The sequence below is a fragment of the Acidovorax sp. FW305-C-20-28 genome, from assembly GCF_058783375.1.
Genome location: NZ_JBYSYM010000003.1, coordinates 53499 through 108447, shown reverse-complemented (window position 1 = coordinate 108447; position 54949 = coordinate 53499). Strand labels below are relative to the sequence as shown.

56 protein-coding genes and 2 tRNA genes (1 of these 58 running past the window's edge) are annotated in these 54949 nt (G+C 67.5%); 27 read left to right on the top strand and 31 right to left on the bottom strand.

Features of this window, described 5'->3' with window-relative positions; genetic code table 11:
* The 8 genes from hpxZ to AC3WOH_RS05590 form a co-directional block, all read left to right on the top strand.
* Positions 1-139 carry the end of an oxalurate catabolism protein HpxZ gene (gene hpxZ, locus AC3WOH_RS05625; RefSeq protein WP_492228395.1) on the top strand. The gene continues 242 nt to the left of window position 1, outside the view, so 139 of the gene's 381 nt are visible here — the last part of the coding sequence; the start codon falls outside the window, past its left edge; the stop codon is at positions 137-139.
* A 67-nt stretch (positions 140-206) separates the two neighbouring features.
* Positions 207-1328: a BMP family ABC transporter substrate-binding protein gene (locus tag AC3WOH_RS05620; RefSeq protein WP_492228552.1), complete on the top strand. Its 1122-nt coding sequence runs from the start codon at positions 207-209 to the stop codon at positions 1326-1328.
* Positions 1329-1477: 149 nt separating this feature from the next.
* Positions 1478-2575 carry an ABC transporter permease gene (locus tag AC3WOH_RS05615; RefSeq protein WP_492228394.1) on the top strand — a complete coding sequence of 366 codons (1098 nt, stop codon included), beginning with the start codon at positions 1478-1480 and terminating at the stop codon, positions 2573-2575.
* Positions 2572-3498 carry an ABC transporter permease gene (locus tag AC3WOH_RS05610; RefSeq protein WP_492228393.1) on the top strand — a complete coding sequence of 309 codons (927 nt, stop codon included), beginning with the start codon at positions 2572-2574 and terminating at the stop codon, positions 3496-3498. The genes AC3WOH_RS05615 and AC3WOH_RS05610 overlap by 4 nt, the downstream gene beginning before the upstream one ends.
* Before the next feature lie 12 nt (positions 3499-3510).
* Entirely contained in the window at positions 3511-4212 is a 702-nt protein-coding gene (biuH, locus tag AC3WOH_RS05605; RefSeq protein WP_492228392.1) for a biuret amidohydrolase, read from the top strand.
* 18 nt (positions 4213-4230) lie between these two features.
* Positions 4231-5838 carry an ABC transporter ATP-binding protein gene (locus AC3WOH_RS05600; RefSeq protein ID WP_492228391.1) on the top strand — a complete coding sequence of 536 codons (1608 nt, stop codon included), beginning with the start codon at positions 4231-4233 and terminating at the stop codon, positions 5836-5838.
* A complete protein-coding gene (locus AC3WOH_RS05595) occupies positions 5835-6521 on the top strand; it encodes a cysteine hydrolase family protein (RefSeq protein ID WP_492228390.1) in 687 nt (228 codons plus the stop codon). Before AC3WOH_RS05600 ends, AC3WOH_RS05595 begins: the two co-directional genes overlap by 4 nt.
* Positions 6522-6537: 16 nt before the next feature.
* Positions 6538-7275, top strand: coding sequence for a GntR family transcriptional regulator (locus AC3WOH_RS05590; protein WP_492228389.1), 738 nt, complete (start codon positions 6538-6540; stop codon positions 7273-7275).
* A gap of 12 nt (positions 7276-7287) precedes the next feature.
* On the opposite strand, the gene AC3WOH_RS05585 is transcribed toward AC3WOH_RS05590, so the two are convergent.
* From AC3WOH_RS05585 to uvrB, 15 genes are all read right to left on the bottom strand, one after another.
* A complete protein-coding gene (locus tag AC3WOH_RS05585; RefSeq protein WP_492228388.1) occupies positions 7288-9456 on the bottom strand; it encodes a xanthine dehydrogenase family protein molybdopterin-binding subunit in 2169 nt (722 codons plus the stop codon).
* 10 nt (positions 9457-9466) lie between these two features.
* The gene (locus AC3WOH_RS05580) at positions 9467-9922 is read right to left on the bottom strand and encodes a (2Fe-2S)-binding protein (protein ID WP_492228551.1); all 456 of its coding nucleotides are present in this window, start codon (positions 9920-9922) and stop codon (positions 9467-9469) included.
* Positions 9923-9943: 21 nt separating this feature from the next.
* Complete coding sequence (locus AC3WOH_RS05575; RefSeq protein WP_492228387.1) at positions 9944-10279, bottom strand: c-type cytochrome; 336 nt, start codon at positions 10277-10279, stop codon at positions 9944-9946.
* 213 nt (positions 10280-10492) lie between these two features.
* On the bottom strand, positions 10493-11434 hold the full coding sequence (locus AC3WOH_RS05570; RefSeq protein WP_492228386.1) for a LysR family transcriptional regulator: 942 nt from the start codon (positions 11432-11434) through the stop codon (positions 10493-10495).
* Positions 11435-11592: 158 nt separating this feature from the next.
* Positions 11593-11667, bottom strand: a tRNA-Val gene (locus AC3WOH_RS05565).
* 53 nt (positions 11668-11720) lie between these two features.
* Positions 11721-11795 (bottom strand) — tRNA-Val (locus AC3WOH_RS05560).
* Between the two features lie 39 nt (positions 11796-11834).
* A complete protein-coding gene (gene dnaQ, locus AC3WOH_RS05555; protein ID WP_492228385.1) occupies positions 11835-12548 on the bottom strand; it encodes a DNA polymerase III subunit epsilon in 714 nt (237 codons plus the stop codon).
* Between the two features lies 1 nt (position 12549).
* On the bottom strand, positions 12550-12888 hold the full coding sequence (fdx, locus tag AC3WOH_RS05550) for an ISC system 2Fe-2S type ferredoxin (RefSeq protein ID WP_492228384.1): 339 nt from the start codon (positions 12886-12888) through the stop codon (positions 12550-12552).
* 40 nt (positions 12889-12928) lie between these two features.
* A complete protein-coding gene (hscA, locus tag AC3WOH_RS05545; RefSeq protein ID WP_492228383.1) occupies positions 12929-14797 on the bottom strand; it encodes a Fe-S protein assembly chaperone HscA in 1869 nt (622 codons plus the stop codon).
* Positions 14798-14875: 78 nt separating this feature from the next.
* Positions 14876-15394, bottom strand: coding sequence for a Fe-S protein assembly co-chaperone HscB (hscB, locus tag AC3WOH_RS05540; RefSeq protein ID WP_492228382.1), 519 nt, complete (start codon positions 15392-15394; stop codon positions 14876-14878).
* A 96-nt stretch (positions 15395-15490) separates the two neighbouring features.
* The gene (gene iscA, locus AC3WOH_RS05535) at positions 15491-15814 is read right to left on the bottom strand and encodes an iron-sulfur cluster assembly protein IscA (protein ID WP_184855850.1); all 324 of its coding nucleotides are present in this window, start codon (positions 15812-15814) and stop codon (positions 15491-15493) included.
* A 6-nt stretch (positions 15815-15820) separates the two neighbouring features.
* Complete coding sequence (gene iscU, locus AC3WOH_RS05530) at positions 15821-16219, bottom strand: Fe-S cluster assembly scaffold IscU (protein WP_184855849.1); 399 nt, start codon at positions 16217-16219, stop codon at positions 15821-15823.
* A gap of 60 nt (positions 16220-16279) precedes the next feature.
* Positions 16280-17494, bottom strand: coding sequence for an IscS subfamily cysteine desulfurase (locus AC3WOH_RS05525; protein ID WP_492228381.1), 1215 nt, complete (start codon positions 17492-17494; stop codon positions 16280-16282).
* Between the two features lie 116 nt (positions 17495-17610).
* Positions 17611-18147, bottom strand: a complete 537-nt coding sequence (gene iscR / locus AC3WOH_RS05520) for a Fe-S cluster assembly transcriptional regulator IscR (RefSeq protein ID WP_184855847.1) — start codon at positions 18145-18147, stop codon at positions 17611-17613.
* A 300-nt stretch (positions 18148-18447) separates the two neighbouring features.
* Entirely contained in the window at positions 18448-20538 is a 2091-nt protein-coding gene (gene uvrB, locus AC3WOH_RS05515) for an excinuclease ABC subunit UvrB (protein ID WP_492228380.1), read from the bottom strand.
* A 105-nt stretch (positions 20539-20643) separates the two neighbouring features.
* On the opposite strand from uvrB, the gene AC3WOH_RS05510 reads away from it, so the two are divergent.
* Complete coding sequence (locus tag AC3WOH_RS05510) at positions 20644-21840, top strand: amino acid aminotransferase (protein WP_492228379.1); 1197 nt, start codon at positions 20644-20646, stop codon at positions 21838-21840.
* Between the two features lie 34 nt (positions 21841-21874).
* Positions 21875-22456, top strand: coding sequence for a nucleotidyltransferase family protein (locus tag AC3WOH_RS05505; protein WP_492228378.1), 582 nt, complete (start codon positions 21875-21877; stop codon positions 22454-22456).
* On the opposite strand, the gene AC3WOH_RS05500 is transcribed toward AC3WOH_RS05505, so the two are convergent.
* The 3 genes from AC3WOH_RS05500 to ygiD form a co-directional block, all read right to left on the bottom strand.
* On the bottom strand, positions 22415-22774 hold the full coding sequence (locus AC3WOH_RS05500; protein ID WP_492228377.1) for a DUF6463 family protein: 360 nt from the start codon (positions 22772-22774) through the stop codon (positions 22415-22417). The two genes, AC3WOH_RS05505 and AC3WOH_RS05500, sit on opposite strands and share 42 nt — an antisense overlap.
* Positions 22775-22870: 96 nt before the next feature.
* A complete protein-coding gene (locus AC3WOH_RS05495) occupies positions 22871-23425 on the bottom strand; it encodes a Crp/Fnr family transcriptional regulator (RefSeq protein ID WP_492228550.1) in 555 nt (184 codons plus the stop codon).
* Positions 23426-23482: 57 nt separating this feature from the next.
* A complete protein-coding gene (gene ygiD / locus AC3WOH_RS05490; protein WP_492228376.1) occupies positions 23483-24343 on the bottom strand; it encodes a 4,5-DOPA-extradiol-dioxygenase in 861 nt (286 codons plus the stop codon).
* A 179-nt stretch (positions 24344-24522) separates the two neighbouring features.
* On the opposite strand from ygiD, the gene AC3WOH_RS05485 reads away from it, so the two are divergent.
* The 4 genes from AC3WOH_RS05485 to AC3WOH_RS05470 all read left to right on the top strand — a co-directional run bounded on the left by AC3WOH_RS05485 (position 24523) and on the right by AC3WOH_RS05470 (position 29366).
* Complete coding sequence (locus AC3WOH_RS05485; protein ID WP_492228375.1) at positions 24523-25413, top strand: CoA transferase; 891 nt, start codon at positions 24523-24525, stop codon at positions 25411-25413.
* Positions 25414-25427: 14 nt separating this feature from the next.
* Positions 25428-26087 carry a DUF1294 domain-containing protein gene (locus AC3WOH_RS05480; RefSeq protein WP_492228374.1) on the top strand — a complete coding sequence of 220 codons (660 nt, stop codon included), beginning with the start codon at positions 25428-25430 and terminating at the stop codon, positions 26085-26087.
* Between the two features lie 111 nt (positions 26088-26198).
* Positions 26199-26666, top strand: a complete 468-nt coding sequence (locus tag AC3WOH_RS05475; RefSeq protein ID WP_492228373.1) for a hypothetical protein — start codon at positions 26199-26201, stop codon at positions 26664-26666.
* Between the two features lie 282 nt (positions 26667-26948).
* A complete protein-coding gene (locus AC3WOH_RS05470) occupies positions 26949-29366 on the top strand; it encodes an EAL domain-containing protein (protein ID WP_492228372.1) in 2418 nt (805 codons plus the stop codon).
* Here the strand turns inward: AC3WOH_RS05470 and AC3WOH_RS05465 are convergent.
* From AC3WOH_RS05465 to AC3WOH_RS05455, 3 genes are all read right to left on the bottom strand, one after another.
* Complete coding sequence (locus AC3WOH_RS05465) at positions 29315-30274, bottom strand: DMT family transporter (protein ID WP_492228371.1); 960 nt, start codon at positions 30272-30274, stop codon at positions 29315-29317. The genes AC3WOH_RS05470 and AC3WOH_RS05465 overlap by 52 nt on opposite strands.
* Before the next feature lie 63 nt (positions 30275-30337).
* On the bottom strand, positions 30338-31108 hold the full coding sequence (locus AC3WOH_RS05460) for a helix-turn-helix transcriptional regulator (RefSeq protein ID WP_492228370.1): 771 nt from the start codon (positions 31106-31108) through the stop codon (positions 30338-30340).
* Between the two features lie 17 nt (positions 31109-31125).
* Positions 31126-33513: a YgiQ family radical SAM protein gene (locus tag AC3WOH_RS05455; protein WP_492228369.1), complete on the bottom strand. Its 2388-nt coding sequence runs from the start codon at positions 33511-33513 to the stop codon at positions 31126-31128.
* A 172-nt stretch (positions 33514-33685) separates the two neighbouring features.
* Between AC3WOH_RS05455 and AC3WOH_RS05450 the strand changes: the two genes are divergently transcribed.
* Together AC3WOH_RS05450 and AC3WOH_RS05445 are read left to right on the top strand one after the other, a co-directional pair.
* Positions 33686-34627, top strand: coding sequence for a bifunctional helix-turn-helix transcriptional regulator/GNAT family N-acetyltransferase (locus tag AC3WOH_RS05450; protein WP_492228368.1), 942 nt, complete (start codon positions 33686-33688; stop codon positions 34625-34627).
* A gap of 26 nt (positions 34628-34653) precedes the next feature.
* Positions 34654-35193, top strand: coding sequence for a GNAT family N-acetyltransferase (locus AC3WOH_RS05445; RefSeq protein ID WP_492228367.1), 540 nt, complete (start codon positions 34654-34656; stop codon positions 35191-35193).
* Positions 35194-35199: 6 nt separating this feature from the next.
* Here AC3WOH_RS05445 and AC3WOH_RS05440 read toward each other — a convergent pair whose 3' ends face one another.
* Positions 35200-35421, bottom strand: a complete 222-nt coding sequence (locus AC3WOH_RS05440; protein WP_492228366.1) for a hypothetical protein — start codon at positions 35419-35421, stop codon at positions 35200-35202.
* Between the two features lie 242 nt (positions 35422-35663).
* On the opposite strand from AC3WOH_RS05440, the gene AC3WOH_RS05435 reads away from it, so the two are divergent.
* The 3 genes from AC3WOH_RS05435 (at position 35664) to AC3WOH_RS05425 (ending at position 38081) form a co-directional block, all read left to right on the top strand.
* Positions 35664-36254, top strand: a complete 591-nt coding sequence (locus AC3WOH_RS05435) for an IMPACT family protein (RefSeq protein WP_492228365.1) — start codon at positions 35664-35666, stop codon at positions 36252-36254.
* Positions 36255-36344: 90 nt separating this feature from the next.
* Positions 36345-37760 (top strand): dihydrolipoyl dehydrogenase, encoded by a 1416-nt coding sequence (locus tag AC3WOH_RS05430; RefSeq protein ID WP_492228364.1) that lies wholly within the window; start codon positions 36345-36347, stop codon positions 37758-37760.
* A gap of 117 nt (positions 37761-37877) precedes the next feature.
* Entirely contained in the window at positions 37878-38081 is a 204-nt protein-coding gene (locus AC3WOH_RS05425; RefSeq protein ID WP_492228363.1) for a YjfB family protein, read from the top strand.
* 86 nt (positions 38082-38167) lie between these two features.
* Here the strand turns inward: AC3WOH_RS05425 and AC3WOH_RS05420 are convergent, their stop codons facing one another.
* The gene (locus tag AC3WOH_RS05420) at positions 38168-39181 is read right to left on the bottom strand and encodes a GlxA family transcriptional regulator (protein WP_492228362.1); all 1014 of its coding nucleotides are present in this window, start codon (positions 39179-39181) and stop codon (positions 38168-38170) included.
* 107 nt (positions 39182-39288) lie between these two features.
* On the opposite strand from AC3WOH_RS05420, the gene AC3WOH_RS05415 reads away from it, so the two are divergent.
* The 3 genes from AC3WOH_RS05415 to AC3WOH_RS05405 all read left to right on the top strand — a co-directional run bounded on the left by AC3WOH_RS05415 (position 39289) and on the right by AC3WOH_RS05405 (position 42106).
* A complete protein-coding gene (locus AC3WOH_RS05415; protein WP_492228361.1) occupies positions 39289-39957 on the top strand; it encodes a DJ-1/PfpI family protein in 669 nt (222 codons plus the stop codon).
* A 33-nt stretch (positions 39958-39990) separates the two neighbouring features.
* On the top strand, positions 39991-40995 hold the full coding sequence (locus tag AC3WOH_RS05410) for a tripartite tricarboxylate transporter substrate-binding protein (RefSeq protein ID WP_492228360.1): 1005 nt from the start codon (positions 39991-39993) through the stop codon (positions 40993-40995).
* A gap of 70 nt (positions 40996-41065) precedes the next feature.
* Positions 41066-42106, top strand: coding sequence for a phytanoyl-CoA dioxygenase family protein (locus AC3WOH_RS05405; protein ID WP_492228359.1), 1041 nt, complete (start codon positions 41066-41068; stop codon positions 42104-42106).
* A gap of 23 nt (positions 42107-42129) precedes the next feature.
* Here AC3WOH_RS05405 and AC3WOH_RS05400 read toward each other — a convergent pair whose 3' ends face one another.
* On the bottom strand, positions 42130-43506 hold the full coding sequence (locus AC3WOH_RS05400) for a PQQ-dependent sugar dehydrogenase (protein WP_492228358.1): 1377 nt from the start codon (positions 43504-43506) through the stop codon (positions 42130-42132).
* 176 nt (positions 43507-43682) lie between these two features.
* Here AC3WOH_RS05400 and AC3WOH_RS05395 point away from each other — a divergent pair, with 176 nt between their 5' ends.
* Together AC3WOH_RS05395 and AC3WOH_RS05390 are read left to right on the top strand one after the other, a co-directional pair.
* A complete protein-coding gene (locus AC3WOH_RS05395) occupies positions 43683-44300 on the top strand; it encodes a hypothetical protein (protein ID WP_492228357.1) in 618 nt (205 codons plus the stop codon).
* Positions 44301-44471: 171 nt separating this feature from the next.
* A complete protein-coding gene (locus AC3WOH_RS05390) occupies positions 44472-44759 on the top strand; it encodes a 7(1) septoil knot domain-containing protein (RefSeq protein ID WP_492228356.1) in 288 nt (95 codons plus the stop codon).
* 93 nt (positions 44760-44852) lie between these two features.
* Here AC3WOH_RS05390 and AC3WOH_RS05385 read toward each other — a convergent pair whose 3' ends face one another.
* From AC3WOH_RS05385 to AC3WOH_RS05370, 4 genes are all read right to left on the bottom strand, one after another.
* Positions 44853-45782 carry a M48 family metalloprotease gene (locus tag AC3WOH_RS05385; RefSeq protein WP_492228355.1) on the bottom strand — a complete coding sequence of 310 codons (930 nt, stop codon included), beginning with the start codon at positions 45780-45782 and terminating at the stop codon, positions 44853-44855.
* Entirely contained in the window at positions 45779-46297 is a 519-nt protein-coding gene (locus AC3WOH_RS05380) for an SH3 domain-containing protein (RefSeq protein WP_492228354.1), read from the bottom strand. The genes AC3WOH_RS05385 and AC3WOH_RS05380 overlap by 4 nt, the downstream gene beginning before the upstream one ends.
* A 26-nt stretch (positions 46298-46323) precedes the next feature.
* Complete coding sequence (locus AC3WOH_RS05375; protein WP_492228353.1) at positions 46324-48231, bottom strand: CHASE2 domain-containing protein; 1908 nt, start codon at positions 48229-48231, stop codon at positions 46324-46326.
* A gap of 83 nt (positions 48232-48314) precedes the next feature.
* Positions 48315-49160 carry a fumarylacetoacetate hydrolase family protein gene (locus tag AC3WOH_RS05370; RefSeq protein ID WP_492228352.1) on the bottom strand — a complete coding sequence of 282 codons (846 nt, stop codon included), beginning with the start codon at positions 49158-49160 and terminating at the stop codon, positions 48315-48317.
* A gap of 114 nt (positions 49161-49274) precedes the next feature.
* Here AC3WOH_RS05370 and AC3WOH_RS05365 point away from each other — a divergent pair, with 114 nt between their 5' ends.
* Both AC3WOH_RS05365 and AC3WOH_RS05360 read left to right on the top strand, forming a co-directional pair.
* Positions 49275-49868 (top strand): chromate transporter, encoded by a 594-nt coding sequence (locus AC3WOH_RS05365; protein ID WP_492228351.1) that lies wholly within the window; start codon positions 49275-49277, stop codon positions 49866-49868.
* Positions 49865-50464, top strand: coding sequence for a chromate transporter (locus AC3WOH_RS05360; RefSeq protein ID WP_492228350.1), 600 nt, complete (start codon positions 49865-49867; stop codon positions 50462-50464). Before AC3WOH_RS05365 ends, AC3WOH_RS05360 begins: the two co-directional genes overlap by 4 nt.
* Here the strand turns inward: AC3WOH_RS05360 and AC3WOH_RS05355 are convergent.
* Complete coding sequence (locus AC3WOH_RS05355) at positions 50452-51444, bottom strand: hypothetical protein (RefSeq protein ID WP_492228349.1); 993 nt, start codon at positions 51442-51444, stop codon at positions 50452-50454. The two genes, AC3WOH_RS05360 and AC3WOH_RS05355, sit on opposite strands and share 13 nt — an antisense overlap.
* Positions 51445-51763: 319 nt before the next feature.
* Between AC3WOH_RS05355 and AC3WOH_RS05350 the strand changes: the two genes are divergently transcribed.
* Positions 51764-52717 (top strand): aldo/keto reductase, encoded by a 954-nt coding sequence (locus AC3WOH_RS05350; protein WP_492228348.1) that lies wholly within the window; start codon positions 51764-51766, stop codon positions 52715-52717.
* A 107-nt stretch (positions 52718-52824) separates the two neighbouring features.
* Here the strand turns inward: AC3WOH_RS05350 and AC3WOH_RS05345 are convergent, their stop codons facing one another.
* Positions 52825-53376, bottom strand: a complete 552-nt coding sequence (locus AC3WOH_RS05345; RefSeq protein WP_492228347.1) for a hypothetical protein — start codon at positions 53374-53376, stop codon at positions 52825-52827.
* 209 nt (positions 53377-53585) lie between these two features.
* The gene (icd, locus tag AC3WOH_RS05340) at positions 53586-54845 is read right to left on the bottom strand and encodes an NADP-dependent isocitrate dehydrogenase (RefSeq protein ID WP_184855808.1); all 1260 of its coding nucleotides are present in this window, start codon (positions 54843-54845) and stop codon (positions 53586-53588) included.
* Positions 54846-54949 lie beyond the last annotated feature (104 nt).

Here is a 54949-nt window from a genome sequence, read left to right as displayed (position 1 = left end):
CTATGGCAGCGACTTCGCCACGGCCAATGTGGAGTTCCAGCGCGAGGGCAGTGCCCGCACCGGGCGCCAGAGCCAGACCTGGCTGCGCACGCCAGCCGGCTGGCGCGTCGTCGCCGCCCATGTGAGTTTGCTGGATTGAACCCTTTTTCTCCCCCTCCCCCGATCCAACCATTGCCGAAAGGACTGCCATGAAACACGAGAAACCCATGACCCGCCTGGCCCACCCGAACCGCCGCGAATCCCTGAAATCCCTCGCGGCGCTGGGCGCTGCCGGCACCCTGGGCGGCTGGGCGCTGCAGGCGAACGCGCAGGCGCCGCTCACCGTGGGCGTGATCTATGTCGGCCCGCGCGACGACTACGGCTACAACCAGGCCCATGCCCAGGCCGCGGCCGAACTCAAGAAGCTGCCCGGCGTGAAGGTGGTCGAAGAAGAGAACGTGCCCGAAACCGCCGCCGTGCAAAAGACCATGACCGGCATGATCGCGCAGGACGGCGCCAAGCTGCTGTTCCCTACCTCGTTCGGCTACTTCGACCCGCACCTGCTGGCCCTGGCCGCCAAGTACCCCGATGTGCGCTTTTCGCACTGCGGCGGCATGTGGACCGAGGGCAAGCACCCCAAGAACGCGGGCAGCTTCTTCGGCTACATCGACGAGTGCCAGTACCTCAACGGCGTGGTGGCCGGCCACATGAGCAAGAGCGGCAAGATCGGCTTCATCGCGGCCAAGCCCATCCCGCAGGTGCTGCGCAACATCAACGCCTTCACGCTGGGCGCGCGCTCGGTCAAGCCGGGCATCACCTGCAGCGTGATCTTCACGGGCGAGTGGTCCATGGCCGTCAAGGAGGCCGAGGCCACCAACAGCCTGGCCGACCAGGGCTGCGACGTGTTCACCATGCATGTGGACGGGCCCAAGGTCATCGTAGAGACCGCTGCCAAGCGCGGCAAGATGGTCTGCGGCTACCACGCCAGCCAGGCCAAGCTGGCGCCCCAGGCCTACCTGACGGGCGCCGAGTGGAACTGGCTCACCGCCTACACCACCATCATCGAGGCGGCGCGCACGGGCAAGCCGCACCCCAACTTCCTGCGCGGGGGCCTGAAGGAAGGCTTCGTGAAGATGTCGGCCTACGGCCCGGCCGTGAGCGATGCGGCCAAGAAGCAGGCCGACGAGACCAAGGCCAAGATGATCGCGGGCGGCTTCGACATCTTCAAGGGCCCGCTCAAGACCAACAAGGGCAAGGAGGTCATCGCCAGCGGCAAGTCGTTCAAGCAGACCGACCTGGAGCTGGAAAAGATGGACTACCTGGTCGAAGGCGTCCTGGGTTCATTTTGACTCCCCCTGAGTCGCTTCGCGCCTTCCCCCTCAAGGGGGACGCCGCCAGCGCGGCGGGGTGGCCCTTGCGCGGCGGCCACTGGCCCAGGCCCTGCCTGCTCCACGCACCGCAAGCAAGGCTTGCTCCAGTGACTTGTTGAAGGAAACGTATGCACCCGGTCGCCAAGGACATCCTCCTGCCCGTTGCCGCCATCGCGCTGGCGCTGCTGCTGTTCGGCGGCTTCGTCGGCTTTGCCGGCGTGAACCCGCTCGACGTGTGGGCAACGCTGTTCAAGGGCGCCTTCGGCGACTGGTTCTCGTGGCAGAACACCTTGCAGCGCGCAGCGCCGCTGATGCTCACGGCCCTGTGCGTGGCGTTGCCCGCGCGCGCCGGGCTCACGGTGATCGGCGGTGAAGGCGCCCTGGTGCTCGGCGGCCTGGCCGCCGCGGCCCTGCCCATGGCCGTGGCCCTGCCCACCAACGCGGCGGGCACGCTGCTGGCCTGCGCGGCAGGGGCCGTGGCCGGTGCCCTCTGGATCATGCTCGCGGGCTGGCTGCGCCAGTACCGCGGCATCAACGAGACCATCAGCAGCCTGCTGCTGTCGTACGTGGCCATCGGCCTGTTCAAGCATTTCGTGGAAGGGGCGCTGCGCGACCCGGCCAGCCTGAACAAGCCGGCCACGCCCAGCCTGGACCCCGGCCTGCTCATCGGCGGCATCGCCGGGTCGGATGTGCACTGGGGCCTGGTGCTGGGCGTGCTGGCCTGCGTGGCGCTGGGGCTGTGGCTGCATTTCACGGCCTCGGGCTTCTCGGTGCGCGTGGTGGGCGGCAACCCGCGCGCGGCGCAGCTCGTGGGCCTGCCCTCCACGCGCCTGGTGCTGCTGGCCTGTGCCCTGGGCGGCGCCGCGGCCGGCCTGGCCGGCGCGGTGGAGGTGGCGGCCGTGCACACCAATGCCAACGGGGCACTGATCGCGGGCTATGGCTATGCGGGCATCCTCGTGGCCTTCATCGCGCGGCACAACCCCATCGCCATCATTCCGGTGGCCATCGTGTTCGGCGGTTTCGGCGCAGCAGGCAGCCTGCTGCAGCGGCGCCTGGGCCTGCCCGACGCCTCGGTGATGGTGCTGCAGGGCATTGCCTTCGTGCTGATCCTGGCCAGCGAGGCGCTGCGCGAGGTGGACTGGCGGGCCTGGTGGGCCCAGCGCCGCAGGCGGCCCGAGGACACCAGCACCACCCCGGCACCGGCTGCCCATGTGGAGGCGATATGACTGCAGACCAATGGATTGCCCTCGTCGCCGCCATCGTGGGCGGGGCCCTGCGCGTGGGCGTGCCCTTCCTGTTCGTGAGCCTGGGCGAATGCCTCACCGAAAAATCGGGCCGCATCAACCTGGGGCTGGAGGGCGTGCTGGTGCTCTCGGCCATGGCGGCCTTCGGCGGCGCCTACCTCACGGGCTCGCCCTGGCTGGGCGTGCTGGCCGGGGCCACGGCAGGCGCCCTGCTGGCCACGCTGCACGGCGTGCTGTGCTCGCTGCCGCGCGTGAACGACGTGGCCACCGGCATCGCGCTGATGCTGCTGGGCATGGGCCTGGCCTTCTACCTGGGCAAGCCGCTGATCCAGCCGCAGGCCCCGCAGATCCCCGCCCTGCCGCTGGGCGGCTGGAGCGATTCGCCCGTGGTGCAGTCGGCCCTGCAGGTCAATGCCCTGCTGCCGCTGGGCGTGGTGCTGGCCGTGCTGCTGTGGTGGGCCTTTGCGCGCACGCGCTGGGGCCTGCTGGTGCGACTGGCGGGCGACTCGGCCAACGCTACGCGCGCCCTGGGCTATTCGGTGCCAGGCATCCGCATCGCGGCCACGGCGGCGGGCGGCTTCATCGCCGGGCTGGGTGGCGCCTCGCTGACCCTGTTCTACCCCGGCAGCTGGAACGAAGGCATCTCCAGCGGCCAGGGCCTGATCGCCGTGGCGCTGGTGATCTTTGCGCGCTGGAGCCCCCTGCGCTGCCTGGTGGCCGCCCTGCTGTTCGGCGGCGCGGGCGCCATCGGCCCGGCGCTGCAGTCGGTCGGCGTGGGCTGGGGCTACCACCTGTTCAACACCGTGCCCTATGTGCTGACCCTGCTGATCCTGGTGGTGACCTGCAAGCCCGGCAGTGTCGCCACCGGCAGCCCCGGTGAACTCTCTTCCACCAAACAGTCTTGAAGGACCTCCCACGTGACCACAGCGACCACCCGGCACGTCCAGGCCAACCCCTATGCCTGGCCCTACAACGGCGACCTGAGGCCCGACAACACCGCACTGCTCGTGATCGACATGCAGACCGACTTCTGCGGCATCGGCGGCTACGTGGACGTGATGGGCTACGACATCGCCCTCACGCGCGCACCCATCGCGCCGCTGCAGCGCCTGCTGCCGGCGATGCGCGCGCAGGGCTTTCGCATCATCCACACCCGCGAGGGGCACCGGCCCGACCTGGCCGACCTGCCGGCCAACAAGCGCTGGCGCTCGCGCCAGATCGGCAAGGAGGGCCTGGGCATCGGCGATGCCGGGCCCTGTGGGCGCATCCTGGTGCGCGGCGAGCCGGGCTGGGAGCTGATCCCCGAGCTCGCGCCGCTGCCCGGCGAGGTGGTGATCGACAAGCCCGGCAAGGGCTCGTTCTACGCCACCGACCTGGACATGGTGCTCCAGCTCGCGGGCGTGCAGAACCTCATCCTCACGGGCATCACCACCGATGTCTGCGTGCACACCACCATGCGCGAAGCCAATGACCGGGGCTATGAGTGCCTGCTGCTGTCCGACTGCACGGCCGCCACCGACCCGGCCAACCACCAGGCGGCACTCAACATGGTGACCATGCAGGGTGGTGTGTTCGGGGCGCATGCCACTTCGGCCGAACTGTTGATGGCCTTGGAATAGCCCACAAGGAAGCACGCCATGTCCGACCACTTGCCCGACCACCCCATAGGCGCACTGCCTCCAGGCACCGGCGCGCTGGCGCTGGAGACCTGGAACCTGACCAAGCGCTTTGGCAGCTTCACCGCCATGGACCGCGTGAACATGCGCGTGGAGCCCGGCAGCGTGCACGCCCTGCTGGGCGAGAACGGCGCGGGCAAGAGCACGCTGGTCAAATGCGTGGCGGGGTACCAAAGGGCCGAGGAAGGCGCCATCCTGATCGACGGGCGCGAGCAGGCCATCGCCAACCCCATCGTCGCGCGCAGCCTGGGCATCGGCATGGTCTACCAGCACTTCACGCTGGCGCCGGGCATGACGGTGGCCGAGAACCTGCTGCTCGCCGGCGGCCAGACCCCGGCGGTGATCGACTGGCGCGCCAAGCGCGCCGAGCTGCAGGCCTTTCTGGCCACCACGCCCTTCCAGCTGGACCTGGACGCCCGCCCGTCCGAGCTGGCGGCCGGCGAAAAACAGAAGCTCGAACTGCTCAAGCAGCTGTACCTGCGCCCGCGCCTGTTGATCCTGGACGAACCCACCTCGGTGCTGACCCCGCAGGAGGCCGACGAGGTGCTGGGCCATGTGCGCGCCTTCGCGCAGAGCGGGCAGTGCAGCGTCATCATCATCACGCACAAGTTCCGCGAAGTCATGGCCTATGCCGATGCCGTGACCGTGCTGCGCCGGGGCCAGGCCGTGCACCATGGCCGCGTGGTCGATACGGGGCCAGAGGCCCTGGCCCAGGCCATGATGGGCGAAGCGTCCGCAGCCCCATCCACCCAGGCCCGCCCCGAGGCGGCCAGCCGGGCCGAAAACGCCCCCGGCGAAACCGCACTGCTGGTACAGGGCTTGCAGGCCCCGGGCGACCGTGGCACCCTGGCCCTGCCGGGCCTGGACCTGGCGGTGCGCCGGGGCGAGGTGCTGGGCGTCGCCGGCGTGTCGGGCAATGGCCAGCGCGAGCTGGTCGAGGCCCTGGTGGGCCAGCGCCCGCGCCTGGCAGGCAAAGTGCAGGTGCTGGGCCGGGACTACACCGCCACGCGCGCGCAGAACCGCGAACTCAAGGTGCGCAGCCTCCCCGAGGAGCCGCTGCGCAATGCCTGCGTGGGCGACCTGTCGGTGGCCGAGAACATGGCCTTGCGCGACTTCGACCAGCCGCCGCTGCGCCGTGGCGGCGTGCTGCGCTTTGCCGCCTGGCGCAGCCGTGCGCGCGAATGGATCGCGGGCTATGGCGTCAAGACCCAGGGCGAGGGTGCGCCCATCCGCAGCCTGTCGGGCGGCAACGTGCAGCGCGCGGTGCTGGCGCGCGAACTGGCGGGCGACATCAATGTGCTGATCGCGGCCAACCCGGTGTTCGGCCTGGACTTTGCGGCCGTGGCCGAGATCCATGCCCGCATCCTGGGCGTGCGCGAGCGCGGCGGCGCCGTGCTGCTGGTCAGCGAAGACCTGGACGAACTGCTGGAGCTGGCCGACCGCATCGTGGTCATGAGCGAAGGCCGCATCGTCCATGAAACCCCGGCCGCCACCGCCGAGCGCCATGTGCTGGGCGCCTACATGGGCGGCGGGCACGACCACAGCCCCGCGCAGGAGGCCACCGCATGAGCCTGACCACCGTCCACGCCAACCCTTTCGACTACCGCTTCGCGCTGGCGCACACCGCTCTGGTGATCATCGACATGCAGCGCGACTTCATCGAGCCCGGCGGCTTCGGCGAGACTCTGGGCAACGATGTGTCGCTGCTCGAAGCCATCGTGCCGGCCTGCCAGGCCGTGCTTGCCGCCTGGCGCGCGGCGGGCGGCCTGGTGCTGCACACGCGCGAATCGCACCGGCCCGACCTGTCGGACTGCCCGCCCGCCAAGCGCCTGCGCGGCAACCCGCAGCTGCGCATCGGCGATGCGGGGCCCATGGGCCGCATCCTGGTGGCGGGCGAGCCGGGCAACCAGATCGTCCCGGCCCTGGAGCCGGTGGACGGAGAGATCGTGGTCGACAAGCCCGGCAAGGGCATGTTCTACGCCACCGGCCTGCACAAGACTCTGCAGGCGCGCGGCATCACGCACCTCGTCTTCATGGGCGTGACCACCGAGGTCTGCGTGCAGACCAGCATGCGCGAGGCCAACGACCGCGGCTACGACAGCCTGCTGCTGGAAGACTGCACCGAGAGCTACTTCCCGCATTTCAAGGCGGCCGCCATCGAGATGCTGCGCGCCCAGGGTGCCATCATCGGCTGGACCGTACCATCGGCCGCGCTGCTGTCGGCCTTGGCCGACGCAGGCATGGCCCCGTAGTTGCTAAAGTCGCCTTGTGCAGACACCCGCCCTCCCCCATTCCAAGACGAAACCGGCCCGCAGCTCGCGCGCCGACGATGTGTACGCCCAGCTCAAGCGCGACGTGGGCGAGTTCAAGCTGGTGCCCGGCGACCGCTTCACCGAGAACGAGATCTGCGAGCGCCTGGGCGTTTCGCGCACGCCCGTGCGCCAGGCCCTGGTGCGCCTGCAGCAGGAAGGCTATGTGGAGGTGCTGTTCCGCAGCGGCTGGCGCGTGCTGCCCTTCGACTTCGACCAGTTCGAGCAGCTCTACGACCTGCGCATGGTGCTGGAGACCACCGCCGTGCACCGCCTGTGCGACGAGGGGGCTGGCGGCGCGCTCAAGTCCATGCCGGTGGACCACCAGCTGCTCGACGAACTCAACCGCATCTGGCTGGTGCCCGTGGCCGAGCGCAGCACCGACACCCTGCAGGTAGCCGCCTGGGACGAGGCCTTCCACTGCGCGCTGGTGCGCGCGGCCGGCAATGCCGAGATGACGCGCGTGCACCGCGACGTGACCGAGCGCATCCGCATCATCCGCCGGCTCGACTTCACGCAGCAGGCGCGCATCGAGGCGACCTACGACGAGCACGCCACCATCCTCAAGGCCATCCGCGCCCACCGCGGCGACCAGGCCGCCATGCTGCTGCGCGCCCACATCCAGACCAGCCAGGCCGAGGTGCGCAAGATCACGCTGCACCAGGTGCACATGGCGCGCAACGCGGCCCCGTCCTGAGACGGGCGCTGGTCAGGCTTTCAGGTCCGTGTTCTTCAGCGGCAGGTGCCTTACCCGCTTGCCGGTGGCGGCGAACACGGCATTCAGCACGGCCGGCGCCGCCACGGCGATCGTCGGCTCGCCCACCCCGCCCCAGAAGCCGCCCGAGGGCATGACGATCACCTCCACCTTGGGCATCTCCGCCAGGCGCAGGACGTTGTAGGTGTCGAAGTTCTTCTGCTCGATGCGCCCATCCTTGACCGTGCATTCGCCGAACAGTGCGGCCGATAGGCCGTAGGAGAACGAGCCCGCCACCTGCGCCTCGACCTGCTGGGGGTTGACCACGTGGCCCGGGTCGGTGGCTGCCACGATGCGCAGCACCTGCAACTGGCCATCGGTCACGGAGACCTCGGCCACCGCTGCCGTGTAGCTGCCAAAGCCCATGTACTGGGCGATGCCGCGGAACACGCCCTTGGCGGCAGGCCGGCCCCAGCCCGCACGCTCGGCCACGGCGTCCAGCACCGCACGGTGTTTGGGCCGGGCGCCCATGTGGTCGCGGCGGAACTGGTAGGGGTCCTTGCCGGCGGCGTGCGCCACCTCGTCGATGAAGCACTCGCTGTAGATCGCGTTCTGGTTCGTGTTGACGCCACGCCAGTAGCCCGGGCGGATGTGCGTGTTGTGCATCGCAAAGTCCACCAGCACGTGCGGCACCTGGTAGCCCAGGTGGCCCTCGGGCGAGTCGGACAGCAGGCCCTGGAAGATGGTCGGGTCGCCGTTGGCCGTCATCGCCCCGGGGTTGGCATAGGCGGTGATGGACTGGCCGGAGATGCGCATGTGCAGCGCCTCCAGCTTGCCCGCCGCGTCCAGCGAAGCGCGCAGCCTGCAGTGCGTGACCGGGTGGAAGCGGCCCTGCAGCATGTCTTCCTCGCGCGTCCACATCATCTTGACGGGGGTGCCGGGCAACTGGCGCGCAATGCGCACGGCCATGGCCAGGTAGTCGGTGGCCAGGCGGCGGCCGAAGCTGCCGCCGATGCGCATGGGATGCACCTCGCAGGCCTCGGGCGCCAGGCCGGCGGCGGCGGCCACGGTGGCCAACGCCGCTTCGGCCACCTGGGTGGGGGCCCACACATCGCAGCGCTCGCGCGTCCAGCGCACGGTGGCCGACAAGGTCTCCATGGGCGCATGGTTCTGCATGGGCGTGCTGTAGTCGGCCTCGATCACGCGGCCGGCCCGCGCCAGGGTGCCCCGCGCATCCCCGGCGCGGTTGCCGACGAAGGGCGTCTCGCCGGTCAGGCCGGTGCGCACCAGGGCAGCAATGCTTTCGCTCGACACCTTGGCATTGGGGCCTTCATCCCAGACCACGGGCAGCTTGTCGAGCGCGGTCTTGGCCTGCCAGAAGGTGTCTGCCACCACGGCCACGGTCGCCTCGTCCACACGCAGCACCTGGCGCACGCCCGGCATTTTCTCGACGGCCGCTGCGTCGAAGCGCACCAGCTTGCCGCCATGCACCGGGCAGGCCTGGGGCACGGCGACCAGCATGCCGGGCATGCGCAAGTCCATGCCATAGACCAGCGAACCGTCGAGCTTGTCCAGGGTGTCCAGGCGCTTGAGCGGTTTGCCGGCGATCTTCCAGTCCTTGGGGTCCTTGAGCGCCACGTTGGCGGGCACGGGCAGCTTGCCCGCCTCGGCCGCCAGCGCGCCGTAGCGGGTGCTGCGGCCGCTGGGCGCATGCGTGACCACGCCCTTGTCGGTGCGGCAGTCCGCCGGATCCACCTTCCAGGCCGCTGCCGCCGCCTGCACCAGCATGCTGCGGGCCGCTGCGCCGCCCTGGCGCACATAGTCGTGCGAGCCGCGAATGCCACGCGAGCCACCCGTGCCCATGTCGCGCCACACGCGGTTGCGCGCACGGTTGGCACCGGGCTTCACGAGTTCGAAGCGCACATGGCTCCAGTCGCAATCGAGTTCCTCGGTCACCAGTTGCGCCAGGCCGGTCAGGGTGCCCTGCCCCATCTCGGCCCGCGCGATGCGCACGATCACCTGGTCATCGGGCTGGACCACGACCCAGGCCGTGACCTCCACCGGCGCCGCGCCGGACAGGCCCTGGGCCGCCAGCGGAAAGGAAAAACCGACCGCCAGCGCCCCTGTAGCCTGCAGGAAACCGCGGCGCGTGGGCTTGGCAAGGGGAGAAGCGAGTTCGTTCATGCCATTCTCCTCAGGCCGCCAGCCGTTTGGCGGCCAGTTGCACGGCCGCCAGCACGCGGGGATAGGTGCCGCAGCGGCAGATGTTGGTGATGCCCTCGCGGATGTCGCTCTCGCTGGGCTCCGCGTTCTGCGCCAGCAGGGACGATGCGGCCATGATCATCCCCGGCTGGCAGTAGCCGCACTGCGCCACGTCGAGCTCGGCCCAGGCCTCCTGCACGACCTTCATGCGCGTCTGCGCCAGCCCCTCGATGGTCGTGACCCTGGTCGTGGCCGGCAGTGCGCTCACCGGCACCGCGCACGAGCGCATGGCATTGCCATCCACATGCACCGTGCAGGCCCCGCACTGGACCACGCCGCAGCCGTACTTGGTGCCTGTGAGATGGGCATGCTCGCGCAGCACCCACAAGAGCGGCGTGCTGCCGTCCACGTCCAGCCGCGTAGTGCGGCCGTTGATGTTGAGTTCCACCATCGTGAGTTCCTTTCCTTTCTACTTCTGCTCAAGGATCCAGGCAGCCAGTGCCTGGGCTTCGCCGGCCGACACCTGCGGCTGGTTCGGCATGGGAATGGGCCCCCAACGGCCCGTGCTGCCCTTGCCGATGCGCTCGACCAGTTGCGCGGCGGCATCGGTCTGGCCAGCATACTTGGCCGCGACCTCCTTGTACGAGGGGCCGACGATGCGCGTGGCGACCGCGTGGCAGGTCATGCAGTTCTTCTGCTGCGCGAGGGTGGTGCTGGCGGCTGCAGGCATGGCCAGCGCGGGCAGCAGGAGCACCGGGAGGACCATGGCCAGCAGGTGGCCGCGGGAAGGCTGGAGGAAAAACATGGGCGTTATACGTCCTATCGTGTGGGGATGGCAACGACTCTAGGCGCTCGCACGCGCCAGCACTACGCCTGCCTGGCTTGAACCAGAAACAAGCGCTGGTTGCGAATGCAGGGTACGGGCGGGTCCGACCACCACGCGGGTGCCCTCGGGCCGGCTGTCCGGGCCGAGCAGGGCCTGGCCGTTCTCTGAAGCCGAACTGGGTGGATCGCCAGCTCAGACAGCCCGGCCCAGCTCGCTGTCGTTGAGCACGTACAGGGGCGAATCGAGCAGCCGCGCAATTGCCAGTTCGATGAAGGCACGCACCCGGCGCGGCTGCGCAGCCCGGCTGCCGTAGTACAGGTGCACGCCGATGTGGTCGGTCATGTGCTGCGGCAAGAGCGGCACCAGTTGCCCGGCACGCACATGGCTGGCGGCGGACAGGTTGGACACCTGGCCGATCACCTGACCGGCTAGCACCGCCTGCAGCTCCAGCTCGATGTTGTTGGTCGTCAGGTGCCCGCCCACCAGGCGGTGCACGACCTCGCCGCCCACGCTCAGGTACCAGGGCAGCACCTGCCCTGTGGAAGGATGGCGAAACGCACTGCAGCGGTGCTGCGCCAGCTCGTCCAGCGACTGCGGAGCCCCATGTCGCGCCAGGTAGGCCGGGGAGGCACACACCATGAGCTGCACGGGGAACAGGCGGCGGGCGATCACGCCCTCATCGGGCGAGGCGCCGATGCGAAAGCCCACGTCCACCCGGTCCATGACCCAGTTGGAGCGGCCGTCATCGAGCTGCACCTCCGGCTGCACGCCGGGGTGCTGGGTGCAGAACTCGTCGAGCACCGGCATCAGGATCGAGGTGAAGGACGAGACCGGCCCGACGATGCGCAAGGGCCCTGCAATCAGGTCCCGGGCATCGCGCGCCTGGTCCAGCGCGCGCTGCAGTTCGGCCAGGGCGGGTTGCGTGGTTTCCAGGAAGCGCTGCCCTTCGTCGGTCATGGCCAGGCTGCGCGTGGTGCGGTGCAAAAGGCGCACGCCCAGGTGTTCCTCCAGCTGGGCAATCGCCTGGCTGGCTGCCTGGGGCGTCACTCCCTGGGCCAGCGCGGCGCGGCGGATGCTGCCCAGCTCCACCGCCTTGGCAAAGGTGGAGATCGCGCGGAATTCATTGATGGGCATGGGGGCAACGCCGGGGCGCCAGTGGCAAGTGAAATTTGATTGTGGTGCAACTCTTTAGCAACGGCCCCCAAAGACCTTGACGGGCCCGCCGCGCGCGACAACGAAGCGCGCAAGAACGAAAAAACCCTTGCAGACCTGGATCTGCAAGGGTTTCGAATTGGTGGGAGATGCAAGTTTCGAACTTGCGACCCCTGCAGTGTGAATGCAGTGCTCTACCCCTGAGCTAATCTCCCGCAGCGCCATCCTTCATGCGAAGGACTTTGCCGTAGTTTGTCTGCGAGCTGGGTGGTGGGAGATGCAAGTTTCGAACTTGCGACCCCTGCAGTGTGAATGCAGTGCTCTACCCCTGAGCTAATCTCCCGTTGTCGCTGCGACAAGCCTTAGATTATAGAACAGTTTTTCAGGCTGTTTGGAATTTTCGCCAGATTGTTTTGCCACCGCTCGATTTATCCATCTGCGTGAGCACCTCGGCGTGCAGCGCCACCTCCTGCTCGCTGGCTGGCAGCACGGGCAGCACCAGGCTGCGCAGGTCGATGGCGGCCACGCTGATGCCGCCGGCGCTGTCGTCGGCCTCGTCCGCGACCAGGAGCGCATCCTGCCCGCGCGTCATGTTGATGTAGACGTCGGCCAGCAGCTCGGCATCGAGCAAGGCGCCGTGCAGCGTGCGACCGGAGTTGTCCACCTCCAGCCGGTCGCACAGTGCATCGAGCGAGTTGCGCTTGCCCGGGAACATTTCCTTGGCCATGGCCAGGGTGTCGGTCACGCTGCCGACATAGGTCTTGAGCGCGGGGCGGCCCGTGAGTTCGAGCTCCTTGTTCAGGAAGCCGACGTCGAAGGCCGCGTTGTGGATGATGATCTCGGCGCCCCGCAGGTACTCCAGGATGTCCGGGGCCAGCTCGGCGAACTTGGGTTTGTCGCGCAGGAACTCGTTGCTGATGCCGTGGACCTTGAGCGCGTCCTCATGGCTGTCGCGCCCCGGGTTGAAATAGAAGTGCAGGTTGTTGCCCGTGAGCTTGCGGTTGAGCAGCTCCACGCAACCGAGTTCGATGATGCGGTCGCCGCCCTCGGCCGAGAGGCCGGTGGTTTCGGTGTCGAGAACGATCTGCCGTGTCATTTCAGTGATTCTCTTTCGCGTGGTTGATCGTGTACTTGGGGATTTCCACGGTCACATCGGTCTGCGCCAGGATGGCCTGGCAGGACAGGCGCGATTGTGGCTCCAGGCCCCAGGCGCGGTCCAGCAGGTCTTCCTCCTCTTCCTCCGCGTCGTTGAGCGAGGACAGGCCTTCGCGCACGATGACGTGGCAGGTGGTGCAGGCGCAGCTCATGTCGCAGGCGTGCTCGATGTCGATGTGGTTGTCCAGCATGGCCTCGCAGATCGAGGTGCCGGCGGGCGCGGTGATTTCGGCGCCGGCGGGGCAGTATTCCGGATGGGGCAGGATCTTGATGACGGGCATGGTGCGTCTTGTTGTTCGTTCTTGTCGTAGGGGGTGTCGGTCAGAAGGACTGGACGTTCTTGCCGGCCAGGGCCTGCTGGATGCCGCGGTTCATGCGCTGCGCAGCAAAGGCCTCGGTGCCCTTGGCCAGGGCCTCGGTGGCGGCCTCGATCACGGCGGCATCCTGGGACTCGCGCTGGCCGTGCAGGGCCTGCATCAGCGCGTCGATGTCGGCCCGCTCTGCCGCCGAGAGCACGTCGCCATCGGCATCGAGCGCGCTCTGCGTGGCCAGCAGCATGCGGTCGGCGTCCACACGCGCCTCGACCACGGCGCGGGCGCGCATGTCCTGCGCCGCGGTGGCAAAGCCGTCCTGCAGCATGCGCGCGATCTCGTCGTCCGACAGGCCGTAGGAGGGCTTCACGTCGATGCGCGCCTCCACCCCGCTGCCCTGCTCTTTCGCGCTCACGCTCAGGAGGCCATCGGCATCGACGGTGAAGGTCACGCGGATGCGCGCGGCGCCGGCCGCCATGGGCGGAATGCCGCGCAGCTCGAAGCGCGCCAGGCTGCGGCAGTCCTGCACCAGGTCGCGCTCGCCCTGCAGCACATGGATGGCCAGCGCGGTCTGGCCGTCCTTGTAGGTGGTGAAGTCCTGCGCCTTGGCAGTGGGAATGGTCTCGTTGCGACCCACGATGCGCTCGACCAGGCCGCCCATGGTCTCGATGCCCAGCGACAGTGGAATCACATCGAGCAGCAGCAGGTCGCCCGCGGTGTTGTTGCCCGCCAGCTGGTTGGCCTGGATGGAGGCGCCCAGGGCCACCACCTCATCAGGGTTCAGATTGGTGAGCGGCTCGGTACCGAAGAACTCGGCCACGGCGCGCTGCACCTGCGGCATGCGGGTGGAGCCGCCGACCATGACGACACCCTGCACTTCGTCGCGCGCCAGGTGCGCATCGCGCAGCGCGCGGCGCACGGCGGCCATGGAACGTGTGGTCAGGTGGGCGGTGGCGGCCTCGAAGTCCGCACGCGACACGGCATGCTGCACGCCCTCGCCTGCCAGTTGCGCGCTGAAGGTGGCGCTGTCGGCGGCGCTCAGCGCCTCCTTGCAGGCGCGTGCCGCCATGCGGGTGGCCACCTTGTCGGCCGGGGTATCGACCACGCGGCCCCGTTGCTGCAGCACCCAGTCGGCCAGCGCGGCATCGTAGTCATCACCGCCCAGGGCCGAATCGCCACCCGTGGCGATGACTTCGAACACACCCTGTGTGAGCCGCAGGATGGAGATGTCGAAGGTGCCGCCGCCCAGGTCGTAGACGGCGTAGACGCCCTCGCTGGCATTGTCCAGGCCATAGGCGATAGCGGCAGCAGTAGGCTCGTTGATCAGGCGCAGCAGGTGGATGCCGGCGAGTTGCGCCGCATCCTTGGTGGCCTGGCGCTGGGCATCGTCGAAGTACGCGGGCACGGTGATCACGGCACCGTACAGGTCGTCGTTGAAGGTGTCCTCGGCGCGGTAGCGCAGCGTGGCCAAGATCTCGGCGCTCACCTCCACGGGCGACTTCACGCCGCCCACCGTGGACAGGCTGACCATGCTGGTGGAGCCATCGGCCGGCGCCACGAAGTCATAGGGCAGCTTGCCGGCGTCGGCCACGTCCTTGAGGCCACGCCCCATGAAGCGCTTGGCAGACGAGATGGTGTTGCGCGGGTCCTGCGCCTGCGCGGCCACGGCCTCGTGCCCGATCTGGCGGCCGCCTTGGTCCAGGTAGCGCACCACGGAGGGCAGCAGCACCCGGCCCTGGTCGTCGGGCAGGCATTCGGCCACGCCATTGCGCACGGCGGCCACCAGGGAATGCGTGGTCCCGAGGTCGATGCCCACGGCAATGCGCCGCTGGTGCGGGTCGGGGGACTGGCCGGGTTCAGAGATCTGCAAAAGCGCCATGGCGTGATGATGAATTCTTGTCGTCGTGTTCTTCGTGCCTGCAAGCGCGCCGTGCGGCCTGCAGAAAGGGGCAAGCCCCTATTGTCCCAGTTGATCGCGGCGGCGCTCGATGTCGTCGCCAAATCGCGCAATGAACATGAGGGCTCTGACCTCGCGGGCCGCCCCCGCGGCATCGCCCGCTTCATCGAGCAACTGGCCGCAGCGCGCCAGCGCGGCACGCCGGGCCTGCTGCACCTCGTCGTCCAGCGCATCAAGGGCCGCTTCACCTTCGGCGTCTTCGAGCGCTTCGCGCCATTCCATCTGCTGCATCAGAAAGGCCGCCGGCATGGCGGTGTTGTCCTCGGCGCGAATCGGTGCCCCACGCAGCTCGCACAGGTAGGCCGCGCGGCGCAGCGGGTCCTTCAGGCGCTGGTAGGCCTCGTTGATGCGCACCGACCACTGCATGGCCACGCGCTGCGCGGCCGCGCCCTGGGCCGCGAACTTGTCGGGGTGGGCTCCGCGCTGCAGCTCCTTCCAGCGCGCATCGATGGCGCTGCGCTCCTGCGCAAAGCGCTGCGCGAGGCCGAACAGCTCGAAATCGTCGGATTGCAGATTCATGGATAGCAAGGGGTCAAGAAAAAACCGCCAGCACGGGGCGTGCGATGGCGGTTTGGCCGGGCGCTTCGTACAGCAGGCGGCAAGGCCTGCGAGCGATCAAACGCGGAAGCTCTCGCCGCAACCGCAGCGGTCGCGCTCGTTGGGGTTGTTGAACTTGAAGCCTTCGTTCAGGCCCTCGCGCACGAAGTCGAGTTCCGTGCCGTCGATGTAGGCCAGGCTCTTGGGGTCGATCAGCACCTTCACGCCGTGGTTCTCGAACACCACGTCCTCGGGCTCGGTGTCGTCCACATACTCAAGCTTGTAGGCCAGGCCCGAGCAGCCCGTGGTCTTGACGCCCAGGCGCACGCCCAGCCCCTTGCCACGGCGGCTCAGGTAGCGGGTCACGTGCCGCGCAGCGGCTTCTGTCAGCGTGATGGCCATGGTCGATCAGGCGCTCACAGCCGCAGCGTGCTTGGTTTTGTAGTCGAGCACGGCGGCCTTGATGGCGTCTTCCGCGAGAATGGAGCAGTGAATCTTGACGGGCGGCAGGGCCAGCTCTTCGGCGATCACGCTGTTCTTCAGCGCTGCCGCTTCGTCCAGGGTCTTGCCCTTGACCCACTCGGTCACGAGCGAGGACGAGGCGATGGCCGAACCGCAGCCGTAGGTCTTGAAGCGTGCATCTTCGATCACGCCGGTTTCGGGGTTCACCTTGATCTGCAGCTTCATCACGTCACCGCAAGCAGGCGCGCCCACCATGCCGGTGCCCACCGACTCGTCACCCTTGTCGAACGAGCCCACGTTGCGGGGGTTCTCGTAATGGTCAACCACTTTGTCTGAATAAGCCATGATGTCTACCTCTTCAATTCTTCAATGCAATTCGGTCGGTCGGTCGCGATGCGCGGTCGCTCAGTGCGCGGCCCACTGGATGGTGCTGATGTCCACGCCATCCTGGTACATCTCCCACAGCGGGCTCAGCTCGCGCAGGCGGGCGACGTTTTCGCGGATGGTGGCGATCGCGTAGTCGATCTCTTCCTCGGTCGTGAAGCGGCCGATGGTCATGCGCAGGCTGCTGTGGGCCAACTCGTCGCTGCGGCCCAGGGCGCGCAACACATAGCTGGGCTCCAGGCTGGCGGAGGTGCAGGCGGAACCCGACGACACCGCCAGACCCTTGATGCCCATGATCAGCGACTCGCCTTCAACGTAGTTGAAGCTCATGTTCAGGTTCTGCGGCACGCGACGCTCCATGCTGCCGTTGATAAACACCTGCTCGATGTCCTTCAAGCCATTGAGCAGGCGCTGCTGCAGTGCGTAGGCCTTGGCGTTGGACTCGGCCATCTCTTCCTTGGCAATGCGGAAGGCCTCGCCCATGCCCACGATCTGGTGCGTGGGCAGGGTGCCCGAGCGCATGCCGCGCTCATGGCCGCCACCGTGCATCTGCGCTTCCAGGCGCACGCGGGGCTTGCGGCGCACGTACAGGGCACCCACGCCCTTGGGGCCGTAGGTCTTGTGCGCGGTCATGCTCATCAGGTCGATGGGCAGGGTGTTCATGTCGATCTCGACGCGGCCGGTGGCCTGCGCTGCATCCACATGAAGCAGCACGCCCTTTTCACGGCACAGTGCGCCGATGGCCGGGATGTCCTGGATCACGCCGATCTCGTTGTTCACGAACAGGATGCTCACCAGGATGGTGTCGGGGCGAATGGCGGCCTTCAAGGCCTCCAGGTCCACCAGGCCGTCTTCCTTGACGTCCAGGTAGGTGGCTTCGAACCCCTGGCGCTCCAGCTCGCGCATGGTGTCCAGCACGGCCTTGTGCTCGGTCTTGAGCGTGATCAGGTGCTTGCCCTTGCCCTTGTAGAACTGGGCTGCGCCCTTCAGGGCCAGGTTGATCGATTCCGTGGCGCCGCTGGTCCAGACGATCTCGCGCGGGTCGGCGTGGATCAGATCGGCCACCTGGCCGCGGGCGCGCTCCACCGCTTCTTCCGCTTCCCAACCCCAGGCATGGCTGCGCGACGCGGCGTTGCCGAAGTGCTCACGCAGCCAGGGGATCATGGCGTCCACCACGCGGGGGTCCACCGGGGTCGTGGCGCCGTAGTCGAGATAGATGGGGAAGTGTGGAGTCATGGCGTGGCTGGCTCGGGAAGAATGCTGGCTTGCAAACAACGAAGCACGGTTGGTTACAGAAAGAGAAGGCGTTCAGGGCGGTGCCGACCCCAGGGCCGGCGCGGCGGGTTCGGTGATCAGGATTTGGCGAAGGCGTTGCCCAGCGCGAACACCGAATTGGGGGCGTTCACACGGATGGGCTTGACCACGGGGGTCGTCGAGATCGCGCGGCGCACCACCGGCTTGTCCTCGATCTGCACGCCCTTGGCGAGCTGCTCTTCCACCAGCTTCTGCAGCGTGACGGAGTCGAGGAACTCGACCATGCGCTGGTTCAGCGAGGCCCACAGCTCGTGCGTCATGCAGCGGCCAGCTTCGCCCAGGCAGTTCTCCTTGCCGCCGCACTGGGTGGCATCGATGGGCTCGTCCACCGAGACGATGATGTCGGCCACCGTGATGTCGCCCGCCTTGCGGGCCAGGGTATAGCCGCCGCCGGGGCCACGGGTGGATTCCACCAGTTCGTGGCGACGCAGCTTGCCGAAGAGTTGTTCCAGGTAGGACAGCGAAATCTGCTGGCGCTGGCTGATCGCAGCCAGGGTGACGGGCCCGTTGTTCTGGCGCAGGGCCAGATCGATCATGGCGGTGACCGCAAAACGGCCTTTGGTAGTGAGACGCATCGCAAGCTCCTTGTGCTAAGGCTTGTTCGTTGTAGAAACTGCCGACTACTGGCTGTTGGCCAGCAACGACACCGTCTCCGCCCCTTACTCCACACGGGTTTTCCCGGTGCAGAGCCCTTCATCTTGTGGGCTTTTGTTCTTGAGTAGTTTGTAGGAGTATAGCACAAATCCCTATTGAATCAGTCGGGATAAGAAACTGCCGGGTCACTATTTCCCCATACGCGTTTTTACTGACTGCCCACTGCGCTGAAGAACAACACGCGCCCCACCCTGCTGCCATGTCGGGGCGCGCGCGCACTTTCACAAGGCCACGGAATCGCTGCCGTGCGCACCAAAGGCCTGGTCCTTCAGGCGCGTAAGCTGGTCGCGCACACGCGCCGCCTGCTCGAACTCGAGGTTGCGCGCATGGTCGAGCATGAGCTTCTCGAGCCGCTTGATCTCGCGCGCCACATCCTTTTCGGACATGTCCTCCACCTTCGCGCGCTGCAGCGTTTCCTGCTCCAGCCGCTCGGCGTCCTTGCCGGCTTTTTCACTGTAAACACCGTCAATCAGGTCTCTTACCCTCTTGACAATGCTGCGCGGCGTGATTCCGTGTGCCTCGTTGTGTGCGATCTGTTTGGCGCGCCGGCGTTCCGTCTCGTCCATGGCTTTTTTCATGGAATCGGTGATGCGGTCGGCGTACAGGATGGCGTGGCCGTTCATGTTGCGCGCCGCCCGGCCGATGGTCTGGATCAGGCTGCGCTCAGCGCGCAGAAAGCCTTCCTTGTCCGCATCGAGGATGGCCACCAGCGAGACCTCGGGGATATCGAGGCCCTCGCGCAGCAGGTTGATGCCCACCAGCACGTCGAAGGCGCCCAGGCGCAGGTCGCGGATGATCTCCACGCGCTCGACCGTGTCCACATCGCTGTGCAGGTAGCGCACCTTGACACCGTTGTCCGTGAGGTAGTCGGTCAGCTGCTCGGCCATGCGCTTGGTCAGCGTGGTGATGAGCACGCGCTCGTGCTTCTCGGTGCGGATGCGGATCTCCTGCAGCACATCGTCCACCTGGTGGGTGGCCGGGCGCACTTCCACCACCGGGTCCACCAGGCCCGTGGGGCGCACCACCTGGTCGACCACCTGGCCGGCGTGCTGCTTCTCGTAGTCGGCCGGCGTGGCCGAGACGAAGACCACCTGGCGCATGCGCTGCTCGAATTCCTCGAACTTGAGCGGGCGGTTGTCCAGCGCCGAAGGCAGGCGAAAGCCATATTCCACCAGCGTGGTCTTGCGCGAGCGGTCGCCGCTGTACATGGCGTTGAGCTGGCCGATCATCTGGTGGCTCTCGTCCAGGAACATCAGCGCGTTCTTGGGCATGTAGTCGGTCAGCGTGCTCGGCGGGTCGCCCGGCGCCGCGCCCGACAGGTGGCGCGTGTAGTTCTCGATGCCCTTGCAGTGCCCGACTTCGCTGAGCATCTCCAGGTCGAAGCGGGTGCGCTGCTCCAGGCGCTGGGCCTCCACCAGCTTGCCGTCGTCCAGCAGTTGCTTTAGGCGCTCGGCGAGCTCGATCTTGATGGTTTCCACGGCGGCCAGCACCTTGTCGCGCGGGGTAACGTAGTGGCTGCTGGGGTAGACGGTGAAGCGCGGGATCTTCTGCTTGACGCGGCCGGTGAGCGGGTCGAACAGCTGCAGGCTCTCGATCTCGTCGTCGAACAGCTCGATGCGGATCGCTAGCTCCGAGTGCTCGGCCGGGAACACGTCGATGGTGTCGCCGCGCACGCGGAACTTGCCGCGCGAGAAATCGGCCTCGTTGCGCTGGTACTGCATGCGGATGAGCTGGGCGATCACGTCGCGCTGGCCCAGCTTGTCGCCGGTGCGCAGGGTCATCACCATGCGGTGGTAGCTCTCGGGCTCGCCGATACCGTAGATGGCCGAGACGGTGGCCACGATGACCACGTCGGTGCGCTCCATCAGGCTCTTGGTGCACGACAGGCGCATCTGCTCGATGTGCTCGTTGATCGCGCTGTCCTTCTCGATGAACAGGTCGCGCTGGGGCACATAGGCCTCGGGCTGGTAATAGTCGTAGTAGCTCACGAAGTACTCCACGGCGTTCTTGGGGAAGAACTCGCGGAACTCGCTGTACAGCTGTGCGGCCAGCGTCTTGTTGGGCGCGAACACGATGGCCGGGCGGCCCATGCGGGCGATCACGTTGGCCATGGTGAAGGTCTTGCCCGAGCCTGTCACGCCCAGCAGGGTCTGGAAGGCCTCGCCGTCGTTCAGGCCCTCGACCAGCTTGGCGATGGCTTCGGGCTGGTCGCCCGCGGGGGGATAGGGTTGGAACAGCTCGAAGGGCGAGTCGGGAAAGCGCACGAACTCGCCTTCTTGCGTGTCCGTCATGACTTCTGAAATATCCGGCATGGGGTGTGTCAACGGTTGCGGTGGTCCGCCCGTTAAAATCGGTGGAACCCGGCACAGTACACCACGCCTGGATTCTTCGCTACTGACAACCTTTCAAGGATTTTCATGTCTCTGTTCACCGCCGTCGAAATGGCACCCCGCGACCCCATCCTGGGCCTCAACGAGCAATTTGCTGCTGACACCAACCCCAACAAGGTCAACCTGGGCGTGGGCGTGTATTTCGACGACAACGGCAAGCTGCCCCTGCTGCAGTGCGTGCAGGCCGCCGAAAAGACCATGATGTCGGCCCCCACCGCCCGCGGCTACCTGCCCATCGACGGCATCGTGGCCTATGACAACGCCGTCAAGGGCCTGGTCTTCGGCGCGGACAGCGAACCCGTGACCTCCGGCCGCGTGGCCACCGTGCAGGCCATCGGCGGCACCGGCGGCCTGAAGATCGGCGCCGACTTCCTCAAGAAGGTCAGCCCCAATGCCAAGGTGCTGATCTCCGACCCGAGCTGGGAAAACCACCGCGCGCTGTTCACCAACGCCGGCTTCGAAGTCGACACCTACGCCTACTACGACGCCGAAAAGCGCGGCGTGAACTTCGAAGGCTTCCTGGCCAGCCTGAACGCGGCCGCCGCCGGCACCATCGTCGTGTTGCACGCCTGCTGCCACAACCCCACCGGCTACGACATCACCGCCGCGCAGTGGGACCAGGTGATCGCCGCCGTCAAGGCCAAGGGCCTGACCCCCTTCCTGGACATGGCCTACCAGGGCTTCGGCCACGGCATCGCCGAAGACGGCGCCGTGATCAACAAGTTCGTGGCCGCCGGCCTGAGCTTCTTCGTCTCCACCTCGTTCAGCAAGAGCTTCAGCTTGTACGGCGAGCGCGTGGGCGGCCTGTCGGTGCTGTGCAAGGACAAGGAAGAAGCCGGCCGCGTGCTGAGCCAGCTCAAGATCGTGATCCGCACGAACTACTCCAACCCACCCATCCACGGCGGCGCCGTGGTGGCCGCCGTGCTGGGCAACCCCGAGCTGCGCGCCCTGTGGGAGAAGGAACTGGCCGAAATGCGCGTGCGCATCAAGGCCATGCGCCAGAAGCTGGTGGACGGCCTGAAGGCCGCCGGCGTGAAGCAGGACATGTCCTTCATCACCACCCAGATCGGCATGTTCAGCTACTCGGGCCTGACCAAGGACCAGATGGTGCGCCTGCGCAACGAGTTCGGCGTGTACGGCACCGACACCGGCCGCATGTGCGTTGCTGCGTTGAACAGCAAGAACATCGACTACGTCTGCCAATCGATTGCAAAGGTCGTCTGAGCACGATGAAGAAGCGGCGCTGCGGCGCCGCTTCGTGAGCGAAGCGCTCCAGAACCCGCACAACGCGGCCCTTCTGGAGCGTTTGCCGCTTCTGGGCCTGCCCGATGCCTGGCTGGTCGCGGGCTGCCTGTTCCAGACGGTGTGGAACCTGCATTCGGGCCATGCGCCCGAGGCGCGCATCAAGGACTACGACCTTTTCTACTTCGATGCGGGCGACCTGTCAGCCGCGACCGAAGCCGCCGTGCAGGCGCGCGCGGAGGCGCTGTTCGCCGACCTGCCCATCACCGTGGAAGCCAAGAACCAGGCACGCGTGCACCTCTGGTACGAGGAATGGTTCGGCTACCCCTACACCGCCCTCACCTCGGCGCGCGACGGGATTGGCCGCTTTCTGGTGCCTTGCACCTGTGTGGGCCTGCAGCCCGGCATCGACGGGCCTGTGCTGCATGCGCCCTATGGGCTCGACGAGCTGTACGCAGGCATCCTGCGCCCCAACCCGGCCTGCCCGCACCTGCCGCTGTTCGAGGCCAAGGCCCTGAGCTACCAGCAGCGCTGGCCCTGGCTGCGCATGCACACCCTAGAGCCAGCCCCACCCCGCAGCGATCAGCAGCAGCGATAGCCCGAACAGCAACCACAGCGGCGACACCGGGAACGCCGCGATGCCCACCACCGATGCCACGAGGGCATACGTGCCCGTGATCCTGAGCAGCGCCGGGTCGCCCATGGCCACGGCACGGATGGCCAGGTGCCCCATGAGCATCAGCAAGGGGCCGCACATCAGGAACCAGAACGCCGTGCGCCGCAGCTCGTGCTCCCGGAACTGGTCAATGAACCCCGCAGCCACAGCCTCCCCCAGCGGCAGCTTGAAGCGGACAATGCCGAACACGAGATGGGCCAGGCCCAGAACCAGGGTGGCCCATGCGATACCTCTTGCCATGAATCGAAACTCCTTCCCTATGGATGCCCCTTGCGCGGGATTGCACAAGGCGACCCCACTGTAGGAAAGGGAGAAGAACGGCGCCTTAACAATTGATCAGTTCTGCGTGGCCTGGTTGATCTGGCGGCGGATCCGGGACAGCGAGACATCCGTGAGCCCCAGGAAGCTGGCCAGGTGCACCAGCGGCACCCGCTCGGCCAGGTCCGGCTCCTGCCGGCAGAACTTCTGGTAGCGGGCCTTGCCGTCCAGCGTGAGCAGGTCCAGCTCGCGCTGCGACTTGCGGTGCAGCAGCCGTCCCAGGAGCTCAGCCCGAAACGGCTCCCACAGCCCCTTGGCGTGCAGGCCGGTGCGCAGATCGACCAACGGGGCACTCCAGACGACGGAGTCCTCCAGCGCCGAGACATTGAACGGCAGGGCTTCGCTCTCCATGCCGGGCGTCAGCGGGAAGAACATGGTGCCGCCAGGCCAGAAGCTTTTGCTGAAATCCTTGCCATCGCCCTCGATGGTGTGCATGCGCACCAGGCCGCGCTCCACAAAGAAGGCCCGGTCCCAGACCGCCCCTTGGTGCGCAAGCACCTCTCCTTTCCTGTACGCACGCGCCTGGAATTGCGGCACCAAGGACAGCAAGACCCCCGGGTCCCCCGTCGACATGGCCTGGGCCATCAGCGCCCGGACCTTGCCGGCCATGTCGCCATCGCGGGACATCTGCTAACCCCAGAGCACCGAGCGCATCGAGATCGATGCCGACTGGAAGCCTGTATTGAAAAAGCGCGGCATTTCAGTCGACTGCACCGCCCCGGCCGCATACAACAGCGGCAGGTAGTGCTCATGCGTGGGGTGGGCCTGCTTCGCCACCGGGCCGAGCTGCAGGAAATTGGCCAGCGCATCGAGCTGGCCCTGCTTGATCTGGTCCTGCACCACTCCATCGAACTCATTGGCCCAGTCGTAGGCCTCGTTGGCCGCCGTGCCGCGGCGCGTGGCACGCAGGTTGTGCACCACATTGCCGCTGCCCACGATGAGCACACCGCGCTCGCGCAGGACCGCGAGCTGCCGGCCCAGCGCATAGTGCTCCGCTGGGGCACGGCTGTAGTCCATGCTCAACTGCAGCACGGGGATCTGCGCCTTGGGGAACATGGGCTTGAGCACCGACCAGGTGCCGTGGTCCAGGCCCCACTCGCCCTCGTCCACCCCGAGCGCGGCGCCCGTGGCCGGCGATTTCAGCTCCTTGGCCAGGGTGCGCGCCACAGCGGGCGCGCCCGGCGCGGGGTACTGCTGGTCAAACAGCGCCTGCGGAAACCCGCCGAAGTCGTGGATGGTCTTGGGGTTGGCCATGCCCGTGAGCTGCCAGCCGCCGCGCGTGAGCCAGTGGGCCGAGATGCACAGGATGAGCTGGGGCTGCACGGCGCGCGCCATCAGCTCCGTGCCCAGCGCCTGCCAGGCGCGGCGCCAGGCGTTGTCCTCGATGGCGTTCATGGGGCTGCCATGGCCCAGGAACAGCACCGGCATGCGCGGCGAGGGCTTGAGGGCTTGCAACGCGGGCAAGGGGGCGGCACTGCTGAGCGAAGTCACGAAAGCTCCTGGAAAAGTGGCCCACCCCGCGAGGGCGGCCAGAGAGGTTCTGCGTTGCATGGACAAGGATAACGTAACAAATTTTGTATAACGCAGGGAGTGAGCGCGCGGCCGGACCAAAGTTCCGGCCATGGATCCACCCCGGGCGCCACCGCCTTCATCCATTTCTACAAAGAGACATGAGCACCACCCTGCCCCAGCCCCTGCGCAACACCCGCGTCCTGAGCCTTGCCCTGAACCTGCCCGGCCCCGCCGCCCTGATGCGCTGCGTGCGCATGGGCGCCCAGTGCACCAAGCTGGAACCACCGCCTGTGGCAGGCTACCCGAGCGCCGACCCCATGGGCATCTACAGCCCGGCTGCCTACGCCACGCTGCACCAGGGCGTGCGCGTGGTGCATGCCCACCTCAAGACGGCCGAGGGCCAGGCCACGCTGCACGAAGAGCTGGCGCGCACCGATGTGCTCATCACCTCGTTCCGCCCCTCGGCCCTGGCCAAGCTGGGCCTGGGCTGGGAGGCCCTGCAGGCCAAGTACCCGCGCCTGTCCCTGGTGCGCATCGTCGGCGCGGCGGCCGAGCGTGCGGAGGAGCCGGGCCATGACCTCACCTACCTGGCCGATGCCGGCCTGGTCACCGGCACCGAGATGCCGCCCACGCTGTATGCCGACATGGGGGGATCGCTGATGGCCAGCGAGGCCGTGCTCCAGGCCCTGATGGAGCGCACCCACAGCGGCAGCGGCGTGTGCATCGAAGTCGCCCTGGCCGATGCCGCCGCATGGCTGGCCCAGCCGCACGACTGGGGCCTGACCACGCCCGACGGCGACGTAGGTGGCAACCATGCGGGCTACCGCATCTACCCCTGCGCCGATGGCCGGGTGGCCGTGGCCGCCCTGGAGCCCCACTTTGCCGCCAGCCTGTGCGCCGCCGCCGGCCTGCCCGCCACGGGCGATGCACAGGTGTTGCGCGCCCCGGCCACGCACGAGGCCGTGGCTGCCTTCCTGCGCACGCAGACCCGCGCGCAGCTCGATGCACTGGCACAGGCGCAGGACATCCCGCTGCACACCCTCGCCTGAAAACACAAGCAAGCATGCAAAAGCAAGGGAAAGTGGTGCGCTGGAACGCCGAGCGCGCCTTTGGCTTCATCCGCAGCCCCGACACCCCTGCCGACGTTTTCTTCCACGTGCGCGATTTCCAGGGCGGTGGTACGCCCCGCGAAGGGCAGTCCGTGAGTTACCAGGAGATCCATGTGGGCGGCAAGGGCCCCAGGGCGATGGCGGTGCAGCCTGCGGGCGCCCAGGCAACAGCACACGCGTCTGCTCGCTCGGCGCCCGTACCGCCAGCGCCCAAGCCCCGGCAACAGCAGCCATCACGCGCCGACCGGTCGGGTGGCACGCCTGCATTCCAGGCCGCGGCCTACCTGCTGATGGCACTTTGGGCCGGCCTGCTGGCCTGGGGGGCATGGAAGGGCCGGCTGCCCCTTTGGCTGCTGGGCGGCGCGGCAGCACTCAACCTGCTGACCTTTGGCCTCTACTTCATCGACAAGCAGGCGGCACAAAGCGGTCAATGGCGCACCAGCGAAAACACCTTGCACGGACTGGCGCTTTTGGGAGGCTGGCCCGGCGCCTGGTTCGCCCAGCAGATGCTGCGCCACAAATCGAGCAAGGCCAGGTTCCGGGCGGCGTACTGGGCCACGGTGCTGGCGAACTGCGCCGGCCTGGCCGCCTGGGTACTGCGCGGGATCGGCTGAGCCAACCAGACTCCACATGGGGATGACAGGCAAATTGCCCCTGGGACTACAGGCAGCCAGGCTGCCCGAGGCTTCAATGGAGAGGTATCCACCCCTCCAAAGGAGACGGCCATGAAGCCAATGATTCTTGACTCCACCATGACCAATATGGGCGGCGTGTTCTACCCCACAGGGCATGTGTTCGCCCTGTTCCCCGACGAGGACTGCGTGCGCCAGGCAGCCACTGCGCTGGAGGCCGCTGGCCACAAGGGCGCGCTGGCCTATGCCAGCCCCGAAGCCATCCTGGCCGACATCGTGCGCACCCTGGGCACGGCCGATGCTCCCCTGCCCTCGGTGGGCGCCGAGGGTGACATGGTGCGCCGCATCGCCGACCTGGCCGGCACCGGCCACCATGGCCTGTTGATCCAAATGGACAGCAAGGACGAGCCCGACGCGGTGGTCGCGGCCATCACCCCCGAAGGCGCGGCCACGGCCTTCTACTACCGCACCTTCATCATCGAAGACCTGGTGACGCCCCCCGTGCCGGACGATAAGACCCAGTCCGTAGTGGTGGGCACGCACGCCGCCACGGCCAACTGAACAGGTTCCAACCCCCGGGAACCCGCGCTCCGCAAGGCACGCGGGTTTTTTCATGCCCGCCGCTGGCGCACCCGGCGCCAAGGATTTGCTGCGCGGCCGCCGGGTTGCCGATATAGTGGCCTGGCACGGCCAGCCCGCACGCCCGCCCACCGCAATTCCGACTGGGGGCGACACGGCGGCCTACCGCACGGGAGGGAATCGACAATGGGGTTGTTCAGCCACCAAAGCCCGCTCCAGGCACATCCGGCCGCACGGCCTTGAAAGCCCCGGCGGCAGCGGCACATGACCGACACGGGCGCGCCACGAGGCCAGGGACCGCTGCGCGCCACGCTGCGGATCACTTGGCCCTTCCTGCTGATGGTGGTCCTGCTGGCGGCCTGCGTCGCGGGCAGCCTGTATGTGCTGTCGGCCGTGCGGGCCTTCGTGGCTGGCGAAAGCCTGTGGACCAAGGGGCAGAAGGACGCCATCTACTACCTGGACCGCTACGCCGCCACAGGATCCCCCGACGCCTATGTGCAATACCGCAAGGCCGTCGAGGTTCCGCTGGGTGACAAGGCGGCCCGCCTGGCGCTGCTCGAGTCCCAGCCCATCGACCTGAACGCCGCCCGGGAAGGCTTTGCCCGCGGCGAGAACCACCCCGACGACATCGACAGCCTGATCTGGCTGCTGCAATGGTTCCACCGTTTCGAGATCATGCGGCAGCCGCTGGTCCACTGGGTGGTCGGGGACCAGCACATCGCCAGCCTGCAGCTGCTGGCCGAGGAGATCCACCAGGGCCACACCGCAGGGCTGGTGGACGCCGGCACGCGCCGCAGTTGGCAGGCCAGCATACGCTCCATCAATGCGGGCGCCACCCCGGCGGCGCGGGCCTTCAGCGCCTCGCTGGGGGACAGCTCCCGGCGCATCGTGCAGTGGCTGCTCTGGGCCAACGTGGGCATGGCCAGCCTGCTGATCCTTCTGACCACCTGGCACACCCGAGGCCTGCTGGCGCAGCGCCAGCGGGCGGAGCTCGCGCTCGACGCCGAGCGCGAGCAGGCCCGCATCACGCTCGCCGCCATTGGCGACGCCGTGGTGACCACCGACCTGCAGGGCCAGGTGCTGTACCTGAATGCCGCTGCCGAGGCCCTGGTGGGCATGCCCGCCCAGGAGGCCACCGGGCGCCCCCTGGCCCAGGTGCTGCAGCTCAACGACGGCACCGGCGCCCTGGGCGCGGAGCACCTGGTGGAGCGGGTGCTGCGCGGCGGCCCCACGCACCGCGATGGCTTCACACCCACCGTGGTGCGCCCGGACCAGAGCGCTGTGCCCGTCAAGCTCATGGGCTCGCCGATCGAGCACCAGGGCCGGCCCAAGGGGGCGGTGCTGGTGCTGCACGACGTGACGCGCGAGCAGCACTATGTGGAGCAGCTGTCCTGGCAGGCCAGCCACGACGCGCTCACCGGCCTGGTGAACCGGCGCGAGTTCGAACACCGGCTCGAAGTGCTGCTCAGCCAGCCGCGCGCCGTGGGGCGCGAAGGCGCCCTGCTCTTCGTGGACCTGGACCAGTTCAAGCTCATCAACGACACCTGCGGCCACCAGGCGGGCGACGAGATGCTGCGCGAGGTCTGCCGCATGCTGCAAAGCCACCTGCGCGAAGGCGACACGCTGGCGCGCCTGGGGGGCGACGAATTCGGCATTCTGCTCAAGGACTGCCCGCCCGCGCCCTCGGCACGCATTGCCGAGCAACTGCGCCAGGCGGGGCACGAGCTGCGCGTGCTCTGGGAAGGCCGCCAGCTCTCCACCGGGCTGAGCATCGGCATGGTGCAGCTGATCCCGGCGCTCAGCACCATCCAGGAGGCCATGCGCGTGGCCGACATGGCCTGCTACCGCGCCAAGGAAGGCGGCCGCAACCAGGTCTTCGTCTACCAGACCGAAGACATCGAGATGAGCCGCCGCGAAGGCGACATGGACTGGGTGCGGCGCCTGCGCCTGGCCCTGGAGCACCACCGCTTTCGCCTGCATGCGCAGACCATCACCGCGCTGCAAGGGGACGGGGCGGGCCTGCACCTGGAGGTGTTGCTGCGCCTGGCCGAGGACGGCACGGAACTGATCGCCCCGGGCTGCTTCATTCCCGCCGCCGAGCACTACGGCATGATGCCCGCCATCGACCGCTGGGTGGTGCGGCACACGCTGGCCACTCTGGCGCAACACCAGGCTGCCGGGGGCCCGACGGTGCACACCTGCGCCATCAACCTCTCGGGCATCAGCCTGGGCGACGAGAGCCTGCTGCGCTACATCCACACCGAAATCGAGCAGTCGGGGGTGGACCCGCACCTGCTGTGCTTCGAGATCACCGAAACCAGCGCCATATCGCACCTGCCCAGTGCCGTGCGGCTCATGAAGGACCTGCAGCAACTGGGCTGCCGCTTCGCGCTCGACGATTTCGGCGTGGGCATGTCCTCCTTCACCTACCTCAAGCACCTGCCGGTGGACTACCTCAAGATCGACGGCAGCTTCGTGCGCGACCTGCTGGAAGACCCCACCAACCGCGCCATGGTGGAGATGATCAACCACATCGGCCATGTCATGGGCAAGGAGACCATTGCGGAGTTCGCCGAGTCCATGGAAATCGTCGATGCGCTGCGTGCCATCGGCGTGGACCATGCCCAGGGCTATGCGCTCTCGCGCCCCGTCCCCCTGGAGGACTGTCTGCGCAAAGGCTGAGCCAGGGCCCCACTGCCCAGTACGAGGCCAGGTACCACCAGCAGAACGGCAGCAAGCAAAGCACCCGAAAACGACTCCCCCAGCAAGCCGGCACCGCCGATGGCCGTGAGCAGCGGCACCAGCGCGGCAGACAGGGCGGCGCGCGCCGCGCCCAGCTGGGCAATCGCCACGCCGTAGACCACCAGGCCCAGCATACCTGCTGCCACGCCCTGCCCCAGCGCCTGCCAGGCCACGTCGGTCCAAGGGGCCGAAAGCAGGCGCGGGGCACCTGCGACCAGCAACACGGGCAGCAACAGCAGAGCCGACCCCAGGTTCACCACAGCCGCCCCCTGCCATGGCGTGAGGCCGCTGCCGCGGAACACCAGCGTGTACGCGGACCACAGCAGCGCCGCGAGCAGGAACAGCAGGTCGCCGCGCCAGGCCCCTTGCACCGCACCCCAGCCAGCGGCACCGAAGACGGCCATGCCCGCCACGATCAGCGCCAGGCCCAGCAGCCGCGAAGGCGCTGGCCGCTCCCCCGCCACCAGCCAGCCCCCGAGCGCAGTGAACACCGGCAGGCTGCCGGCCACGAAGATGCCCATGTGCGCAGCAGGCGCCCATTGCGCGCCGGCCAGCACCACCAGGCCGAACGGCAGGCCGCCGCACAGCACCAGCAGTGCGCAGCGCCACAAGGACAGGCCGGTCGGCCACCCGCTGCGCCGCAAGCACAGCGGTGCCAGGACCAGCGCGGGAATGGCATAGCGCAGCACGGCCAGCTCGACCGGCCCCAGCGTGGTGGTGACCCCATGGCGCGAGGCCAACTGCCAGCCGCTGCCGATGAGCGCGGCAGCCAGCGCGGCCAGCCAGCCAAGCCAGGGCGATGGCAGGAAGAAAGACGGGCGGCGCAAGAAGGAGGTGACAGCAGGCATGCCCGCAGTCTCTGCGCACCACCCCCGACCCGGCTATCAGAATCCTGCCCAGGTCCGTTGCGGTCAGCCGCGCAGCGCCTGGCGCGCCTGCGCCGGCGTCACCCCGACTTCGCGGCGCAAGGCAGTGCCCAGGTGGCTCTGGCTGCTGTAGCCGAGGTCGTGCGCCAGGGCGGCCAGGTCGCCCTCGCCTTCCTCCAGGCGCTGCAGCACCACGGCCAGCCGCAACTGCTCGCGGTAGGCATGCAGACCCAGGCCGGCATGGCCGCGGAACAGGCGCGCCAGGTGGAAGTAGGAACAGCACGCGGTATCGGCCACGTCATGCAGCGACCAGCGCAGGCCATCGGCCGCCGCCGTGCGCGTGGCCATGAAGCGGCGCGCCCGCGCCACTGCCGCATGGGCCATGGCGTTGCCGCGCAAAACACCGCTGGTGGGGACAGGCCTGGCAGCCTGCTCGCGCCCCTGCGCGAGCGCACGCCAGTGCAGACGCAACTGCCAAAGCACCCGTGGTGACAGGCTCCAGGCAAGGACATGGCCGGGGCCGCAGGCCGGGGTGCTGCCCGGCTGCATGCTGACCACCATGTGGCTGCGCTCCGTGGCCTGCCATTCATGGACGCGGTAGGGCAGCCCCGTGGGCAAGGCCACCACGGTCAGCCCGTCGAGCAGCACCTGCCGCCCCTCCATGTGGAATTCGGACACACCGCTCACCGGGAATACCCAGCGCGGGGTCGCCACCTGGTAGACGGTGCTGCCCGCATGGACCACACCCGCAGGCTTGACCACCCGCTCCACCCGCCACGCAGCGGTGTCGGCGTAGAGGATGCGGTCCTGCGGCATGGAAGAAAGCCGGGGGGCTAGCGGCCCTTGCGGCCGGCCGAGGGCTTGGCCGAACCGGTCACGCGCGGTGGCAGGCCGGTGTGCTGGGTGAGGATGCGGCCCTTTTGCGGCTGGGTGGACTTGAGCGCCACGCCTTGCGAAGGCTTCGAAGCGGCAGTTTGCGCCGCAGTCTTGCCGCCGCTCAGGGTGGAGTTCTTGCGCCGCGCACTCTGGTAGCCGCCATCCGTCATCGGCTGGAAGGTCGGGATCAGGTGGTGCTTGCCGTTGCCGATCAGGTCGGCGCGGCCCATGGCCTTGAGCGCGTCGCGCAGCAGCGGCCAGTTGTTCGGGTCGTGGTAGCGCAGAAAGGCCTTGTGCAGGCGCCGGCGCTTTTCGCCGCGCACAATGTCCACGCCCTCGCTGTCGCGCGTGATCTTGCGCAGCGGGTTCTTGTTGCTGTGGTACATGGCCGTGGCCGTGGCCATGGGGCTCGGGTAGAAGGTCTGCACCTGGTCGGCGCGGAAACCGTTCTTCTTGAGCCAGATGGCGAGGTTCATCATGTCCTCGTCGCTGGTGCCCGGGTGCGCGGCGATGAAGTACGGGATCAGGAACTGCTTCTTGCCCGCCTCTTCGCTGAACTTCTCGAACATCTGCTTGAACTTGTCATAGCTGCCGATGCCCGGCTTCATCATCTTGGTGAGCGGGCCCTGTTCGGTGTGCTCGGGGGCGATCTTGAGGTAGCCGCCCACGTGGTGCTGCACCAGTTCCTTGACGTACTCGGGGCTTTTCACGGCCAGGTCGTAGCGCAGGCCCGAGCCGATCAGGATCTTCTTGATGCCCTTGAGCGCACGGCCGCGGCGGTAGATTTTGATCAGCGGATCGTGGTTGGTGCCCAGATTGGAGCAGATGCCCGGGTACACGCAGCTCGGCTTGCGGCAGGCAGCCTCGATCTCAGGGCTCTTGCAGCCCAGGCGGTACATGTTGGCCGTGGGGCCACCCAGGTCGGAGATGGTGCCGGTGAAGCCGGCCACCTTGTCGCGGATGTCCTCGATCTCCTGGATGATGGAGTCCTCGGAGCGGCTCTGGATGATGCGACCTTCGTGCTCGGTGATGGAGCAGAAGGTGCAGCCGCCAAAGCAGCCGCGCATGATGTTGACCGAAAAGCGGATCATCTCCCACGCGGGGATCTTGGTCGCGCCATCGTGGCTGCCGTTCTCGTCGGCATAGCTTGGGTGCGGGCCGCGGGCGTAGGTCAGGTCGAACACATGGTCCATCTCGGCCGTGGTGAGCGGGATGGGCGGCGGGTTGATCCACACGTCGCGTGCGGTGACACCCTCGCCGTGGGCCTGCACCAGGGCACGCGCATTGCCGGGGTTGGTCTCCAGGTGCAGCACGCGGTTGGCGTGGGCATAGAGGACCGGGTCGCTCTTGACCTGCTCGTAGCTGGGCAGGCGGATCACGCTGCGATCGCGCGGCGGCACCTTGAGCTTGGCCTTGAGCGCCGGGTTGGCCACGAACAGCATGGGCCGAATGGCGGGGTTGGGCTCGGCCGCCGCGGCTGTACCGGCCTCCGCATCCAGGGTTCCATCTTCCTTGCTGCAGGTGCTGCCCTGGGCCGCCGCCTGCTCGCTGGTCGTCATGTAGGGGTTGATGTGCGCCTCGACCCGGCCCGGCTCGTCCACGCTGGTGGAATCGATCTCGAACCATCCCTTGCCGCTCTCGTCGTCAGGCCGGCGCACGAAGGCCGTGCCGCGCACGTCGGTGATCTGCTCCACGGGCTCGCGCGCGGCCAGGCGGTGCGCCACCTCGACCAGGGCACGTTCGGCGTTGCCGTACAGCAGCAGGTCGCACTTGGCATCGACCACCACGGAGCGGCGCACCTTGTCGCTCCAGTAATCGTAGTGGGCTATGCGGCGCAGGCTGCCTTCGATGCCACCCAGGATGATGGGCACGTCCTTGTAGGCCTCGCGGCAGCGCTGGCTGTAGACGATGGCCGCGCGGTCAGGGCGCTTGCCGCCCACGTCGCCGGGGGTGTAGGCGTCGTCGCTGCGGATCTTGCGGTCGGCCGTGTAGCGGTTGATCATGGAATCCATGTTCCCCGCCGTCACGCCCCAGAACAGGTTGGGCTTGCCCAGCACCTTGAATGGGTCAGCACTCTGCCAATCAGGCTGGGCGATGATGCCCACGCGAAAGCCCTGGGCCTCCAGCGTGCGGCCGATCACGGCCATGCCGAAGCTCGGGTGGTCCACATAGGCATCGCCCGTGACCAGGATGATGTCGCAGCTGTCCCAGCCCAGCTGGTCCATCTCGGCGCGGCTCATCGGCAAAAACTTGGCCGTGCCGAAACGCTTCGCCCAGTAGGGGCGATAGCTGGTCAGCGGCTTGGCTGCGCGCGCGAAAAAGGAGACGTCAACGGGGGCGTTCATGTGGGGGATGCGAGACCTCGGGTGGGCGAGGCCGTTATGGATAACCCGCGATTTTACGTTGGCGAGTCCGTTTTGTCGCCCTGAACCGGTTTGTCCTAGCTTTTGTCCGGTCGTAGGCGAAGGCGCATATACTTGCCAAAGTCAATTAATTGCATGCCTTTAGCAACCAATCATGGATCAAGCCGCTTCCTACGCCCCCACGGACGCCGTCAAGGCCGTGCGCCGTTTCAACCGCTTCTTCACGCGCCGCATCGGTGTGCTGGACCCATATCTGGGCAGCGATCTGTCGCTGACCGACGTGCGCGTGCTCTACGAACTGGCGCACCGCCAGGATCTGGTGGCCAGCGAGCTGGCGCGCGAGCTCGGGCTCGACGGGGGCTACCTGAGCCGCATCCTGCGCCGCTTCGAGAATGCCGGCTGGATCAGCCGGGCCCCCAGCGCCAGGGACGCGCGCCAGAGCGTGCTGACGCTGACCCCCTCCGGCCACGAGGCCTTCGCCCCGCTGCAGCAGCGCTCGCGCGACGAGGCGGCGGCCCTGCTCGCCCCCCTGCCCGCCCCCCGGCAGGCGGAGCTGGTGCAGGCCATGGAGCGCATCGAAACCCTGCTTGAACCCGGAAGCGCCTCAGCCGCACCGCGCGTGGCCGTGCTGCGCGACCCCATGCCCGGCGACATCGGCTGGGTGGTGCAGCAGCATGGAGAGATCTACGCGCGCGAATACGGCTGGGACATGCGCTTCGAGGCCCTGGTGGCCGACATCGCTGCGCAGTTCGTGCGCAATTTTCAGCCCGAGTGGGAGAAATGTTGGATCGCCGAGCTCGACGGCGAGCGCGTGGGCGCCATCTTCGTGGTGCGCAAGTCGGCCACCACGGCCAAGCTGCGCATGCTGATCCTATCGCCCAAGGCCCGCGGCATGGGCCTGGGGGCGCGGCTGACCGACGAATGCATCGCGTTTGCGCGTGCCAAAGGTTACAAAAAAATGGTGCTGTGGACCAACAGTTGCCTCACCACCGCGCGTTCGATCTACGCCAAACGGGGATTTGTGCTGGACAAGTCGGAGCCGTACGAGGACTTCGGGCAACAATTGGTCTCGGAAACCTGGTCGCTCAAACTCTGAGGCCGTCGCCCGGCGGCTGCAATGCCATGACCCCTGCCCTGCCCGCCCCCCACATCCGCCCGCTCGCGCCGCACGACGACCTGGAGCGGCTGACCGCACTGATCCACGCCGCCTACGCCCCGCACGCCAGCAAGGGCCTGCGCTACTGGGCCACGCACCAGACGGTGAAAGACACGGCCAAGCGCCTGGCCTCGGGCCTGGCGCTGGTGGTGGAGATAGACGGAGACTATGCCGCCACGGCCACCCTGCGCGGGCCGCAGCCAGATTCGAAGGTGGCGCTGTACCGCGACAGCTCGGTGTGGTCCATCACGCAGTTCTGCGTGGCGCCCCGGTTCAAGGGACAGGGCTTGGGGAAACTGCTGCACACGGAGCTGCTGGACAGGGCGCGCAATGCCGGGGCCGCCACCCTGGCACTGGACACGGCCCAACCGGCCCATGCATTGATTGCGATGTACGAATCCTGGGGCTACCGGCTGGTCGGCGAATGCGACTGGAGGCCGCTCACCAACTACACCAGCGTGCTCATGGCGCGCGCGGTCACGCCGCCCATGCCCGAGCCCCGGTAGGTGGTCTTACCACTCACCCACTTCACGCACGCGCTGGGCCAGGTCGAACTCTTCCTCTTCGTCTTCGAACTCGGCTGCCACATCGGCCCGCAGCGTGCTGGCGGCAGCAGCGGGCACGGGCATAGCCATGCGGGCCATGGACGATGGCGCCGAGGATGCGGCGAAGCGGCCGAACACGTGGCTGGCCAGCGTGGCGGGGAGGGAGGCGGTCAATGGCAGTGCGAACATGGCGGGTCCTTGGGTGCGTTTGCTTGTTTGTTGTTTGCCGAGAATAGTCATCGGCTATGGGCTCAAGTGTAGGAACGCACCGCGTCAGAGCTTGTGACAGAACGCACACTTCCGGGGCCAAGCCCGACCAGCGGGCCCGTGGCTGTGACAGGCGTCACATATCTGCCACCTGTGGCGGCCTGCCAGTGGCGCATTTGCACCACATCTTTGCGGCCAGGCAAGGCTGATAAGCTCTGCGCCCCATGCCACAGACCCTTGCAGCCCCGGCCCACAGCGAGCTCCTCATCAAGAAAAGCCGCTTCATCGGCTGCGTGCAACCCATGGCCGACCGGGCCAGCGCCCAGGCCGCGGTGGACGCGCTGTGGAAGCAGCACCCGGGCGCCGCCCATGTCTGCTGGGCCCTGCTGGCGGGCGGCCAATCGGCCGCCGTGGACGATGGCGAGCCCAGCGGCACGGCCGGCCGCCCCATGCTGGACGTGCTGCGCTACCAGGACCTCGAAGGCGTGCTGGCCACGGTGGTGCGCTACTTCGGCGGCGTGAAGCTGGGCGCGGGCGGGCTGGTGCGGGCCTATACCGACGCCATCGCGCAGGCCCTGCTCACCGCGCCCAAGGTCACGCTGCAGCGCATGGCCACGCTGCAGTGCATGGTGCCCTACGCGCTGGAGGGCCTGCTGCGGCGCGAGGTGGAGGCAGCCGACGCCGACCTGCTAGACGTGCAGCACGGCTCGCTGGTGACCCTGCAGATCCGGCTGCCCGAGACGCAATCGGCGGGCTTCGTGCAACGCGTCAACGACCAGGGCCAGGGGCGGGTGGGCTGGACGGACGCAGACTGAAAAGCGGCGCACCTTGGGCAACCCGCCTACACGCGGGCGGCCCCATGCCCTGCACACTGGCGGCTCCATGCCACTCGGGAGATGCAATCCATGGGCCAGCCCCTCGACACCATCATTATCGGCGCAGGCACGGCCGGCCTGGCTGCCCTGCGCGAGGTGCGCAAGCGCACGGAGCGCTACCTGATCGTCAACGAGGGGCCCTGGGGCACCACCTGCGCCCGCGTGGGCTGCATGCCCTCCAAGACCTTGATCGAGGCGGCCAATGCCTTCCACCGGCGTCTGGCATTCGAGGAATTCGGCATCCGCGGGGGCTCAGACCTCAAGGCCGACATCCCAGCCGTGCTGCAGCGCGTGCGGGCCCTGCGCGATGACTTCGTGGCCGGGGCCCTGCGGGCCACCGAGGACCTGGGCGGCGCCAGCCTGTCAGGCCGCGCCGTGCTGCTCGATGCAAACACCGTGGACGTGAACGGTGTGCACTACCACGCCGACAGCATCATCCTTGCCACCGGCTCGCGGCCCGTGGTACCCGAGGAGTGGCTGGCCTTCGGCGACCGCATCCTGACCACCGACACCCTGTTCGAGCGGGAGAACCTGGGACCGCGCGTGGCCGTGATCGGCATGGGCGCCATCGGCGTGGAACTGTCGCAGGCCCTGGCCCGCCTGGGGCTGGAGGTGGCCGCCTTCACCACCGGCCACGCCCTCGCCGGCCTGAGCGACCCCACCCTGAACGCCGAACTCGGCGCCCTGCTCAGGAAAGAGATGGTTCTGCACACCCATGCCAAGGCCGAACTTCGCGAGGTGGCTGGCGGCATCGAGGTGCGCAGTGGCGCCAACCGCGTGGTGGTGGACCAGGTGATCGCCGCCATGGGCCGCACGCCCAACGTCGAGCACCTGGGCCTCGAAACCCTGGGTGAGCCGCTGGACGAACGCGGCATGCCCCAGGTGGACTCGCAGACCCAGCAGGTCGGCAAGCTGCGCGTGTTCCTGGCCGGCGATGCCAATGGCCATGCGCCGCTGCTGCACGAGGGGGCCGACGAAGGCCACATCGCCGGAATGAATGCGCTGGCGGCCGAGCCCACGCGCTTCGTGCGCCGCACACGCCTGTCCATCGTGTTTTCGGACCCCAACGTGGCCGTGGTGGGCACGCCCTTCGACCGCCTCGACCCGGCCCACACCGTGGTGGGTGCCGTCGAGTTCGAGCGCCATGGGCGCGCCCGCGCCGCCCTGCGCAACCACGGCCGGCTGTGCGTCTATGCGGACAAGGGCAATGCCCGCCTGCTGGGTGCCGAGATGTGCGCGCCGGACGGGGAGCACCTGGCCCACCTGCTGGCGCTGGCCATCACGCAAAAGCTCACGGTGCACCAGTTGCTGGGCATGCCCATCTACCACCCGGTGCTGGAAGAGGGCCTGCGCACGGCCCTGCGCAACGCGGCCAGGCACCTGCCCGAGGTGGGCGAATCCGACCTGGCTGCCTGCCAGCCCATCGGCGTGGCGGCCCTGGAGTGATGAGGCCTCCCCGAGATGGAGAGGGCGTTTCAGCCACGGCAGAATGTAACAATTGACAAACATCCTCCATTTCAGGCGCAGAATGCCGATAAGCGAGAGAAGTACCGGAGAACCCCTATGGATGTCGCCCTCAGCAACAGCATCGTCAGCACTGCCACTGCCCTGGCCAGCCGCGAAACCTCCGATGCCCTCAACGTCCGCGTGCTCAAGAAGGCGCTGGACATCCAGGCTTCTTCGGCCGCCACCCTGCTCCAGGCCTTGCCCCAGCCCCCTTTGGCCACTTCAGGCACGCTGGGCACCCAGGTCAATACATTTGCCTGAAGGCAGGCACGCCGCCCCCCCTATTTCTCCAAGGTAAGCCCCTCACAAGCCGCCCCTAGAGGCGGCATTTTTTTGCCCGGCTCACATCAGTCCGCTGCCGCGAACCGCTCACGGTAGCCTTTGGGCGACACATTCAGGTGGCGCATGAACATGCGCCGCATCACCTCTTCGGAGTTGAAGCCGCACTGCACCGCAATGGCTTTGTTGCTGAGCCTGTGTGACTCGATCAGGCGGCAGGCCTTCTCCAGACGGATGCGCTCCACCGCATGGGCGGGCGTAGTGCCCGTGTGGGCGGTGTAGAAGCGCGCAAAGGTGCGCAGGCTCATGCCCAGCTGATCGGCCATGCGCGCCACGCTCAGGTCCGAGCGCAGGTGCTCGGCGATCCAGGCGTGCAGGCGGGTGATGCGCTCGTCGCCGGCAGTCTGCTCCAGCAGCGCGCTGCTGAACTGCGACTGCCCGCCCGGCCGCTTGTAGAACACCACCAGCTTCTTGGCCACGGCCATCACGATGTCGCGGCCCAGGTCGGCCTCGACCATGCCCAGGGCCATGTCGATTCCCGCCGTGACCCCGGCCGAGGTCCATACCCGCCCATGGCGGAAGTAGATGGCATCGGGCTGCACGGCAATGGCCGGAAACCCCGATGCCAGATGATCGCAGGCCGCCCAGTGGGTCACGGCACCGGCGCCATCGAGTACCCCGGTGTGGGCCAGGACAAAAGCGCCGGTGCAGACCGACGCCAGCCGCTCGATGCGCGGTGAGGCGCGACGCAACCAGTGCGCCAGGGCATGCGCCGCCGGGGTGTCGTGCGCCGCGCGGCCTGCGGCGGCGGGCATGAACACCCCGGGGCCGCCCGGCACCACCACCGTCTGCACGCTGCGCGCCAGGCGCTGCGGCAGCGCCCGCGCCACCAGGTCCACCCCGCTCGAACTGCGCACGGCACCGCCCGACAGGCCGTAGACCCCGGTCTCGTACACCGGTGCGCGGCCGGCCAGCCGCAGTTCGTCATTGGCCGTGGCAAAGACCTGCAGCGGCCCGCTCACGTCCAGGAGCTGGAACTGATCGAAAACCAGGAACCAGACCTGGTGGGCGGCGTTTTGCATGGGGCGGATCGGCTTGGCAGAAATCGTGGTGCTTGTGTCCTGACGGACAGACAGGCCGATCCTACAGTGGAGCCATCCAAACATCCACCGCACAGAAAGGCCTTCCCATGAACATCGGCATGCTGGTATTTCCCGACATCACCGCCATCGACTACGTCGCCCCCGCCGACCTGCTGGTGCGCATACCGGGCGCGCAACTGCACCTGGTGTGGAAGCACACCAACCCGATCCGCACGGAGCTGGGCTGGGAGTTCCGCCCCACCGCATCGTTCGACAACTGCGGCGCGCTCGACATGCTGGTCGTGCCAGGCGGCCCGGGCATCGAAGCCTTGCTCAGCGACGAAGAGACCCTGGCCTTCCTCGCCCGGCAGGCCCAGGGCGCGCGATGGATCGTGGGCATCTGCACCGGCCCGTTGGTGCTGGGTGCGGCCGGCCTGCTGCAGGGCTACCGCGCCACTTGCCACTGGGGCTCGCACGCCCTGCTCTCCCTGGTGGGCGCCACGCCGGTGGACGAGCGTGTGGTGGTGGACCGCAACCGCATCACCGGCGCGGGCATGACCTCGGGCATCGACTGCGCGCTGCAGGCGATTGCGCTGGCCAGCAGCACCGAAGTGGCCCAGGGCGTGCAGCTGTTTGCCGAGTACGACCCACAACCGCCCTTCGACACGGGCGCACCGCACAAGGCGCCGCCCGCCCTCGTGCAGGCGGCCCGGGCACGCCTGCAACCCATCGTGGAACGGCGCCGCGCCCTGCTCGCCCAGCGCGCAGCCGCCTGACCCACCATCCTGACCGCCCCGAAAGAGAACACCATGCACAGCCCCTACCGCCCCACCCCGTCGCGTCGCCACTGCCTGCAGGCCGCAGCCCTTCTTGCCCTCACCTGGCCGGCGCTGTACAGCACCGCCCAGGCCCAGGCGCCGGCTTACTCGGGCCCCATCCGCATCCTGGTGGGCTACCCACCCGGCGGCCCGGCCGACACGGCGGCGCGCATCGTGGCCGACAAGCTCGCCACCCAGTTGGGTCAGCCCGTGCTGGTGGACAACAAGCCCGGGGCCGGTGGGCAGATCGCGGCCCAGGCTCTCAAGGCTGCGCCCGTGGACGGCTCGGTGCTCTTTTTGAGCAACACCCACACCGTGGCCATGGTGCCCCTGACCATGAAGGCGCCGGGCTTTGCGGCTGCCACCGATTTCCGGCCCGTCGGCGCCGTGGCCAACTTCGAACTGGCGCTGGCGGTGCACCCCAAGACTGGCGCTACCACCCTGGCGGAACTGGGCGCGTGGTTCGCCGCGCGCCGCGGCGACGCGAGCATCGGCGTACCGGCCCCAGCCAGCGCACCGGAATTCATTGCCGGCGAAGTGGCGCGCCACCTCAAGGCCGACATCGTGCCCGTGGCCTACCGCGGCGCCACGCCCATGGTGACCGACCTGCTGGCCGGACAGATCTCGGCAGGCGTCTCGGGCATCTCGGACTTCCTGCAGCACCAGAAGGCGGGCAAGCTGCGCATCCTGGCGGCCAGCCGCAGCACGCCCTTGCTGCCGGGCGTGCCCTCGTTCGGGCAGGCGGGCTTGCCCAGCCTGGATGCGACGAGCGACTTTCTCGGGCTGTACGCCCCCGCCGGCCTGAACGACACGGTCGTGGCCCGCTACAACGCGGCTTTACACCAGGTGCTGGCCCTGCCCGAGGTGGTGGCCAAGCTGCAGGCCAGCGCCATGACGCCGGCGGCAGGCACGCCAGGCGAGCAGGCCCAGCGGCTGGCCCAGGTGTCCAAGGCCCTGGCCGCCCTGGTTGCGCAAAGCGGCTTCGTTCCCCAATAGCCGCCCAGGCGGCATGCGGCGGGTGATACAAAGGGGGCTGCGCCATCACCTGCCGATACACAAGACCCGCATGCCCGCTGCCCTGCATTCTGCCGATCTCCTTTGCTCCCCCCACGAACGTGGTGCCCTGCAGGTGCCCTACCTCAAGCGCTGCTGGTCCAGCTGGATGGCCGCGCGCCAGGGGCGGCCCGGCACCGGCCAGCAGGAAGCCCACCGCACCCAGGTCGTGCTGGCGGCCGTGGGTGTGGGGCTGGAGCAGACCATGCAGTACGTGCTGCGCGAGGCGCCGGACTTTGCCGAGTTCGAGGACTGGATCGTGCGCACGGCAGGCGCCCCCGATGCCACCACGGTGGCACGCATCCAGGCCCTGGTCGATGGCGGTGCACCGCCTGCCGCGCAACTGGACCTGCACGCCCGCATCGACGCCATGGATCCCGTGCTGGACGCAGCCGACCTGGCCCACTGGGACGAACACGGCTATGTGGTCCTGCGACAGGCCGTGGCTGCGGACGACAGCGCGGCCGCAGCGCAGGTGGTGTGGGATGCCGTGGGCGCCACGCCGGAGAATGCGGACTCTTGGTACCCGAACGCCCCGCACAATGTCATGGTGCAGCTGTTCCAGCACCCGGCCTTCGAGAAGAACCGGCGGTCCCTGCGCATCCACAAGGCCTTTGCCCAGCTATGGGGCTCGGCCGACCTGTGGCGCAGCACGGACCGCTGCGGCTTCAATCCGCCCGAGCGCCCAGGCCACCCCTACAGCGCCCAGGGCCTGCACTGGGACGTGAGCCTGGTGCAGCCGATTCCCTTTTGCACACAGGGCATCCTCTACCTCACTGACACCCTGCCGGAGCAGGGTGGCCTGACCGTGGTGCCCGGCTTTCACCGCCGGATCGGCCCCTGGCTGGCCAACCTGCCGCCGGGCGCCGACCCGCGCCTCCAGGACTTCAACGCCCTGGGCGCTCGCCCCATTGGTGCGGGCGCAGGCGACCTCGTGATCTGGCACCAGGCCCTGGCCCACGGGCCCAGCCCGAACCGGGCCACCCAGCCCCGCCTGGTGCAGTACATCAACATGTTCCCGGCCGACGTACCGGCCCACGAAGACTGGGTGTGAGGGGCCAGGGCCAAGAACAGGTTCTAACGCGCAGCAACGGGCGCCACGCGCCAGACGGCATTGCCCACATCGTCGGCCACCAGCAAACCGCCACGCGCATCCATGGCCACGCCCACCGGCCGCCCGTAGGCCTTGCCTTCAGGGCTCAGAAACCCCGTGAGCACATCGATCGGCAGGCCTGCGGGCTGGCCCTCGGCAAAGGGCACGAACACCACCTTGTAGCCGCTGAGCGGCTTGCGGTTCCACGAGCCATGTTCGCCGACGAAGGCGCCGCTGGCCAACTGGGGGGCCAACGCCGGCCCCTGGGCAAATGCCAGCCCCAATGGCGCCACATGCGAGCCCAGGGCGTAGTCCGGCGAGACCGCCTTGGCCACGAGATCGAGCCGGGGCGGCTGCACGCGCGCGTCCACATGCTGGCCGTAGTAGCTGTAGGGCCAGCCGTAGAAGGCGCCGTCCTTCACGGAGGTGAGGTAGTCAGGCACCAGGTCGCTGCCGATTTCGTCGCGTTCGTTGACCACCGTCCACAGTGCGCCGGTACCGGGCGCCCAGCCCAGGCCATTGGGGTTGCGCAGGCCGCTGGCAAAGATGCGGTGGGCGCCGCTGGCGCGGTCCACCTCCCAGATGGCGGCACGACCCTCCTCGGCAGCCATGCCGTTCTCGCCCACGTTGCTGTTGGAGCCCACGGTCACGTAGAGCTTGCTGCCGTCGGCGTTGGCAATGAGGTTCTTGGTCCAGTGGTGGTTGATGGGGCCGCCGGGCAGGTCCACGAGCTTGGTACCGGCAGCCGTGATCGTGGTCTGCCCCGGCTCGTAGGGAAAGCGCATCACGGCATCGGCATTGGCCACGTAGAGGTCCGTGCCCACCAGCGCCATGCCGAAGGGCGAATTCAGGCCCTGCAGGAACACGCTCTTCGTCTCTGCCCGTCCATCGCCATCGGTGTCGCGCAGCAGCGTGATGCGGTTGGCCGAGGGGCTGCGGCCCGAGCCGGCCTTGCCCATCACCTTCTTCATCACCCAGCCCCGGATGGCGCCGAGCACGCCGCCCGAAGGCGCCCCCTCGCCCTTGGGCGGTGCCTGGCTCTCCGCCACCAGCACATCGCCATTGGGCAGCACCACCACCCAGCGCGGGTGGTCCAGCCCGGTGGCCAGCGGCGTCACCGCCAGGCCGGGCACGGCGGCAGTGGGCATGGTGCCTTCGGGCCAGCCCGTGGCGGGGGCGATCTGGAGCGTGGGAACCAGGGAAGGGTTGGGTGCTGGCAAGGTGGGCGACTTGCCCATGCCCTGCTCGGGCGAAAGAATGGCCGTGTCGCCGCAGGCCACCAGGCAGGCGGCCAGCACGGGGCCGACAAGCAGCGCGATGCCCCCGCGGCGCGAAGAGAAGAGGAAGGAGGCATGGGCCATGGGACAAACCTTTGCGGAAGGTGAGAAGAAGAAGGGCCTTTGGCCGGCCAGTTTGCAGGGCCGTGCAGACCTCCCATGTCAGCCAATGGCGCAACCTGCACCGCTGCGCGGTACATTTCTCCCTGCTCAGTGAATCCCCCTTTCCTTCCCCCGCGCACTGCACAGGCTGAATGCCCATGAGACTCAAAACCGTTGTCCTGCTGGCGATCGTCCTGTTCATCGGCTTCTTCGCCGTCGAGAAGCTGCGCGTGGGCCGGGTGGACAAGAAGCTGCAGGGCCAGCCGGCCACGCAGCAGGTCTTTGCCGAGGTGCCGCAGCAGACCTCCACCAACGCAGCGCCCTTTGCGCTCAACGGATACCAGGTCCGGCCACTCGCCCAGTTCGCCATCCGGGCCCGGGTGCTCGGGCGCGAGGAGTACTCCTTCGGCCGCGAGGCCGATCTTTCCCCCGTGGACCTGGCCCTGGGCTGGCGGCGCATGGCCGAGCCGGCCGTGTACGAGCCACTGAACATCACCCAGGGCGGGCGCTGGTACCGCTACTCCTGGTCCAGCCAGCCGCCGATCCCGCCGCAGGAGATCATCGAATCGTCGGCCAACATGCACATGATCCCGGCCAATGCCGCCGTGGAACGGGCCCTCAAGAAAGCGCGCAAGGGCAGCTTCATCCGCATCACCGGCCAACTGGTGGAAGTCACGCACCCCGGCGGCTGGCGTTGGACCAGTTCGCTCACCCGCGCGGATTCCGGCGCCAATGCGTGCGAGCTGATCTATGTGGAGACGGCGCAGGTCGAATGAGGGTGCGCTGCACATCAAAAAGACAAAAATCCGCACTCAAGGTGTCCAGATGTGACGCCTGCTGGTTCCGTGGAATTTTTCACGGTTTTTTGGATAATCTTCAACGGGCCTAGCGATCCCGACTTCACGACTTTTAAGCTGCCACACCACAGCCTGCACAGAGGAACCTCCATGGCGAAGATTCTGGTCACCAAGTACGAAAACCAGGCCGATGCAACCGTCTGCGAAGTGGCCTACGAAAGCCAGGCCGACCTGTGCTGGTACGAGACGCCCTACGAGCAACAGGCCCAGGGCGATGCCAAGTGGCTCTTCGTCGACTACGACAGCCAGGCCAGCTTCAAGATCTTCAAGGTGAAGTACGAGGGCCAAGCCGACATCAAGGCCTTCCAGGTCAAGTACCCCGAGCAGGCGCGCTGGCGCAACGCAGCGCACAAGTTTGTGGGCAAGATGGGCGGATAGATCGGGCGCGCTCAGCGCAACCCGCAAAAAAGCCCCTGCCGCGCGGTGCGCGGCAGGGGCTTTTGCCATGGGCGGCGGCGCCCACGCATGGGTTCAGCGCAGTTGGCGCTTGATGGCGTCGTAGCGGGCTTCGTTGCTCACGTTCGAGGCCACGGTCGAGAACTTGCTGCTCATGAAGGGCTGCAGCTTCTCCAGCCGGTCCTTGGGCGCAGGGTGGGTCTTGAACAGCAGCGTGAAATTCTGGTCGGCACTGGAGCCGGTCGCATACATGTTCAGAACCGTGGGCAGACCGACAGGCGCATAGCCGGCACGGGCGGCATACAGCACGCCCTGGCGGTCGGCGTCGAACTCGTCACCTTGGTCCAACCCCTTGGAATACAGGTTCTTCGCGAAATTCACCATCGCAGAACTCACCATGGCGTTGCCCGAGCGGGCCTGGACCACGCCACCCACGGCCTGGGCAAAGCCGCCCTTCTTGAGCGCAGCCAGGTAGTGGCCACGGGTCACGTGGGCGATCTCATGGCCCAGCACGCCGGCCAGTTCGGCCTCGGACTTGAGCTGGCGCATCAGGCCGACGGTCACGAACACGAAGCCGCCGGGCGTGGCGTAGGCGTTCACGGCGTCGGAATCGATCACGCCAAAGCGCCAGGCGAACTGGATTTCCTTGCCGTCCTTGTCCTTGGGTTTCTCGGCCTGCGCCGCCACCCACCAGCCGACCTGGTTCACATAGCGCTGCACGGCCTCGTTGCGCAGCAAGGGGCGTGCGCCCAGCAGCACGGACGAGAAGTCATTGCCCAGCGCACGTTGCTCTTCTGCGGTGTAGTCCTTGAACGCGGCCGACGCGCCCTGGATGACATCCAGCACGCCCCCCGCACGCGAGCCGCCGCCAGAGCCACCGCCCAGCGCAGAGGAAAGAACGTTCAAGCCACCAGAGCCGCCCGCCTGGGGCATGGTTTCGCAACCGGTCAGCAGCACGACCGTGGCCAGCGCCAGCGCGGCGGCCTTCAAGCGTTGGATTTTCATTTTTCTGCTCCGGTGTAGGCGTCAATCTTCTGTGCCACGACCTTGCCACTGCGTGCAAAGGCTTCGGCCTGGCCCATGTTGATGGCGTACTTCTCCAGCTGGGCCATTTCAGCCGGTGCAGGCTGGGCATTGGCCAACTGCTCTTCGGTGAGCCCCTTGGTGCCCGTGGACGCGGTAGGCCGGTTGCTTCCGCCGCTGAACATGCTTGCCAAACTGGTACCGCCGCTGGCCGGCGCGGCCGCTGGGGCCGCAGCTTCCAACGTCTTCACGAAGTTCAGACGCACCCAGCCTTCCATGCGGCCGAACTTGACCTTGACCCAGCCCTCTTGCGCCGCGGTCTGTTCGACCTTGTTGCCCTTGGCCAGCCTGACCAGGATCTTGCCATCCAGTGCCGGCGTGGCGCGCAGTTCGGTCGCCACGGTGACTTCCAACTGCTGGGCATGCACGCCAAGGCCCAGCCCCAGCAGCAGCGCAATGAGCAGGCCTTTCAACAGGCCCACGAATGATGTGTTCACTTTCCTTCTCCTCTTTATGACGATACCTATGCGCCAGATCGTTCCGGCGCCCCTCCACTGGACCGGCGCTGCGGCTCGAACAGCCGCACCGCCTGGTCGCGACCTTTCACCTCGAAATCGCCGCGGTCAATGAAAACAAATGTTTCCCCACATTGTGCTCTTGTCGACTCGGAAACCAAAACTCGGGCTATTCCTTTTGTGCAACCCTCGATACGGCTGCACAGGTTGACGGCATCGCCGATTGCGGTGTAGTCCAGCCGGCGTGCCGTGCCCAGAAATCCCACCACGGCCGAGCCGGTATGCACACCGATGCCGATGTCGAACTTGGCAGTCGGGTCCTCGCGCGCCATGTCGTCGGCAAAGCGCTGCAGCGCGTCCGCCATGCCCAGCGCCGCCTCCACAGCCAGCACCGCATGGTTGGGCTGGGCGATCGGCGCCCCCCAGAAGGCCATGATGGCGTCGCCGATGAACTTGTCGAGCGTGCCCTGGTGGCGAAAGATCACGTCCACCTGCATCTCGAAGTAGCGGTTGAGGATGTTCACGATCTCCTCGGGCTTGCGGTGCTCCGACAGGCTGGTGAAGCCCCGTATGTCCGAGAACAGCAGCGTGATTTCGCGGCTGGCGGACACCTCGGCCTCGGCCACAGTTTCGGACAGATCTTGCACAATGCGCGGATCCACAAAGCGCGAGAACATGGCCTGCACATGGCGCCGCTGCCCCATCTCCAGGCGCGATGACAACAACCCGAAGGCCAGCAGCGCCACGGCCCCCAGCACCAGGGAGGACACAGGCATCCAGTAGACATGCGCCTGCTGCAGCGCACTGACGCTCCCCCCAACGGCGATCGCAGCCAGCGCGGCATAGCCAGCAATGACCCAGCCGGGTGAGGTCCGAGCGACAAAGGCCAGTGCCAGCCCGCAAATCAACACCCACACCAGCGCAGGGTTAGCCCAGTCAGGCGCCTCGCGCAACCAGTCATTGCTCTGCAGGTTGGCCATACCAGTGGCCAAAACAAAGGGGCCAGGGGTCGTGGCATCGAACGGCGTGGGAACAAAATCGAAAATCCCACTGGCCGTGGCACCGATCACGATGATCTTGCCGCGCGCATCGAAAGGCAGTTTGCGATCACCCGTTTGGGTGGCAAGGTAGGCCCTGGCATAGGGAATGCGAGTGAACTCGGTGCCATACCAGTTCAGCCGAAAGCCCGGCTGCTTGGGTTTGGGCAGTTGCAGCGCGTCGGCCACCCGCCCGATCATGTGCGGCACCCACCAGCCGTCGATCTCGCGACCCAATTCGGTATGACGGCCAATGCCATCGCGATCCTTGATGAAGTTGATGTACCCAGTGCGCCAGGCGTCGGGGGGCAGGGCGAGCGGCGCCTCTATGCCGTAGCTTGCCTTCGGGTTCGCATGCTCAAGCGCACGTATGCCCATGACCGGAGGCGCCATAGACAGGGGCGCCTTCTGCTCGGCTTCCTCCATCAAGAGCATGGGAACAAATGCGCGCTCGAACGCCAGGGCCTTGGCCAGCTCCGCGTCGTTTTCGGGGCGAAAGCGGTCGGGCTGCGACAAGAACAGGTCCAGCACGATGGCGCGGGGCTGCTGGGCCACCAGCGCATTGATCAACTCGGCATGGATAACGCGCGGCCAGACCCACTTGCCCGCGACATCAAACATCTGCGGGTCCATCAGCGAAAACTGGTCAATGTCGATCAACACCACATCGTCCGGCGGCTTGCGGCTGTCAGCATGCCAGCGCAGCAAGGCGTCCCCCACCCGGTTGTCGAGGGCATCGAGCTTGTGCCAGGTGGTCACCTCGAACAAGGCCAGCGCGCAGAGCATGAGGCACAGAACCGCATACAGCGCGCTGCGACCAAAACGCTGGCGCAGCCGAGTGAGGACCGACGAGGAATGGTGGGATGGGGTAGAGGACACAGCCGAGAGTATCCACGCCCCGCTTTGCGCACCGCAAGCGCATCGACCCTGCGCGTTGTGCCCTACTCCCCGAGCACGCCTGTTCAGCCGCCCACAAACACCTGCCGCTGCTCGCCCAGCCCCGTCGCCCCCAGGCGCACCACGTCGCCGGGCTTGAGGAACCAGGGCGCGGGCTTCTGGCCCAGGCCCACGCCGGCGGGCGTGCCGGTGAGCACGATGTCGCCGGGCTCCAGCGTCATGAACTGGCTGATGTACGAGATCACCTTGGGCAGGCCGAAGATGAAGTTGCGCGTGTTGCCGTTCTGTACGCGCTGGCCGTTGACCTCCAGCCACAGGTCCAGCGCATGCGGGTCGGCCACCTCGTCAGGGGTCACCAGCCAGGGGCCGATGGGCGCGAACGTGTCGTAGCTCTTGCCCTTGACCCACTGGCCGCCGCGCTCGATCTGGTAAGCGCGCTCGGACACATCGTTGGCCAGCACATAGCCGGCCACATGCTGCAGTGCAGCATCTTCGCCGACATGGCTGGCGCGCGTGCCGATGACCAGGCCCAGCTCCACCTCCCAGTCGGTTTTCTGCGATCCAGGCGGTATGCGCACTTCGTCGTTCGGGCCATTGAGCGAGGTCACGGCCTTCATGAACAGCACGGGCTCGGCTGGTGCCTGCATGCCGGCCTCGGCCGCGTGGTCGGCGTAGTTCAGGCCCACGCAGACGATCTTGCCCACGCCGCCCACGGGGCAGCCCAGGCGCGGCGCGCCTTCCACCGCGGGCAGGCGGCTGGCATCGATGGCGGCCAGGGCAGCCAGGGTGCGCGGGTTGAGCTGGGCAGGCCCCAGCTCGGGCAGCAGCATGGACAGGTCGCGCAGCACGCCCTGGGCGTCGAGCAAACCGGGGCGCTCGGCGCCGGGCTGGCCGTAACGGATGAGTTTCATATGGGAAATGGTTCAAGGGAAACGGGAGGACGCCAGCATACCCACCGGCGGGCGTTTACCATCGCAGGGGCACATTCGCTTGCGCCCGGTCTTTGTCTTCCCTGCCTTGCATCCATGCTCCCGCCCTCCCCCAGCCCTTCCATTCCGGCAGAGCCCCGCCCGGCCCCGCGCAACTGCACCGACCTGTTCTGGTCCTTCACCTGGCTGGCGCTACAGGGCTTTGGCGGGGTGCTGGCCGTGGTGCAGCGCGAACTGGTGGAGCGCAAGCGCTGGATGACCAACGAGGAATTCGTCGAGGAATGGGCCGTGGCGCAGATCATGCCCGGCCCCAACGTGGTCAACCTGTCCATCACCATCGGCGACCGCTACTTCGGCTGGCGCGGCGCGCTGGCGGCGCTGGCCGGCATGCTGCTGTTTCCGCTCATGCTGGTGCTCACGCTGGCCGTGGTCTACGCCCAGTTCGCCAGCCACCCGGCCGTGGCCGGGGCATTGCGCGGCATGGGTGCGGTGGCTGCCGGGCTGATTGCGGGCACGGGGCTCAAGCTTTCGGCCACGCTGCGAACCCACCCCCTCGGCCCGGCCTTGTGCTCGGTGATCACGGTGCTCACCGCGGTGGCCATGGCCGTGCTGCGCTGGCCGCTGGTCTGGACCCTGCCGCTACTGGGCGGCACAGCCTGCCTGCTCACCTGGCGAAAGCTGGCACCATGACCGGCGCAACCATCCACCTGGGCTGGGCCGACTGGCTGCAGCTCTTCCTTTACTACATGTCGCTGTCGCTGCTGGCCGTGGGCGGTGCCATTGCCACCGCACCCGACATGCACCGCTTCCTGGTGGAAAAGAACGCCTGGCTGGCCGACCCGCAGTTCAACGCCTCCATTGCGATTGCCCAGGCCGCCCCCGGGCCCAACGTGCTCTTCATCGCGCTGCTGGGCTGGAACGTTGGGCTCAATGCCGGCGGCGCCGGCCCGCTGGGCTGGGCCCTGGGCGCCTTGGGCATGGCTGTGTGCATGGTAGGCGTGATGCTGCCCAGCAGCCTGCTGACCTGGCTGGCCACGCGCTGGGGCCACCGCAACCGCGAACGGCGCGGCGTGCGCGCCTTCAAGCAGGGCATGGTGCCGGTGGTCATCGGCCTGCTGCTGGCCACCACCTGGGTGCTGGCCCAGGCCCATGGCGGCCTGGCCACCGCCTGGCCGCTGTGGTTGACCACCGTGGTGACCATGCTGCTGGTGTGGAAGACGCGCCTGCACCTGCTGTGGATGCTGGGTGCAGGCGCCCTGCTGGGCGCACTCGGCTATATGGGGTGACCGTTGATGTGCGAGCTCGACTTGATGTACAGCGTAATGGGGTTGCCCGCACCATCGTCGCCCGCAATCACCAGGGGCAGGCCCGTGCCCTTGGCCGTCCACCCTGCCGACACGCGCGTGCCATTGGTCCATTCGAACTTGCAGGCCATGTAGGTGCCGGCGGGCACGGTCACGCTTTCCTGGCCCCGGTAGGTGATGGTCTGTGATTCGCGGGTCGTGTTGGTCTGCGTCGGCAGGCCCGGGAGCTCCATGGTGGTCTGGCGCACCTCATTGATCGTGTAGCTCTCATTGAGCGCCAGCGCGAAGTCGCGCACGCGGTTGGCCGGGTTGAGCACCATGGTGGTCCGCATGCCCGCAATCGGTGCCTCCACGCGCGCCGTGCTGCCATAGCGCAGCAGCACCGGGCCCTGTGCGGTGGTTTCCAGCTTGTCGTATTCCCACACCCGGGCGTTGAACGTGGTGGCGCCCGCCTTGCTCACCAGCACCGTGCGCTCGGTCTCGATCAGCCCGGACTGCCCGGCAAAGCTGGCAGGGGGGTTGATGCGCCCCTCGGTGCTGAACTGCACAGCGCCATCGGCAGACTGCCAGTCCCAGCGGTAGGTCGTGCCCTGCTGCAGCAGCACGGGGTTGAAGCAGTCCGACGCGGCCCCGGTGCCCGTGCCGGGCGGGGGCACGGAGGTGTTCTCGCACAGCGCGGCATTGAGCTGGCACAGGACGGCCGTCAGGTCCACGATCTGCCCCGCGGTCTGGGTCTGGCTGGCCACGAGAAACCGCCCCTCGCTGAAGGCAAAGGCATTGCCTGCCGAGGCGTAGAACCGGTAGGCATAGGGCCCGGCCATTCCGTCCTGCCCGGTGCCGGCCGGGAAAAGGGCGGGGAAGGAGCTTTCGAGCCATTGCCGCGCCGCGTCGCGGCTGGATGGGCGCACGGTCGGTTCGGCCTGCGCCGTGGCCGCGAGCATTGCGCCGAGGGCCAAGGCCACTGCGCACCTGGTAGTTGATCGCATCATGGTTTCTCCGGTGAAGGCGTAGACCAGGAGCTCTGCAGATCCGGGCTTGCCAGACATCCCCGTGGGTACCCACCAAGGCCTGCAAGTCACGGGTTCCTTGCGGCTGGGCGAAGTGTCTCTTTGGCGTCGCCCTGAAGTCCATAGGCCGGCAGGGCCGCAGATGCCCCAGCCGTGAACAAGATCACGCACAGGCCTGCTGGCAGCGCAGAGCCCTGTGCCTGCAGCAGTTCTCAAAAGCAGCAACAATGTCCTGGAACCACTGCTCCCGCTCTCCACCAAGGAATCCCGCTCCATGAACCTCCGTCCCCTGGGCCGCTCGGGCCTCAACGTTTCTCCCCTGTGCTTTGGCGGCAACGTCTTCGGCTGGACGGCCGACGAGGCCACTTCGTTCTCGCTGCTCGATGCCTGGCTGGACGCGGGCTTCAATTTCATCGACACGGCCGACGTGTACTCGCGCTGGGTACCGGGACACACCGGCGGCGAGTCCGAATCCGTGATCGGCCGCTGGTTGGCAAAAAGCGGCAAGCGCAACCAGATCGTGCTGGCCACCAAGGTCGGCAAGGACATGGGCGACGGCAAGGTAGGCCTGCGCCCCGAATACATCCGCCAGGCGGTGGAGGCATCGCTCAAGCGCCTGCAGACCGACCGCATCGACCTCTACCAGTCGCACGACGACGATGCCAGCGTGCCGCTGGCCGACACCTTGGGCGCCTACGACGACCTGATCAAGGCCGGCAAGGTGCGTGCCATCGGCGCCTCCAACTTCACCGCAGCCCGCCTGGCCGAGGCCCTGGCGACCAGCGAACGCTTGGGCCTGGTGCGCTACGAAAGCCTGCAGCCCCTGTTCAACCTGTACGACCGCGCCGTGTTCGAGAAGGAGCTGCAGCCGCTGTGCGTGGACAAGGGGGTGGGCGTGATCAACTTCTATGCGCTGGCCGCCGGCTTTCTGACCGGCAAGTACCGCACCGAGGCCGATGCCGCCAAGAGCGCGCGCGGCAAGAACACCACGGCCAAGTACCTCAACGCGCGCGGCCTGCGCATCCTGGCTGCGCTGGACACCGTGGCCGCGCGCCTGGACGCCACGCCCGGCCAGGTGGCCGTGGCCTGGCAGATCGTGCAGCCAGGCATCACCGCGCCGATTGCCAGCGCCACCTCGCTGGAGCAGTTGCAGGACCTGGTGAAGGCCAGCCAGCTCACGCTAGATACCGAGGCCCTGGCCACCCTGGGTGCGGCCAGCGCAGAGTGAGTCACACCGGCAGGTGGCACTCAGCCCCATTGGGCACCGACGCCGCCTGTTCACCCAAGACCTGAACCGCCGCCTCGGAGCGGCTTTGGCGTTGCCGCCGAAATCACTCAGGCCGGCAGCGTGTCCAGAATGCGCCGGTTGGCCTTGATGTGCGCTTCGATCTTGTCGATCTGCTCATCCAGGGTTTTCGTCTCCTGCGCCAGGTCGAACCTCGGCAACCTGTACTTCTTGTAGACCAGCACCAAGGTGCCGATCAACACCCCAAAGAAGCACGCAATCTGCCAGGCAGTGTCCAACATCGGCCCCAAGAGGACCGCCCAGAGAATGGAGACGCACACCACGGCAATGAGGGCAATGGTGCGCCGATCGGTCTTGGCCTGCTCCAACTGGCGCTGGAGCCGGTGGACCACCTTCTCTCGCCGCGCCAGCACTTCGTCCAGCTCGCGCGCCAGTCTGGGCATGGCCAGTTCCGCAGCCGTGCGGTCTGTCCCTCTCTGCACCGCACCGATCGCCGCTTCCAGCTTGCGGGTGGAAATCGCACCTCCCGCACGCTCCACGATCTGCGCAACGCCACAATAGGCGCAGGTAAAGCGCTCCAGATCAGCCCCCACCTCCAGCGGCGCGGAGCAATTGGCGCAGACAAGGTTCAGCAACGGCACAACAAAATCTCCCTCTGTGATCGCCTGAATCTATCACTGGTGACCGGGTGTCAAAAGCACCCAAATGGCGCAGTTCGCCAGCCCGGCACCCTCAACAGCCTCGATGCTGCCGGCGTGCCCACTTCGGCACCCAGACGGGCAGAAAAAAGGCCCGCATCCACTGGAGCGGGCCTGCCTTGCGGGTCCTCAAGGAACCCGGGGAAACTCCATCACATGTTGTCGATCATGACCTGGCCAAAGCCCGAGCAGCTGACCTGCGTGGCGCCATCCATCAGGCGCGCGAAGTCATAGGTGACCTTCTTCGACGCGATCGACTTTTCGAGCGAGCTGATGATGAGATTGGCGGCCTCGACCCAGCCCATGTGGCGCAGCATCATCTCGGCCGAGAGGATTTCGGAGCCGGGGTTCACGTAGTCCTTGCCCGCGTACTTCGGGGCCGTGCCGTGGGTGGCCTCGAAGCAGGCCACCGAGTCGGACATGTTGGCGCCAGGCGCGATGCCGATGCCGCCGACCTGCGCGGCCAGCGCGTCGGAGATGTAGTCGCCGTTGAGGTTGAGCGTGGCCACCACCGAATACTCGGCAGGGCGCAGCAGGATCTGCTGCAGGAAGGCATCGGCGATGCTGTCCTTGATGGTGATCTCCCGGCCCGTCTTGGGGTTCTTGAACTTGCACCAGGGGCCGCCGTCGATCGGCTGGGCGCCAAATTCCTTTTGCGCCAGGGCATAGGCCCAGTCGCGGAAGCCCCCTTCGGTGAACTTCATGATGTTGCCCTTGTGCACGATGGTCACGCTGGGCTTGTCGTTGTCGATGGCGTACTGGATGGCCTTGCGCACCAGGCGCTCCGTGCCTTCGCGCGAAACCGGCTTGACGCCCAGGCCCGAGGTGTTGGGGAAGCGGATCTTCTTGACACCCATCTCGTCGAGCAGGAACTTGATGAGCTTCTTGGCCTTGTCCGACTCGGCCTCGAACTCGATGCCCGCGTAGATGTCTTCGGAGTTCTCGCGGAAGATCACCATGTTGGTCTTCTCGGGCTCCTTCAGGGGCGAGGGCACGCCCTTGAAATACTGCACGGGGCGCAGGCAGACGTACAGGTCGAGTTCCTGGCGCAGGGCCACGTTGAGCGAGCGGATGCCGCCGCCCACGGGCGTGGTCAGCGGGCCCTTGATGGACACCACGTACTCGCGCAGCACGGCCAGCGTCTCGTCGGGCAGCCACACATCGGGGCCGTAGACCTTGGTGGACTTCTCGCCGGCGTAGACCTCCATCCAGTGGATCTTCTTCTTGCCGCCATAGGCCTTGGCCACGGCCGCGTCCACCACCTTGATCATGACGGGCGTGATGTCGAGGCCGGTGCCATCGCCTTCGATGAAGGGGATGATGGGCTCGTCCGGCACGTTCAGCGACATATCGGCATTGACGGTGATTTTCTGGCCTTGGGCAGGCACCTGGATGTGCTGGTAGCTGGTCATGGACGGGGGTCTCCGTTGGATATCTGAAACACAATTGTGCAGACGGGGGCAAGCGCCCCCTGATCGCAAAGATTCTATAGACAAAAAAATGCCGAAAACCCCTG

What these genes read in the sequence shown, in the direction of transcription:
- AC3WOH_RS05620 (WP_492228552.1), top strand. Translation starts at nt 207, where the DNA reads ATGACCCGCCTGGCCCACCCGAACCGCCGCGAATCCCTGAAATCCCTC.
- AC3WOH_RS05615 (WP_492228394.1), top strand. Translation starts at nt 1,478, where the DNA reads ATGCACCCGGTCGCCAAGGACATCCTCCTGCCCGTTGCCGCCATCGCG.
- AC3WOH_RS05610 (WP_492228393.1), top strand. Translation starts at nt 2,572, where the DNA reads ATGACTGCAGACCAATGGATTGCCCTCGTCGCCGCCATCGTGGGCGGG.
- AC3WOH_RS05600 (WP_492228391.1), top strand. Translation starts at nt 4,231, where the DNA reads ATGTCCGACCACTTGCCCGACCACCCCATAGGCGCACTGCCTCCAGGC.
- AC3WOH_RS05595 (WP_492228390.1), top strand. Translation starts at nt 5,835, where the DNA reads ATGAGCCTGACCACCGTCCACGCCAACCCTTTCGACTACCGCTTCGCG.
- AC3WOH_RS05585 (WP_492228388.1), bottom strand. Translation starts at nt 9,456, where the DNA reads ATGAACGAACTCGCTTCTCCCCTTGCCAAGCCCACGCGCCGCGGTTTC.
- AC3WOH_RS05575 (WP_492228387.1), bottom strand. Translation starts at nt 10,279, where the DNA reads ATGTTTTTCCTCCAGCCTTCCCGCGGCCACCTGCTGGCCATGGTCCTC.
- AC3WOH_RS05570 (WP_492228386.1), bottom strand. Translation starts at nt 11,434, where the DNA reads ATGCCCATCAATGAATTCCGCGCGATCTCCACCTTTGCCAAGGCGGTG.
- dnaQ (WP_492228385.1), bottom strand. Translation starts at nt 12,548, where the DNA reads ATGACACGGCAGATCGTTCTCGACACCGAAACCACCGGCCTCTCGGCC.
- fdx (WP_492228384.1), bottom strand. Translation starts at nt 12,888, where the DNA reads ATGCCCGTCATCAAGATCCTGCCCCATCCGGAATACTGCCCCGCCGGC.
- hscA (WP_492228383.1), bottom strand. Translation starts at nt 14,797, where the DNA reads ATGGCGCTTTTGCAGATCTCTGAACCCGGCCAGTCCCCCGACCCGCAC.
- hscB (WP_492228382.1), bottom strand. Translation starts at nt 15,394, where the DNA reads ATGAATCTGCAATCCGACGATTTCGAGCTGTTCGGCCTCGCGCAGCGC.
- iscA (WP_184855850.1), bottom strand. Translation starts at nt 15,814, where the DNA reads ATGGCCATCACGCTGACAGAAGCCGCTGCGCGGCACGTGACCCGCTAC.
- iscU (WP_184855849.1), bottom strand. Translation starts at nt 16,219, where the DNA reads ATGGCTTATTCAGACAAAGTGGTTGACCATTACGAGAACCCCCGCAAC.
- AC3WOH_RS05525 (WP_492228381.1), bottom strand. Translation starts at nt 17,494, where the DNA reads ATGACTCCACACTTCCCCATCTATCTCGACTACGGCGCCACGACCCCG.
- iscR (WP_184855847.1), bottom strand. Translation starts at nt 18,147, where the DNA reads ATGCGTCTCACTACCAAAGGCCGTTTTGCGGTCACCGCCATGATCGAT.
- uvrB (WP_492228380.1), bottom strand. Translation starts at nt 20,538, where the DNA reads ATGCCGGATATTTCAGAAGTCATGACGGACACGCAAGAAGGCGAGTTC.
- AC3WOH_RS05510 (WP_492228379.1), top strand. Translation starts at nt 20,644, where the DNA reads ATGTCTCTGTTCACCGCCGTCGAAATGGCACCCCGCGACCCCATCCTG.
- AC3WOH_RS05500 (WP_492228377.1), bottom strand. Translation starts at nt 22,774, where the DNA reads ATGGCAAGAGGTATCGCATGGGCCACCCTGGTTCTGGGCCTGGCCCAT.
- AC3WOH_RS05495 (WP_492228550.1), bottom strand. Translation starts at nt 23,425, where the DNA reads ATGTCGACGGGGGACCCGGGGGTCTTGCTGTCCTTGGTGCCGCAATTC.
- AC3WOH_RS05485 (WP_492228375.1), top strand. Translation starts at nt 24,523, where the DNA reads ATGAGCACCACCCTGCCCCAGCCCCTGCGCAACACCCGCGTCCTGAGC.
- AC3WOH_RS05480 (WP_492228374.1), top strand. Translation starts at nt 25,428, where the DNA reads ATGCAAAAGCAAGGGAAAGTGGTGCGCTGGAACGCCGAGCGCGCCTTT.
- AC3WOH_RS05475 (WP_492228373.1), top strand. Translation starts at nt 26,199, where the DNA reads ATGAAGCCAATGATTCTTGACTCCACCATGACCAATATGGGCGGCGTG.
- AC3WOH_RS05470 (WP_492228372.1), top strand. Translation starts at nt 26,949, where the DNA reads ATGACCGACACGGGCGCGCCACGAGGCCAGGGACCGCTGCGCGCCACG.
- AC3WOH_RS05465 (WP_492228371.1), bottom strand. Translation starts at nt 30,274, where the DNA reads ATGCCTGCTGTCACCTCCTTCTTGCGCCGCCCGTCTTTCTTCCTGCCA.
- AC3WOH_RS05460 (WP_492228370.1), bottom strand. Translation starts at nt 31,108, where the DNA reads ATGCCGCAGGACCGCATCCTCTACGCCGACACCGCTGCGTGGCGGGTG.
- AC3WOH_RS05455 (WP_492228369.1), bottom strand. Translation starts at nt 33,513, where the DNA reads ATGAACGCCCCCGTTGACGTCTCCTTTTTCGCGCGCGCAGCCAAGCCG.
- AC3WOH_RS05450 (WP_492228368.1), top strand. Translation starts at nt 33,686, where the DNA reads ATGGATCAAGCCGCTTCCTACGCCCCCACGGACGCCGTCAAGGCCGTG.
- AC3WOH_RS05445 (WP_492228367.1), top strand. Translation starts at nt 34,654, where the DNA reads ATGACCCCTGCCCTGCCCGCCCCCCACATCCGCCCGCTCGCGCCGCAC.
- AC3WOH_RS05440 (WP_492228366.1), bottom strand. Translation starts at nt 35,421, where the DNA reads ATGTTCGCACTGCCATTGACCGCCTCCCTCCCCGCCACGCTGGCCAGC.
- AC3WOH_RS05435 (WP_492228365.1), top strand. Translation starts at nt 35,664, where the DNA reads ATGCCACAGACCCTTGCAGCCCCGGCCCACAGCGAGCTCCTCATCAAG.
- AC3WOH_RS05430 (WP_492228364.1), top strand. Translation starts at nt 36,345, where the DNA reads ATGGGCCAGCCCCTCGACACCATCATTATCGGCGCAGGCACGGCCGGC.
- AC3WOH_RS05425 (WP_492228363.1), top strand. Translation starts at nt 37,878, where the DNA reads ATGGATGTCGCCCTCAGCAACAGCATCGTCAGCACTGCCACTGCCCTG.
- AC3WOH_RS05420 (WP_492228362.1), bottom strand. Translation starts at nt 39,181, where the DNA reads ATGCAAAACGCCGCCCACCAGGTCTGGTTCCTGGTTTTCGATCAGTTC.
- AC3WOH_RS05415 (WP_492228361.1), top strand. Translation starts at nt 39,289, where the DNA reads ATGAACATCGGCATGCTGGTATTTCCCGACATCACCGCCATCGACTAC.
- AC3WOH_RS05410 (WP_492228360.1), top strand. Translation starts at nt 39,991, where the DNA reads ATGCACAGCCCCTACCGCCCCACCCCGTCGCGTCGCCACTGCCTGCAG.
- AC3WOH_RS05405 (WP_492228359.1), top strand. Translation starts at nt 41,066, where the DNA reads ATGCCCGCTGCCCTGCATTCTGCCGATCTCCTTTGCTCCCCCCACGAA.
- AC3WOH_RS05400 (WP_492228358.1), bottom strand. Translation starts at nt 43,506, where the DNA reads ATGGCCCATGCCTCCTTCCTCTTCTCTTCGCGCCGCGGGGGCATCGCG.
- AC3WOH_RS05395 (WP_492228357.1), top strand. Translation starts at nt 43,683, where the DNA reads ATGAGACTCAAAACCGTTGTCCTGCTGGCGATCGTCCTGTTCATCGGC.
- AC3WOH_RS05390 (WP_492228356.1), top strand. Translation starts at nt 44,472, where the DNA reads ATGGCGAAGATTCTGGTCACCAAGTACGAAAACCAGGCCGATGCAACC.
- AC3WOH_RS05385 (WP_492228355.1), bottom strand. Translation starts at nt 45,782, where the DNA reads ATGAAAATCCAACGCTTGAAGGCCGCCGCGCTGGCGCTGGCCACGGTC.
- AC3WOH_RS05370 (WP_492228352.1), bottom strand. Translation starts at nt 49,160, where the DNA reads ATGAAACTCATCCGTTACGGCCAGCCCGGCGCCGAGCGCCCCGGTTTG.
- AC3WOH_RS05365 (WP_492228351.1), top strand. Translation starts at nt 49,275, where the DNA reads ATGCTCCCGCCCTCCCCCAGCCCTTCCATTCCGGCAGAGCCCCGCCCG.
- AC3WOH_RS05360 (WP_492228350.1), top strand. Translation starts at nt 49,865, where the DNA reads ATGACCGGCGCAACCATCCACCTGGGCTGGGCCGACTGGCTGCAGCTC.
- AC3WOH_RS05350 (WP_492228348.1), top strand. Translation starts at nt 51,764, where the DNA reads ATGAACCTCCGTCCCCTGGGCCGCTCGGGCCTCAACGTTTCTCCCCTG.
- icd (WP_184855808.1), bottom strand. Translation starts at nt 54,845, where the DNA reads ATGACCAGCTACCAGCACATCCAGGTGCCTGCCCAAGGCCAGAAAATC.